At 42.1% G+C, this 57,671-nt stretch carries 52 protein-coding genes, 1 rRNA gene and 2 other annotated features; of the genes, 20 read left to right on the top strand and 33 right to left on the bottom strand.

Features of this window, described 5'->3' with window-relative positions; translation table 11 throughout:
• Nucleotides 1–7 precede the first annotated feature (7 nt).
• The 9 genes from F955_RS04030 to acnD form a co-directional block, all read right to left on the bottom strand.
• Entirely contained in the window at nucleotides 8–247 is a 240-nt protein-coding gene (locus tag F955_RS04030; protein WP_004891620.1) for a DUF6868 family protein, read from the bottom strand.
• A 524-nt stretch (nucleotides 248–771) separates the two neighbouring features.
• Nucleotides 772–1,029, bottom strand: a complete 258-nt coding sequence (locus tag F955_RS04025; RefSeq protein ID WP_004891618.1) for a hypothetical protein — start codon at nucleotides 1,027–1,029, stop codon at nucleotides 772–774.
• 129 nt (nucleotides 1,030–1,158) lie between these two features.
• Nucleotides 1,159–1,857 carry a hypothetical protein gene (locus F955_RS04020; RefSeq protein WP_004891616.1) on the bottom strand — a complete coding sequence of 233 codons (699 nt, stop codon included), beginning with the start codon at nucleotides 1,855–1,857 and terminating at the stop codon, nucleotides 1,159–1,161.
• 145 nt (nucleotides 1,858–2,002) lie between these two features.
• Nucleotides 2,003–2,215, bottom strand: coding sequence for a hypothetical protein (locus F955_RS04015; RefSeq protein ID WP_004814551.1), 213 nt, complete (start codon nucleotides 2,213–2,215; stop codon nucleotides 2,003–2,005).
• A gap of 187 nt (nucleotides 2,216–2,402) precedes the next feature.
• Nucleotides 2,403–2,981, bottom strand: coding sequence for a DUF4126 domain-containing protein (locus F955_RS04010; RefSeq protein ID WP_004891613.1), 579 nt, complete (start codon nucleotides 2,979–2,981; stop codon nucleotides 2,403–2,405).
• Between the two features lie 125 nt (nucleotides 2,982–3,106).
• The gene (locus F955_RS16280) at nucleotides 3,107–3,304 is read right to left on the bottom strand and encodes a zinc ribbon-containing protein (protein ID WP_262467878.1); all 198 of its coding nucleotides are present in this window, start codon (nucleotides 3,302–3,304) and stop codon (nucleotides 3,107–3,109) included.
• Between the two features lie 83 nt (nucleotides 3,305–3,387).
• Entirely contained in the window at nucleotides 3,388–4,263 is an 876-nt protein-coding gene (locus F955_RS04005) for a hypothetical protein (RefSeq protein WP_004891611.1), read from the bottom strand.
• 246 nt (nucleotides 4,264–4,509) lie between these two features.
• A complete protein-coding gene (locus F955_RS04000; RefSeq protein WP_004891609.1) occupies nucleotides 4,510–5,025 on the bottom strand; it encodes a hypothetical protein in 516 nt (171 codons plus the stop codon).
• Nucleotides 5,026–5,101: 76 nt separating this feature from the next.
• Nucleotides 5,102–7,708: a Fe/S-dependent 2-methylisocitrate dehydratase AcnD gene (gene acnD, locus F955_RS03995; protein ID WP_004891606.1), complete on the bottom strand. Its 2,607-nt coding sequence runs from the start codon at nucleotides 7,706–7,708 to the stop codon at nucleotides 5,102–5,104.
• Between the two features lie 784 nt (nucleotides 7,709–8,492).
• On the opposite strand from acnD, the gene F955_RS03985 reads away from it, so the two are divergent.
• Together F955_RS03985 and ygfZ are read left to right on the top strand one after the other, a co-directional pair.
• Nucleotides 8,493–10,631: a multicopper oxidase family protein gene (locus tag F955_RS03985; RefSeq protein ID WP_004891603.1), complete on the top strand. Its 2,139-nt coding sequence runs from the start codon at nucleotides 8,493–8,495 to the stop codon at nucleotides 10,629–10,631.
• Nucleotides 10,632–10,747: 116 nt separating this feature from the next.
• Nucleotides 10,748–11,473 carry a CAF17-like 4Fe-4S cluster assembly/insertion protein YgfZ gene (gene ygfZ / locus F955_RS03980; RefSeq protein ID WP_004891599.1) on the top strand — a complete coding sequence of 242 codons (726 nt, stop codon included), beginning with the start codon at nucleotides 10,748–10,750 and terminating at the stop codon, nucleotides 11,471–11,473.
• Between the two features lie 43 nt (nucleotides 11,474–11,516).
• Here the strand turns inward: ygfZ and F955_RS03975 are convergent, their stop codons facing one another.
• Nucleotides 11,517–11,768 (bottom strand): hypothetical protein, encoded by a 252-nt coding sequence (locus F955_RS03975; protein ID WP_004814532.1) that lies wholly within the window; start codon nucleotides 11,766–11,768, stop codon nucleotides 11,517–11,519.
• A 217-nt stretch (nucleotides 11,769–11,985) separates the two neighbouring features.
• On the opposite strand from F955_RS03975, the gene F955_RS03970 reads away from it, so the two are divergent.
• Nucleotides 11,986–12,804, top strand: coding sequence for a tetratricopeptide repeat protein (locus tag F955_RS03970; protein ID WP_004891596.1), 819 nt, complete (start codon nucleotides 11,986–11,988; stop codon nucleotides 12,802–12,804).
• A 47-nt stretch (nucleotides 12,805–12,851) separates the two neighbouring features.
• On the opposite strand, the gene F955_RS03965 is transcribed toward F955_RS03970, so the two are convergent.
• The 3 genes from F955_RS03965 to F955_RS03955 all read right to left on the bottom strand — a co-directional run bounded on the left by F955_RS03965 (nucleotide 12,852) and on the right by F955_RS03955 (nucleotide 16,347).
• The gene (locus tag F955_RS03965) at nucleotides 12,852–13,787 is read right to left on the bottom strand and encodes an AEC family transporter (protein WP_004891594.1); all 936 of its coding nucleotides are present in this window, start codon (nucleotides 13,785–13,787) and stop codon (nucleotides 12,852–12,854) included.
• Nucleotides 13,788–13,868: 81 nt separating this feature from the next.
• Nucleotides 13,869–14,993 (bottom strand): NADH:flavin oxidoreductase/NADH oxidase, encoded by a 1,125-nt coding sequence (locus F955_RS03960; protein WP_004891591.1) that lies wholly within the window; start codon nucleotides 14,991–14,993, stop codon nucleotides 13,869–13,871.
• A gap of 91 nt (nucleotides 14,994–15,084) precedes the next feature.
• Nucleotides 15,085–16,347: a carbohydrate porin gene (locus tag F955_RS03955; RefSeq protein ID WP_004891588.1), complete on the bottom strand. Its 1,263-nt coding sequence runs from the start codon at nucleotides 16,345–16,347 to the stop codon at nucleotides 15,085–15,087.
• Between the two features lie 381 nt (nucleotides 16,348–16,728).
• Here F955_RS03955 and mutM point away from each other — a divergent pair, with 381 nt between their 5' ends.
• Nucleotides 16,729–17,586 carry a bifunctional DNA-formamidopyrimidine glycosylase/DNA-(apurinic or apyrimidinic site) lyase gene (gene mutM / locus F955_RS03950; protein ID WP_004891585.1) on the top strand — a complete coding sequence of 286 codons (858 nt, stop codon included), beginning with the start codon at nucleotides 16,729–16,731 and terminating at the stop codon, nucleotides 17,584–17,586.
• Nucleotides 17,586–17,870 carry a peptidylprolyl isomerase gene (locus F955_RS03945; RefSeq protein WP_004891582.1) on the top strand — a complete coding sequence of 95 codons (285 nt, stop codon included), beginning with the start codon at nucleotides 17,586–17,588 and terminating at the stop codon, nucleotides 17,868–17,870. Before mutM ends, F955_RS03945 begins: the two co-directional genes overlap by 1 nt.
• A 114-nt stretch (nucleotides 17,871–17,984) precedes the next feature.
• Here the strand turns inward: F955_RS03945 and mscL are convergent, their stop codons facing one another.
• Both mscL and typA read right to left on the bottom strand, forming a co-directional pair.
• Nucleotides 17,985–18,422, bottom strand: coding sequence for a large conductance mechanosensitive channel protein MscL (mscL, locus tag F955_RS03940; RefSeq protein WP_004891580.1), 438 nt, complete (start codon nucleotides 18,420–18,422; stop codon nucleotides 17,985–17,987).
• Nucleotides 18,423–18,595: 173 nt separating this feature from the next.
• On the bottom strand, nucleotides 18,596–20,431 hold the full coding sequence (gene typA / locus F955_RS03935) for a translational GTPase TypA (protein WP_004891578.1): 1,836 nt from the start codon (nucleotides 20,429–20,431) through the stop codon (nucleotides 18,596–18,598).
• Between the two features lie 162 nt (nucleotides 20,432–20,593).
• Here typA and F955_RS03930 point away from each other — a divergent pair, with 162 nt between their 5' ends.
• The 3 genes from F955_RS03930 to F955_RS03920 all read left to right on the top strand — a co-directional run bounded on the left by F955_RS03930 (nucleotide 20,594) and on the right by F955_RS03920 (nucleotide 24,527).
• Entirely contained in the window at nucleotides 20,594–21,964 is a 1,371-nt protein-coding gene (locus tag F955_RS03930) for a uracil-xanthine permease family protein (protein ID WP_004814515.1), read from the top strand.
• A 65-nt stretch (nucleotides 21,965–22,029) separates the two neighbouring features.
• Nucleotides 22,030–23,064 (top strand): methyltransferase, encoded by a 1,035-nt coding sequence (locus tag F955_RS03925; protein ID WP_004814512.1) that lies wholly within the window; start codon nucleotides 22,030–22,032, stop codon nucleotides 23,062–23,064.
• Nucleotides 23,064–24,527, top strand: a complete 1,464-nt coding sequence (locus tag F955_RS03920; RefSeq protein ID WP_004814510.1) for an amino acid permease — start codon at nucleotides 23,064–23,066, stop codon at nucleotides 24,525–24,527. The genes F955_RS03925 and F955_RS03920 overlap by 1 nt, the downstream gene beginning before the upstream one ends.
• 45 nt (nucleotides 24,528–24,572) lie before the next feature.
• Here the strand turns inward: F955_RS03920 and F955_RS03915 are convergent, their stop codons facing one another.
• A complete protein-coding gene (locus tag F955_RS03915; protein ID WP_004814508.1) occupies nucleotides 24,573–25,106 on the bottom strand; it encodes a cysteine peptidase family C39 domain-containing protein in 534 nt (177 codons plus the stop codon).
• Between the two features lie 108 nt (nucleotides 25,107–25,214).
• A complete protein-coding gene (omp38, locus tag F955_RS03910) occupies nucleotides 25,215–26,264 on the bottom strand; it encodes an outer membrane protein Omp38 (protein ID WP_004814506.1) in 1,050 nt (349 codons plus the stop codon).
• A 372-nt stretch (nucleotides 26,265–26,636) separates the two neighbouring features.
• On the opposite strand from omp38, the gene F955_RS03905 reads away from it, so the two are divergent.
• The 3 genes from F955_RS03905 (at nucleotide 26,637) to F955_RS03895 (ending at nucleotide 29,169) form a co-directional block, all read left to right on the top strand.
• A complete protein-coding gene (locus tag F955_RS03905) occupies nucleotides 26,637–27,158 on the top strand; it encodes a GspH/FimT family pseudopilin (protein ID WP_004814504.1) in 522 nt (173 codons plus the stop codon).
• Nucleotides 27,159–27,269: 111 nt separating this feature from the next.
• Entirely contained in the window at nucleotides 27,270–28,445 is a 1,176-nt protein-coding gene (locus F955_RS03900; protein WP_004891575.1) for a thiolase family protein, read from the top strand.
• Between the two features lie 262 nt (nucleotides 28,446–28,707).
• Nucleotides 28,708–29,169 carry a VOC family protein gene (locus F955_RS03895; protein WP_004891573.1) on the top strand — a complete coding sequence of 154 codons (462 nt, stop codon included), beginning with the start codon at nucleotides 28,708–28,710 and terminating at the stop codon, nucleotides 29,167–29,169.
• 43 nt (nucleotides 29,170–29,212) lie between these two features.
• On the opposite strand, the gene F955_RS03890 is transcribed toward F955_RS03895, so the two are convergent.
• The 3 genes from F955_RS03890 to F955_RS03880 all read right to left on the bottom strand — a co-directional run bounded on the left by F955_RS03890 (nucleotide 29,213) and on the right by F955_RS03880 (nucleotide 32,712).
• Nucleotides 29,213–29,698 carry a DUF934 domain-containing protein gene (locus F955_RS03890; protein WP_004814500.1) on the bottom strand — a complete coding sequence of 162 codons (486 nt, stop codon included), beginning with the start codon at nucleotides 29,696–29,698 and terminating at the stop codon, nucleotides 29,213–29,215.
• On the bottom strand, nucleotides 29,691–31,334 hold the full coding sequence (locus F955_RS03885) for a nitrite/sulfite reductase (protein ID WP_004891571.1): 1,644 nt from the start codon (nucleotides 31,332–31,334) through the stop codon (nucleotides 29,691–29,693). Before F955_RS03885 ends, F955_RS03890 begins: the two co-directional genes overlap by 8 nt.
• 256 nt (nucleotides 31,335–31,590) lie before the next feature.
• A complete protein-coding gene (locus F955_RS03880) occupies nucleotides 31,591–32,712 on the bottom strand; it encodes a CaiB/BaiF CoA transferase family protein (RefSeq protein WP_004891568.1) in 1,122 nt (373 codons plus the stop codon).
• A gap of 212 nt (nucleotides 32,713–32,924) precedes the next feature.
• Here F955_RS03880 and F955_RS03875 point away from each other — a divergent pair, with 212 nt between their 5' ends.
• The 4 genes from F955_RS03875 (at nucleotide 32,925) to F955_RS03860 (ending at nucleotide 38,001) form a co-directional block, all read left to right on the top strand.
• Entirely contained in the window at nucleotides 32,925–33,935 is a 1,011-nt protein-coding gene (locus F955_RS03875; RefSeq protein WP_004814497.1) for an AraC family transcriptional regulator, read from the top strand.
• Between the two features lie 221 nt (nucleotides 33,936–34,156).
• The gene (locus F955_RS03870) at nucleotides 34,157–35,362 is read left to right on the top strand and encodes an acetyl-CoA C-acetyltransferase (protein ID WP_004891565.1); all 1,206 of its coding nucleotides are present in this window, start codon (nucleotides 34,157–34,159) and stop codon (nucleotides 35,360–35,362) included.
• Nucleotides 35,363–35,372: 10 nt separating this feature from the next.
• Nucleotides 35,373–37,505: a 3-hydroxyacyl-CoA dehydrogenase NAD-binding domain-containing protein gene (locus tag F955_RS03865; RefSeq protein WP_004891563.1), complete on the top strand. Its 2,133-nt coding sequence runs from the start codon at nucleotides 35,373–35,375 to the stop codon at nucleotides 37,503–37,505.
• A 154-nt stretch (nucleotides 37,506–37,659) separates the two neighbouring features.
• Nucleotides 37,660–38,001 (top strand): hypothetical protein, encoded by a 342-nt coding sequence (locus F955_RS03860; protein ID WP_004891561.1) that lies wholly within the window; start codon nucleotides 37,660–37,662, stop codon nucleotides 37,999–38,001.
• 60 nt (nucleotides 38,002–38,061) lie between these two features.
• Here F955_RS03860 and F955_RS03855 read toward each other — a convergent pair whose 3' ends face one another.
• Together F955_RS03855 and F955_RS03850 are read right to left on the bottom strand one after the other, a co-directional pair.
• Nucleotides 38,062–38,493, bottom strand: coding sequence for a GNAT family N-acetyltransferase (locus F955_RS03855; protein WP_004891559.1), 432 nt, complete (start codon nucleotides 38,491–38,493; stop codon nucleotides 38,062–38,064).
• Nucleotides 38,487–39,707 carry a class I SAM-dependent methyltransferase gene (locus F955_RS03850; RefSeq protein ID WP_004891558.1) on the bottom strand — a complete coding sequence of 407 codons (1,221 nt, stop codon included), beginning with the start codon at nucleotides 39,705–39,707 and terminating at the stop codon, nucleotides 38,487–38,489. Before F955_RS03850 ends, F955_RS03855 begins: the two co-directional genes overlap by 7 nt.
• A 101-nt stretch (nucleotides 39,708–39,808) precedes the next feature.
• On the opposite strand from F955_RS03850, the gene trhA reads away from it, so the two are divergent.
• The 3 genes from trhA (at nucleotide 39,809) to F955_RS03835 (ending at nucleotide 42,487) form a co-directional block, all read left to right on the top strand.
• Nucleotides 39,809–40,453 carry a PAQR family membrane homeostasis protein TrhA gene (trhA, locus tag F955_RS03845; RefSeq protein WP_004814489.1) on the top strand — a complete coding sequence of 215 codons (645 nt, stop codon included), beginning with the start codon at nucleotides 39,809–39,811 and terminating at the stop codon, nucleotides 40,451–40,453.
• 142 nt (nucleotides 40,454–40,595) lie between these two features.
• Nucleotides 40,596–41,903: an MFS transporter gene (locus F955_RS03840; RefSeq protein WP_004891555.1), complete on the top strand. Its 1,308-nt coding sequence runs from the start codon at nucleotides 40,596–40,598 to the stop codon at nucleotides 41,901–41,903.
• A 143-nt stretch (nucleotides 41,904–42,046) separates the two neighbouring features.
• Nucleotides 42,047–42,487: a hypothetical protein gene (locus tag F955_RS03835; RefSeq protein ID WP_004891552.1), complete on the top strand. Its 441-nt coding sequence runs from the start codon at nucleotides 42,047–42,049 to the stop codon at nucleotides 42,485–42,487.
• Between the two features lie 22 nt (nucleotides 42,488–42,509).
• Here F955_RS03835 and F955_RS03830 read toward each other — a convergent pair whose 3' ends face one another.
• On the bottom strand, nucleotides 42,510–43,520 hold the full coding sequence (locus F955_RS03830) for a metallophosphoesterase (RefSeq protein ID WP_004891549.1): 1,011 nt from the start codon (nucleotides 43,518–43,520) through the stop codon (nucleotides 42,510–42,512).
• Nucleotides 43,521–43,621: 101 nt separating this feature from the next.
• Between F955_RS03830 and F955_RS03825 the strand changes: the two genes are divergently transcribed.
• Nucleotides 43,622–45,256, top strand: a complete 1,635-nt coding sequence (locus tag F955_RS03825) for a phospholipase D family protein (RefSeq protein WP_372510698.1) — start codon at nucleotides 43,622–43,624, stop codon at nucleotides 45,254–45,256.
• Nucleotides 45,257–45,339: 83 nt separating this feature from the next.
• Here the strand turns inward: F955_RS03825 and F955_RS03820 are convergent, their stop codons facing one another.
• Together F955_RS03820 and F955_RS03815 are read right to left on the bottom strand one after the other, a co-directional pair.
• Entirely contained in the window at nucleotides 45,340–46,392 is a 1,053-nt protein-coding gene (locus F955_RS03820; RefSeq protein ID WP_017401438.1) for a hypothetical protein, read from the bottom strand.
• Nucleotides 46,393–46,431: 39 nt separating this feature from the next.
• Nucleotides 46,432–47,364, bottom strand: coding sequence for an IS5 family transposase (locus F955_RS03815; RefSeq protein WP_008302424.1), 933 nt, complete (start codon nucleotides 47,362–47,364; stop codon nucleotides 46,432–46,434).
• 281 nt (nucleotides 47,365–47,645) lie between these two features.
• On the opposite strand from F955_RS03815, the gene pabB reads away from it, so the two are divergent.
• Nucleotides 47,646–48,977 carry an aminodeoxychorismate synthase component I gene (pabB, locus tag F955_RS03810; protein WP_004891544.1) on the top strand — a complete coding sequence of 444 codons (1,332 nt, stop codon included), beginning with the start codon at nucleotides 47,646–47,648 and terminating at the stop codon, nucleotides 48,975–48,977.
• An 80-nt stretch (nucleotides 48,978–49,057) separates the two neighbouring features.
• Here the strand turns inward: pabB and hisC are convergent, their stop codons facing one another.
• The 8 genes from hisC to rrf all read right to left on the bottom strand — a co-directional run bounded on the left by hisC (nucleotide 49,058) and on the right by rrf (nucleotide 56,447).
• Nucleotides 49,058–50,146, bottom strand: a complete 1,089-nt coding sequence (gene hisC, locus F955_RS03805; RefSeq protein ID WP_004891542.1) for a histidinol-phosphate transaminase — start codon at nucleotides 50,144–50,146, stop codon at nucleotides 49,058–49,060.
• A 127-nt stretch (nucleotides 50,147–50,273) separates the two neighbouring features.
• Entirely contained in the window at nucleotides 50,274–51,575 is a 1,302-nt protein-coding gene (gene hisD / locus F955_RS03800; protein WP_026056791.1) for a histidinol dehydrogenase, read from the bottom strand.
• A gap of 185 nt (nucleotides 51,576–51,760) precedes the next feature.
• Nucleotides 51,761–52,462, bottom strand: coding sequence for an ATP phosphoribosyltransferase (gene hisG, locus F955_RS03795; protein ID WP_004891537.1), 702 nt, complete (start codon nucleotides 52,460–52,462; stop codon nucleotides 51,761–51,763).
• The gene (gene murA, locus F955_RS03790) at nucleotides 52,462–53,718 is read right to left on the bottom strand and encodes a UDP-N-acetylglucosamine 1-carboxyvinyltransferase (protein WP_004814459.1); all 1,257 of its coding nucleotides are present in this window, start codon (nucleotides 53,716–53,718) and stop codon (nucleotides 52,462–52,464) included. The genes hisG and murA overlap by 1 nt, the downstream gene beginning before the upstream one ends.
• A gap of 7 nt (nucleotides 53,719–53,725) precedes the next feature.
• Nucleotides 53,726–53,977: a BolA family iron metabolism protein IbaG gene (gene ibaG, locus F955_RS03785; protein ID WP_004814457.1), complete on the bottom strand. Its 252-nt coding sequence runs from the start codon at nucleotides 53,975–53,977 to the stop codon at nucleotides 53,726–53,728.
• Between the two features lie 134 nt (nucleotides 53,978–54,111).
• Nucleotides 54,112–54,444, bottom strand: a complete 333-nt coding sequence (gene hpf / locus F955_RS03780) for a ribosome hibernation-promoting factor, HPF/YfiA family (protein ID WP_004814456.1) — start codon at nucleotides 54,442–54,444, stop codon at nucleotides 54,112–54,114.
• Nucleotides 54,445–54,621: 177 nt separating this feature from the next.
• Entirely contained in the window at nucleotides 54,622–56,073 is a 1,452-nt protein-coding gene (locus tag F955_RS03775; protein ID WP_004891534.1) for an RNA polymerase factor sigma-54, read from the bottom strand.
• A gap of 259 nt (nucleotides 56,074–56,332) precedes the next feature.
• Nucleotides 56,333–56,447 (bottom strand): 5S ribosomal RNA (gene rrf / locus F955_RS03770).
• A gap of 225 nt (nucleotides 56,448–56,672) precedes the next feature.
• Nucleotides 56,673–57,545, bottom strand: a sequence feature (23S ribosomal RNA rRNA prediction is too short).
• Nucleotides 57,546–57,601: 56 nt separating this feature from the next.
• Nucleotides 57,602–57,658, bottom strand: a sequence feature (23S ribosomal RNA rRNA prediction is too short).
• Nucleotides 57,659–57,671 lie beyond the last annotated feature (13 nt).

The following is a 57,671-nucleotide window of genomic DNA, read 5'->3' as shown; positions in this document are numbered from 1 at the left end:
TCTATATTTACATCAGATATAAAGCCAATAAAGGCACTAGATTAAATAGAAAAATACCAATCTTATAGAGTGCCATACCCGCATAATGAATGGCATCAAAGGTTGAGTCTGATAGCTGGAACCATTTTCCATGCAACTGTTTGACCCAATCATGGGCAAAGACAATGATCAGGAACCAGAATATTAATATGCTGTAATTAACGAACAATGCATACAGTAAAAATTGCCGCCAGAAATCAAGCTCCATCGTGATTCCCCTAAAGGATACGGTTCAATTTCCAGACTAGCATAAATTGACTGAATAAAAAGAAATGGCGGATATAACACTGTTAAGGAGATTTGAATAGAAGAGTTATTTTTATATTTTCTAATGGGTTTTACTGGAGAATTTTTTAGGGTGTTGGGAAAACTCGCGATGGTTTACTTCAACTATCAATCTTTGTAAGAATTGATCTTATAGCCTACAAACTTCTGGTTCATAGCGTCCTAAGCCGGATCAAGACCTTTTGGGTAAGTACTGCTCTCGCGTTTTGCGCCGCTCACAGCATGCTACTCTTTCCGATCCCGTCACACCCTTGAGACATATATTAGCCTTGAGCACACGGAATTAATTTCCTATGTTTTTATCATTTTTCTAATTTTTGAAAAATTATTCCGATTTAAAAGACAATTCAGAGAAATAAATCTCATTGGTTCATTTTTATGACGTTTTATTTTAAAAAAATGAGCTTTATTGGAATTTTATTTACCCCTTTTCTCCTTTTTTTCACTTTAAAAAGTTCCCTGCAACCATTGTGCAGTAAACCACCAGCCACTCATGGCACACATCCCGGACATGATAATTGCCAGTACTTTATTCATTTTGCTTAATTCAGATGTCAGTACTTTCAGATTGATCAGATAAGCCAGCGCAAAATAGATCAGCCCAATTACCCCACAAAAAGGCACAAATATGAGCGACCAGGCCGCACAGGCATGTGCAGAAAGCGGTAGTTTCGGGGATTCAGAAACGTGGTTGGTCATATCCATACTCAATTGCCCTCTTTATCGTGCATAAAAGCGCACTAAATTAAGTCAAAGCTTTATGATTAAATGAAGCTTTGCATCCTCGTATTAAATAAATTGCAAAATGTGCGCCAATTTCAGGCAGTTAGATATTTAAAATGTGAGTTGATCAAAGTCTTTAATTTTGGATAAATAAATAGGTGACTTTTTATGCACTGAGTGCGTTTCTTTATATTTTGGTTTGCGCTCCGGATCCGTGATTAGGTTTTTACTATAGATTTTTTTGCCAGTCAGCAGATTAAAGCTGGTTTTCGACTCAAGTAAAGGACCATGATGAGAAAACTGGTCATAGCCAATCAGTCGCATATCCTGATTCTGAAGACGGAATTTATAGCTCCAATAGCCATAACGTCCATGCTGATACGTAAGCTGCAGTAGTCCTTTGTTAATTTCAGGCACCAGTTCAGGTGGATAATACACCCCACCATCTTCCTGATCCGAGCTGAAACAGTTCAGGTTTTGCAGAAACTGTTTATAAGTGTTCTTGTCCTTTTGCCCCAAAAGAACAATGATACCTCGGCGGTTCCGGTCTAAGGTTCCACGATATTCATCTTTAACTAAAGCTTTAGGATCTGTAGCTTTGACAATCAGTACAGCATCTGGCACACCATCTTTATTCAAGTCACCTTTTACTACTTCAAAGAAAGAATAGTTTTTAGGGACATAGGCTTGAAAAGTTTTTTGATCTTGTTGTGACTGGCGCTGTTGGGGCTTTAAAGCTTGTTGCGCTACGGCTGCATTCGAGATCAATATGGTTGTACTGAAAAAAACTGCAAGTTTTGCTATTTTCATTTTCCTGATCTCATATGTATAGGCACATGTTGCTTATTATTTTTTAACATAGAAAGATGAAAGCTGAAACAAAATGACCCTACACAATGGCAGGGTCAAAAATCTCAACATCATATTCATTTTCAATTACTGATTGATTCATGAGTTATGCCTTGCAGCATTTTTCACAACCGGTCACTTTCTCTCTAGGCCAGTTCATGCGCGCACGCTTATACGCCAGTTCATAATTGGCAAAATAACCAATCAGAATCTGAGCATTAGGATCAGGCAAGTCTTCACACCCCATCGTTGAATTATGGATCAGATGTGCACCATTGTCTGTCGTATGCTCATCAATCACAAACTTGATCATATCCATGCAAACTCCCCATATTCTTTTTTATAAAGGTAGGGATTAAAACCATAATAAAAGTATGTATTTATTAATCCCATACTAAAATTATGCCTTTAATGAATAAAAATCAATCACTTTTTAGAGTTTTTTTAGTCCTTTCACATGAACTTACTATTTAGTTTTAGATTTATAAAACAGTGACTTAGAGAATTTATGCTATGCCAGGATCAGCTTTATTTTTCTTGATCTGTTTAAACCAGCGTACAAACCAGATGGCAGCAATAATTAATACTATCACCAGCATTACAGGTGCCAAGAAGGATAAAATTGAAATCAAGATCGCACTGACCCACTCCCCCGTAGAAATGACCGGATTTCCTACTCCACCGGTGGTGGTAGTTGATAAACCTCGCAAAGCCACCGTACCAAATTGTACTGCTCCAGCGGTGCCTCCACCTACAATTAATGCGGTTGCCCAAGCTATAAACTGCGACATTTCCCCACTACTTACTGCCATCGTAGATACGGTTCCAGCAATGACAGCTGCGGGAGTGGCAATAATATCAAGGATATTATCCACCCAAGGAATATAGTAAGCGATGATTTCACATAAGGTTGCGATGCCCAATGTCAAACAAACCGAGGGTAAAGCCAGCCAGCCGAAGCCCTGGATCGGTTCAAACCAGTTCAGATTACAAGCGATACTCATGACCAGCAAAGGTGCAAATATACGAAAGCCACACGCTGCACTGAGTCCAATACCAATACATAAACCGAGGATCGTTTCCATACTGCGCTCCAAACCTGTTTGTGGCGATGGGTGATTTTTCTTTCTCTCTAAAATAGCAAAAAGCCCTATGGGGTAATAGGGCTTTTATTTAAAACAGGTTTTTCTGTTTTATTTTTTGCTGTAGCTTAGGCAACCTTATCGTTATATTGGGTGCCTTGGCATTTGGTACACGGTGGTAAGCGGTCTGTACCAATTTCTAAGTAAACGCGATGTCCGCATTGAACACAAAAATAGAAACCTGTTCCCGGTTTAGAGCCAGCAATAACCATCTTTGTTCTCCGTTGTTTTAGAAAATGGTCTAAGCAGTATAACTCTGTTGTAATGAATGTCTATTGTCCATTTTTGTAAATGATGATGGCATTTGGGCTAATTTTAAAAAGTTTAAGTTTAATTAAAAATGGATCTATTATGGTCTGCTTAGACCATGATTCTCTAAAAGACGCTCTGTCCATTCTGCCTCCATTTTTTTTAATTTTCTTTTTGAAATTCCTTTTGTCCCAAAAAACCTTTTATATTCTGAATGTTTTAAAAAATTAGCTAATTTAATTGCTTGAACATATTTACTGTAAGTATTTAATAATAAAACTTCTTGTTTAATTCTTAATTTATTTTCGTTACCTGTTTTCATCTTAGCGTCAGCTGCTGATTTTAAATCACTTGGTGGTAAATCTTGCAGTCTTGCTGCTTCTGCCCATAACAGATCAATGAGAATTAAACATCGTCTTCTAGTTCCTGCATGATATATCAACCAGTCCTGCACTTCTCTCCTTACAGAATGATGAATCATATACTTAGGATCTAAATTATTAGATAGCCGTAAATAACTCGAGTCATATTCACTTTCAAGTAATTTCCTTAAAGGCAAGCTTTGTCTAAGAATAGTTGTTCCTAAAATTGGATATACAGATTGAATTGATAAACTCCCCTGTAAAATCCTAATACAAATATCACTTAACAAAATCGACACATCTCGAACTGCATCTCGTGCCCATATCGTAGGTTTATCATTTTTTACTAATTTTAGTTTTGAATTTAATTTTTTGATTTCAACTTCATCAATTGTCTGATAATACTCATTAAGCTCTCGTCCCAAATATACTAGGCAACCAAATTTATCCTGATGATCAAACCATCTTGTTCGATATACCTCTACCACCGTTATATCTTGATTCTTTTTTTGGCTACGCGATAAATATAGTTGTCCAATCAGAATTAATACCTGAGCTAATCCAACTAAAACTAAGAAAGCTGTTGCTAGGGCGGTGAGAGTATTATTGTCCATTTTCTTATAGGTAAGAAAAAATTATTATTAAAGTAAATTATTTTTATATATAATTCAATAACTTTAACCTTCATCGTCCTTTCTTCAAAACTAGAAGGGAGGGATTCCCTCCTTTGGAAAGGAGGGTTTTGGAAGTTTTTTTAACTTTTAAGCCATATTTCCTTCTAAAAATTCCTATGCAAAGCGCTGTCCCCCGCTTCATAGACAGATACTGTAATCTTCTGAATAAAAAATAAAATGATTCAATTAAATTAGTGTATAAAAGTAATCCGTACCTAAAATAGGTTTACTAGTTATCTCATATATACATTTATTCACCTGTTCTTCTTTAAGTTGCCCTAAATGAACGCCTAAACACCATAAAGGTCTAGCTGTATCGATTCCTGTATATTTAATATTTTCGAATTTTTTAACATCACTTATCATATACCTTAAACATGTAGTAGGACTTACATTTTGTTTAATCTCTAAAGGTATTCCAGAAGTCTTGTTTTTTTCACGAATCATAAAATCTAATACTGCTGAACGTTTAATTTTACTTTTACGCCCATCTAAAGAACAGCGAATTTCCCTATCAACTTTTTTTACGTTCGAATGATTTTTAGAAAAAAGAAAATATTCTACTTGAAGCCAAATTTCCCATCCTTTTACATCAAACTCATTAAAATCATTAAGTTTTTTAATAATGTTTTCTTGCTGAAAAAATTCTTCACTTATTTTCAAAATGAAGGCACGATCTTTTTTTACAATATTTGTATTCATTTATCACTCTAAAAAATAACCCCACTCGAAAGTAGGGTTTTTCTACAATTATATCAACAACTTTTAAACTAAATTATCAAGCCACATTCCCTTCCAAGAAATCCTGCGCAAAGCGTTGTAATACCCCACCTGCTTCATACACAGATACTTCTTCTTCAGTATCCAGACGACAGGTCACTGGTACTTCAATCGTCTGTTCCTTACCATCTTCCGTGGCACGCTCAATCACAAGTGTCAAAGTCGAACGTGGTGCAATATTACCAATCACGCTATACAGTTCAGTACCATCCAGCTTTAAAGTCTTGCGGTCTGTACCCGGCTTAAACTCAAGTGGAAGAACGCCCATACCCACCAGATTGGTACGGTGAATACGCTCAAAACCTTCAGCCACAATCGCTTCTACACCAGCCAGACGCACACCTTTGGCTGCCCAGTCACGACTTGAACCCTGACCATAGTCTTTACCAGCAATCACGATCAAAGGTTGTTTACGGTTCATGTAGGTTTCAATTGCTTCCCACATCCGCATCACTTCGCCTTCAGGTTCAACACGCGCTTTAGAACCCTGCTTGATGGTGCCATCAGAACGGACCACCATTTCGTTATACAACTTAGGATTCGCTAGGGTTGCACGCTGTGCAGTCAGGTGATCGCCACGGTGCGTCGCATAAGAGTTAAAGTCTTCCTCGGGCACACCCATTTTTGCTAAGTATTCACCCGCTGCCGAATCCAACACAATCGCATTCGATGGAGATAAATGATCAGTGGTGATGTTATCGCCAAGGATGGCTAACGGACGCATATTTGCCAGAGTACGCGGTGCAGCCAATGCCCCTTCCCAGTATGGCGGACGGCGGATATAAGTACTTTGCGGACGCCAGTCATACAGCGGACTTGCTGCCTGCTCACGCTCACCCAGATCGAACATTGGAATATACACTTTCTTGAATTGCTCTGGCTTCACTGATTCTTTTACCAGCGCATCAATTTCTTCATCCGATGGCCAGATGTCTTTCAGGTAAATCGGATTGCCATCTTTGTCTGTGCCTAGTGCATCCTTTTCGATATCAAAACGAATCGTACCGGCAATTGCATAAGCCACGACTAACGGTGGAGATGCCAAGAAAGCCTGTTTTGCATACGGATGGATCCGGCCATCGAAGTTTCGGTTACCGGACAATACCGCTGTGGCATACAGGTCACGGTCAATAATTTCCTGCTGAATCTTTGGATCGAGTGCGCCCGACATGCCGTTACACGTGGTACAGGCATAAGCCACGATACCAAAGCCGAGTTTTTCCAGATCTTCAAGTACACCCGCTTCTTCCAAGTACAGCGCAGCTGCTTTAGAACCCGGTGCAAAAGATGATTTCACCCATGGCTTACGCACTAAACCAAGCTCATTGGCTTTACGTGCCAATAAACCTGCTGCAACAGTATTACGTGGGTTGGAAGTATTGGTACATGAAGTGATTGCCGCGATGATGATCGCACCATCTGGCATCAGGCCATCGGTACGGTTTTCTACTACTCCGGCAATGCCTTTCTCTTTCAGGTCAGCAGTTGAAACACGCGCATGCGGATTCGATGGACCAGCAATATTACGGGTCACAGTCGACAGGTCAAAACGCAATACACGTGGATATTCTGCTTGTGTCATTTCCGATGACCACAGGCCAATTTCCTTGGCATAGCTTTCAACCAGTTTGACTTGCTCAGGCTCACGACCGGTTAACGTCAGATAATCAATGGTGTTCTGGTCAATATAGAACATGGCTGCGGTTGCGCCATATTCAGGGGTCATATTAGAAATTGTGGCGCGATCACCCACTGACATGCTGTCAGCACCTTCACCAAAGAATTCTAAGTACGCACCCACAACACGTTCCTTACGTAGGAATTCAGTTAAGGCCAAAACGATATCTGTTGCGGTAATGCCCGGTTGACGCTGTCCAACTAACTCTACGCCGATAATATCTGGCAGACGCATCCAAGATGCACGGCCCAGCATCACGTTCTCAGCTTCCAGGCCACCAACACCCACCGAAATTACACCCAATGCATCAGTATGTGGCGTATGCGAATCTGTACCAACACAAGTGTCCGGGAATGCAACACCGTCACGGTTCTGAATCACCGGTGACATTTTTTCCAGATTGATCTGGTGCATGATGCCGTTACCGGCTGGAATCACATCAACATTTTCAAAAGCCGTTTTGGTCCATTCAATAAAATGGAAACGGTCTTCGTTACGGCGGTCTTCGATCGCACGGTTTTTCTCAAATGCATCCGGATCAAAGCCGCCATACTCCACCGCCAGCGAGTGGTCGACAATCAGTTGGGTTGGCACCACCGGATTGACTTTGGAGGGGTCACCGCCCTGATCGGCAATCGCATCACGCAGACCGGCAAGATCAACCAGTGCCGTTTGTCCCAAAATGTCATGACATACCACACGGGCTGGATACCACGGGAAATCATGCTCCTGTTTACGCTCAATTAGCTGACGCAGTGACTGTTCCAGAATGGCAGGATCACAACGGCGTACCAACTGCTCTGCCAGCACTTTGGAGGTATAGGGAAGTTTGGCATATGCGCCTGGCTGAATATCTTCAACGGCCTGACGCACGTCGTAATATTCCAGCTGGGTACCTTGCAGTGGTTTACGGTAGTTGTTGTTCATAGCTTACCTGCCTCTTGAATCGTTCTTCTGTACTGCATACTTGTTGTAGATGTTTCACATCGTTTTGCAGGCATAGTACACTGTGGAAAAGCCATTTCCCAAATCTCTTATATTTCATAAACTTATATATAAAAAACAGCGTTTTTGAAATAAATGGATACATATTCTTTAAAAGAATGGCTTTAAATCCTTATTTTTTAGAAAAAAACCGGGCAAATCCTTCTTATTCTTTAGTATAAGAATAGCCTTATAGCTCAAAAAATAGACTTATTTAAGATTAACGGTATGTTTTATTTTTTCATTTAAAGGCAAAAGACGGTTTTTAAATGATCTGAGTTTTTTGGGTAGAAAGAGCACTATTGAATAGATAATTTTTTTGACTCTTTTCCATCTTTGGCAAGATCCTTAGCCTGACAATAAACCATAGCATCAATAAAATTTTCCAAGTTTATTTCTAGCTCTTTTTAATTTTGAGGGAAATACAATATGCGCTTGATACCTGGAAACCTGTAAAGCAAGTGAGCTAGATTAAAATCCCTAACTTTTTTAAGATTTTTTTTACAGTCGATGATTTCTTGCAAATTACTTTAAATATCATAATTAATTCAAAAACTTAATACTTATTCTTAGTAGTTTATTATCTGAATAGTTTTGACCTTTTCCTGTCATCTATCTGTATATCCCAATTTGGTGATATTCACCCTTAAAACATTTCAGTACATCTAAGCGATAAGTACTTCATAACAACAACACACAACATAAAAAATTAATAAAGGTGAATAACATGTTACAGATCGCCATTATTGGGATCATTACTGTATTAGTGGCAGTTTTGGCTTCCAGCTGGATTGGAGGGAAAAAGCCCTCCGATCCATACAATCCGACTAAACCTACTCCTACCCACCCCACTAAACCGGATCATCCTTCTCCCCCTTTCCCTCCCGCCTCTGGTAAATCGGAGTCACTCATTAATAATCCACCCTTGCTGCAAAAAGGTGGTAAAGGTAAATACGAACTGGTTGCGGCATATAAGACCAATAAGATTTATAACCCGAGGCAATCGCAATGGGATCAATTACTGGTTCGGGGTTATTTGACTAAAGCCAGTTTATTGAACAGGCAGGAAGCACGTGAAACCGGAATTGTGGATGAACTGGTTGGTCCACAGATTCGGGTCAAACAGGGTGAAACCTTGTCGATTAATTTAAATAATCAGCTACCTGATGAAACACCTGAAAGCTGTGAAAATATTCTCGATCCGAATGAACCCCATTGTTTTAATACCACCAACCTGCATACACATGGTTTCTGGGTCAGCCCTCAGGGAAATAGTGACAATGTCTTTCTGAAAATTGCCCCACAGGCGAATCTTGATTATCAATATAAGATTGAACCCAATCATCCTGCGGGCACTTACTGGTACCATGCCCATTTACATGGCTCGACCGCAATTCAGGTATCTAGTGGGATGGCTGGTCCACTCATTGTGGAAGGAAGCCGGGTACCTAAAGTGAAAAATGGCAAGGTGACTTCTACAGGTGATCTCGATATTTTATGGAAAGATAAAGCCAAGCATAATGATGCAAATGAAAAAATCCTGGTCTTCCAGCAAATTCAATATGACTGTACTGACACTGAAGGCCAATCTTTAAACAGCAATGATTGTAAAGGTGCAGGCATAGGCACGATGGAAAACTATGCTGGTCTGAATAGCTTCAACTCTTGGGGGCTAAATAACTACTACACTTCAATTAATGGCAAAGTATTAGGCGAAATTCAGGTCAATCAAAATGAATTTAACCGCTGGCGTATGATTCATGGAGGGGTACGGGACACTATTGGCTTAATCATTAAAGAATTACCTGGCTCCAGCCAATATACTGCCAAGCAAACGGTGGATGCCTGTCTTTCCTATCAGGGGAATATTCTCATTCCCGCCTCAAAAGTTGCTTTCGATCAACTGACCAGCCTGCCAGTTCACACGATTGCCCAAGACGGATTAACGATGAGCCAGGCTCAGCCCCGTACCCTTTCCGTGTTCCAGCCAGGTTATCGTCACGATGCCATGCTCAGCTTTCCCTCCACCAATAAATACTGCATCTTCGATTCAAGATTAAATATTGATGATGAAATTAATATCAGAACTTCCGGTGAAATCACCCCACAGTTATCTCCTAATAGCAGGCTAAATGCACAGCTGCTGGGCTGGGTAAATGTAAAATCCACCAAGTTGAAGGCGCAAACTGCTGCTCAGTTTTTAAAAGATCAGGCACAGAAAATCGGCTTAAGCAAGGAGATTCAGGCGCAATTAGCGCAACTTAATCTGTCTGCCTTTACTGATCATCCCTCATTGATGACCAGAGAAATAGATAACCTGATTCAAGACCGACCACAACAACGCTCTACTTTTGATGCCTCTTTTGGTCCAAATGGTAAATTCGGTTATCGTTATGCTGATCATCCAGGCATCTATAGTTTTGGAGAAACCTTCACTGGAGAAAGTGTGGTCAATGGCAAATATGTGCGCAAACTAGAAATAGGTAAAGTCGATGAATGGGTACTGACCAGCGCAAATCTGGGACATCCTTTCCATATCCATGTCAATCCGTTCCAGATTGTTAAAATTTTAAACCCGGATAAAAAAGACGTAAGTGAAGCAATATCGGAACCTGCAACCACGCCCAATGAGCTGGATGATGTCCAGTACCGAGGTTTAAAAGGACAATTCAAGGATACCATCTTTGTTAAACCGGGATATGAAGTGATTGTTCGAAGTCATTACAAGAAATTCGAAGGTGACTTTGTACAGCATTGTCATATTCTCGATCATGAAGATCAGGGCATGATGGAATATGTACGAATCTGTGGCGGGAAATTTGACTGTAATGCTGATTTACCTGGTTCACATGACCATCATCATTAACTCTCGCTTTTAATTAAAAGCCTGCATCTGATATTGCGGGCTTTTTTATTTGCCTAGAGATAATGCTTGCTGCACAATAGCTTGATTGATTTTTAGTATTCAAACTGAGGCTGATCATGGCAACATCTCCTGCTTTTACCTTATTTACGCTGAATGGAGTAGATGCGCAAAAATTCCTGCAAGGTCAAGTGACTTTAAATACTGAAGCCTTGGCTGAAAACCAGACGCGCTATACCGCAATCTGTAGTTTAAAAGGACGCATTCTATTTGGTTTATGGCTGAAAAAAATTAATGCTGAAAGCTTTGAAATTGTTGTGACTGCTGATCAGGCCGAAAACTTTGCCAAGCACATCCGCAAGTTTGGCGCTTTCTCCAAAATGAAGTTAGAAGAAGTAGGTTCAGCTTATCCAGTTACTGTAGGTATTCATAGCGAATTTAGTCCTGAAGCAACGGATACTCAAGCTTGGGAAATGAATGCAATTGAATCAGGTCAGGCATGGATTCAGGCAGCAACCGCAGAACAATTCCAGCCACAAGAACTGCGCCTGCATCAGCGTGAAGGCATCCACTATGACAAGGGGTGTTACCTCGGTCAGGAAGTCATTGCCCGTTTATGGTTCAAAGCCAAACCGAAACACTGGTTGCATCTGGTCCAAGGTACAGGTGAAGCACCTGCTATCGCAAGCAAACTGAATAATGATGTAGAAGTCGTAAACAGTGTCAATATTGATGGCGGCTTTAAAGCACTCGTGGTTGCCAAACCGGAAGCACTTCTTGAATTAGGTTTGACTGTACTCGACCTGCCTGAAGCACTCAGTGGTGACGTGGCTCGTCCACAATAAGAAGACCGCCTTAAAAAAATCCTCCTAATATGGAGGATTTTTTTTAAAGATTAAAATCATGGAACAATTTGTTCATGTCTTTAATCACATAATCTTTAAAATGAAAAGCGCGTGCATGTTTCGCATCGAAGCGTGCAGTTTTACCTTCATGCTCAAAAATATATACACGGTCTTCATTGCTGACTAAAAAGTTTTGACCCAATCGCATGAGTAATGCATCAAATTTATCCTCATCAGCGATACTGTCATCCTTACTGATTTGATCATATGCACGTTTAATGCCTTTAATAAACATTGTTTCACCCTACTTCATGGCTCAAACGCGGATTTAATCAGAGATTCATAGAATTTCAAAGTTTTGTGGTAAAGATAGTTTTCATCTTCTCTTCATTATATTTGTATTTCGTGACAATTAGGATATTTACAAAGTATAAAATCATTTTATGATGTAGCTGTAATAATTTAAAAAACACCACGGAATCAGGTGTTGCATACAACAAGGTCCAGGAACCATGAAAAAAATAATATTTGCTGCGATGCTCGCAGTTTCATCTCAATATGCACTTGCCAATGCAAATACCAAAGCTGAAGCAGTTGATCCTCAATTTGCCAAGGTTGAAGCCCTAGTCAAAGCCAATGACTTTAAAGGTGCCCACACTTTACTGAATGAGTTAGCACAGAAAGGAAATGCTCAAGCACTGTATAACTTAGGCTATTTAACCCAGACTGGTCAGGGCACCGCAAAGAATGAGAAAAAAGCGGTACAACTGTATGAACAGTCAGCAAGCAAAGGCTACCCGGTTGCCAACTATGTCCTCGGTAAAAATTATGCAGGCGGTACAATGGGGCTGAAACAGGATCTGAACAAAGCCAAACAATATCTGGAACGTGCATCCAGTGCCGGTTTTGATGATGCTACTGTGGATCTGGCAGTGTTACTTTTTGCTGAAGGAAAACCTGCTTCTGATCAGCAAGCACTGAAAAAACTTCAACCACTGATTAAAAAAGATAATTTCCAGGCAATTCATGCCAAAGCCCTGTATGACATCAGCCTGGGCTTTAAAAATAAAGATGAAAAACCGATTCAGCAAGGTTTAAGCTCGATTCAGGAGCTTGCCAAGAAAGGCTATATCCCTGCCCTGATGGCAGTCGCTAACATGTTTGCCAATGGTAATATCGTGCCGCAAAACCTGCCTGAAGCGAAGAAAATCTTTAGTGCCTTGGCTCAGGAAAATATTCCACAAGCCAAAGAGTCTCTGGCGGCAGTAGAGAAAATGATTGCTGAACAAAGCAAGAAACCAGCTCAACCAACGGCGCAAAAGAAAAGCTAACCTAAGCTATAAAAAGCCCCTGATTCGGGGCTTTTTTATTGGAATGTTTAACTGAGATAATAACCAGACTGAGTCAGGATGACTGCCACCACAATAAATCCCATTAAGGTACTGAGTACCAATGGCGGTAAAGCTTTGTCCTGTACCCCATAATGCTGGGCAAAAATCCCAAAAGCGATTGGCATTGGCAATGCCGCCAGCAATGTGCCGATAAAAAGCATCTCACGACTGACATCGAAAGCCGATAATAAACTGAAAATCAGCAATGGCATGACGATGACTTTTATGGCTGTCAGGAACCAGCTAAAGGCCGTCAGTGAGCTGAGATTCATGCCAATCAGGCTACCACCAATCACAAATAAGGCCAGTGGCGATGCGGTTTGCCCTAACATTTTTAAGGTAGAGCTAAGTAATTCTGGTAGTTGAATATCTAGAACTATGCACAAAATACCCAGCATAATCGAAAGAATCACCGGATTTTTCAAGATCCGTAGCAATGTTCCAGTCAATATACTTTTACCAGCTGTACCGGGGGCTTGCAGACCCCGTTCAGCCAGAATCAGCATCAAGGTCACGATCAGCAGATTTTCTACAATAAGAGTCAATGAAAGATAAATTGCTGAATGTGAACCAATCAATAAGGTCAGTATCGCCGTGCCGATAAACCCGGTATTGGACATGGAACCACCCATGGCCAGCACCCCTGACTCAGTGAGAGAAGCCTTGAAGAAATAGCGGCAGCAGAAAAATACCACGCCATAGAGCAGCAAAGAACCACCTGCATAGGCAATAAAATACTGTGGACTCCAGATATCGCTGAGATGTTTACTTGCCAAGGCTTGTAACAGAAAAGCTGGCATGGAAATCTTCATTACAAACTGGCTCATCGCCATAATCAGCGAGGGGGTGATAAATTGGGTTCGTGCAGCAATATAACCTAAAAATACGACGGCACAAATTGGAAATAGAATAGTGAATAACATTAATTTTCTGCAGTTTTACTGCATTGTTCCTTAATATGTTCATCCCTGAACGATTAACTTCCACTCATTTAACAAGCAGTTTTATTTGTCCGCTGAAGAGAAAGGCTTAAGCAGATCACGCAAACCGTGTGGCTGGCAACGTAAATACTGAGGCGTCACCTCTACTGTTTCACCGAGTGTCGCAGCTGCATGCCATGGCCAGCGTGGATCATACAAAATGCCACGCGCAAGCGCGATAGCATCTGCCTGTCCATATTGCAAAATTCCTTCTGCCTGCATTGCTTCCGTAATCAAACCGACCGCAATCACTGGAATATTGACCGCCTTTTTAATCGCTTCCGCAAAAGGAACCTGATAATTCGGATGCACATCAATTTTCTGGTCTACATGTAAACCTGCACTCGAAACGTGGATATAGGCTGCACCCGATGCTTCCAGCGCTTTAGAAAGTTCAACAGCAGCCTCAATGTTCCAGCTTTCAACATCTTTCATCCAGTCGGTTGCAGAAATACGCACGCCAATTGGATAGCCTTCAGGAACCGCATCTTTCATCGCTTTAAAGACCTCTAAAGTCAGACGAATTCGGTTTTCAAATGAACCGCCATATTGATCCTGGCGCTGATTCGACAGAGGTGACATAAATTGATGCAGCAAATAGCCATGCGCAGCATGAAGCTCAATCAGCTCAAAGCCTGCTTCAACCGCTCGCTTGGCACTGGCAGCAAAGTCCTGAATTACTTGTTGGATTTCCTCAAGACTTAAGGCTTTTGGTGGGTGCTCATGTGCCTGAAAAGGAATATCACTGGCAGAGACAGTCTGCCAGCCCAAAGGCTGATCTGGTGCAATTTGCCCCTTGCCTTCCCAGGGTTTATCTGTGGAGGCTTTACGCCCAGCATGTGCCAGCTGAATTGCAAAAGGCATTGGCGAAAGAGATCGCACCTTCTCCAGTAAGGTTTTGATCTGTGCTGTCTGGCTATCATTCCACAATCCCAGATCTGCATAGCTAATCCGGCCTTGTGGCTGTACCGCAGTCGCTTCCACAATACATAAACCGGCACCAGACAAAGCATAATTGGCCCATTGCTGCTCATGCCAATAGGTGATTTCACCCTGCTCTGTTGCAGAGTACTGGCACATCGGAGCGATTACGATTTTGTTATCAAGTTGCAATGATCCAAATTGCACGGGCTGAAATAGTAATGTCACGCGGTGTTTCCTCTTCTTATCGGCTGATTGATATTCAAAATAAAAACAGGCTCCCAAGAGCCTGTTTAGTTATAGCGTGAACAATCCAACTTTAGAAGATCACTCGTGTAGTTAACCCTAGTACTAATGCATTGTCTACTTGATTGCTAGACCCTGGATTTATTACATATTGCAGGTTTGGACGTAGCATTAACCACTTTGTTGCGTTATAGCTGTAGTTGAGTTCGATATTGTATTCAGCGCTAGCATCAAATGATGGACGTGAATCTGCAAAACGGTCATTCACATGCACACGATTCACTGCCAGACCTAAAATGTCATTTGGCTGGCTATCCACTAAACCAATATATTTCACACCAATTTGTTGTGAATTATCCACTTTATTGGTATCACGGTCATGCCAGGTAAAATTGGCAAATGAATGTAAACCCTGACGGCCACTACCTGTCGATGTTAACTGTTGCTCTATTGCTAACCACCCTGCAAAGGTACGGTTTTTTCCTTCACCTGTTGCGATGTCTTTTTGGTTAGCAATATCATCAGCCGTGTTATACATACCACCAACACGGTAACTGCCTGGCAAGCCATTGATGAGTGATTTTGGAGTCCAGACCACCTCTGCCGGAATGGTTACGCCATCCGCATGATCGGTATCCAGACTCCAGCCTTGACCTTCAGCCTTGCCATTACCATTGTCCGGGTTAAATTCATAAACACCCACTTGAACTGCAACTTCAGGATTTAACTGTTGTTTAACGCGTGCCCCCCATTGAGATACTGGGGTATTCATCCAGATATTACCCTGCCATTTACCCATCTGTGCAGCGCAGAATGCTGTACTGGCAAAATCACAAGCCATGACATTAAAGTCCATACCCAGACCTAAACGACCTGCTTTAATACTCAATCCTTGGTCTTGGAAGGTCTTCTCAATTGACAGTTCGCTTAAACGGCTGTCCTGGTTACCACGACCAAAAGTACCTTGAACATTGGCCATGTGAGGCGCATTTCCTTGTAAATCACGCACTGAAGTACTTTGGCCTTGACGTGCGGTAGCTACTGCACGAACAGTCACCCCATCCCAGCCTGCCAGTTTTTCCATATCTAACTGGGTACCTAACCATAACTGTGCAGAAGTTAATGGATCTGCTCCTTCATTACGGCCACCCTCTGCCAGATAAGCTGTATCTGTCAGTATATTTGCCTCAAACTTGATACCTTGCTGGGCAAGTTCTGTACGCTTGCCATCCCAGTCCCCTAACAGGTACTGCCCCTGAGGATCAAATGCAGATTCAGCTTGAGCTGAAGTCATGGCTACCATGAATGGCAGTAAAGCGAGACTTAACTTTTTCATATAAAACCTAAACATACGGAGAGAGTAAAGGCAGCATGAGACTTGCCCTGTATGACTTGATACAGAACGTTACATAACTTTTCACTTAAATACACAGCATTTTTTTTATTATTGGTAAAACTTTAAGTTATAAGAAATAATATTTTATATAAAATCTAATTTATATAATGTATATTTTTCAGGTATTTAATTAATTAACAAGGTCTAAAATCTGTTTCTCTTTAAACCTAACAGTAAAAACACACCTGATATTAAAGTTTATTTTTTAAACAATTGTTAAAATAAATTTCCATCTTCAGTTTTCAGTTCTCTTTTAAACAGGACTTGCATTCAACTATAAAACGCCCAATATTAGCCTCATGATATTAGCTGCTAAATGTTATGCCTGAATTACCAGAAGTTGAAACCACCAAAACCAGCCTCCTTCCCCTTCTTAATCAGCAAGTGCTAAAAGTTGAAGTGCGTCAGCCTAGTTTACGTTGGCCGATTCCTGAGGATATTGCTCGTCTGCAAGGACAACGCCTGATTCAACTGACACGTCGTTCCAAATACATTCTGGCGCAATTTGAACAGGATACGATGCTATGGCATTTAGGCATGTCAGGCAGTTTTCGCTTATGTGAAGCCAGTGAAGAATTGCGTAAGCATGATCATCTGATTATTCAGTTTGAAGATATCCAGCTGCGCTATCATGACCCACGCCGTTTCGGCTGCATCCTGTGGTTAGATGCACAGTCTCAAAGCAAGCTGATTGATACACTTGGGCCAGAGCCACTCAGTGATAGTTTTAATGCTGAATATCTATTTGAAAAATTAAAAAATAAAAATGTTGGCACCAAAGTTGCAATTATGGATAACCATGTTGTCGTGGGTGTAGGCAATATTTATGCAACCGAAAGCCTATTCAATATGGGCATTCATCCTGCACAACCTGCCTCTACATTGAGTTTTGAGCAGATTGAAAAGCTGGTCATTGAAATTAAGCGCATTTTAAAACAGGCGATTGATCTGGGTGGCTCAACCTTACGCGACTATACCAATGCCATGGGAGAAAATGGCTATTTCCAACAAACACTGCTGGCTTATGGCCGTGCCGGGGAAATGTGCGTGAACTGCGAAACCACGCTGGAAAACATGAAGTTGGGACAGCGTGCATCTGTCTACTGTCCTGAATGCCAGCCGCTAAAAAAGGTAAAGCTTTCTAGCAAACGTGCAGCAGCTGTACGAGGTAAAAACTAATGAAGACTGCAATCGTCCGTCATATTCTGGTCAAAGATAAAGAAACTGCCGAACAGCTCAAGAAAAAGATTCTAGCAGGTGCAGATTTTGCCAAGATCGCTAAACAATATTCGACCTGTAATTCAGCTAAACGTGGTGGTGAACTGGGTGAAGTGAAAAAAGGTCAGCTGGTCCCAGTGATTGATAAACTGGTTTTTACTGCTGCCGAACGTGTTTTACATGGACCAGTGAAAAGTCAGTTTGGTTTTCATTTGCTAGAAATCAAGTTCCGAATGGATTTTTAATCCTCCTAAATCCCTCTATAAGTAAAGGGGAACTTCTCCTCCCTTTAGGAAAGAGGTTGGAAGGAATTAAATAAAAAAACGGCACCTTAAGCGCCGTTTTTTTATCAAGAAAGCTTAAGCTTCAGGTCGTTTTTTTAACTCATCACGAATTTCACGTAATAATGCAACATCTTCCGGTGTTGCTGCTGGCTCTGGGTCTACCTCTTGTTTACGACGCAGTTTGTTCATTAGTTTCACTAACCAGAATACGACCCATGCCAATAACAGGAAGTTAATTAAAATCGTCAGGAAATTACCATAAGCAAGGACATTCAGACCCGCTGCCTGTGCAGCAGCCAGATTGCTTATATTGTTTGGATTATCTCCTAATACAACAAACCAGTTGGAATAGTCGACATCACCACCTAGAACCCAGCTCACTAAAGGCATGATGACATCTTTTACCATCGAGTCAATAATCTTACCGAAGGCGCCACCAATGATCACACCGACTGCGAGATCCATGACATTGCCCTTAACCGCAAATTCCTTAAATTCTTGAATAATACTCATAAAGTCACCTGTTTCTTATACAATTTTCAATTTTGCGATAGATTATACAGGAGTTAGATATTTCTATTTAAGCCTAATTGATCAGGTTTATGTAATCTTGTCCAACCTTATCTAGATATATAAAAAAACCGCTGAACAATGTCAGCGGTTTTTTAAACTATTAGTAATCGAACTTATTTAGCACGGTTACGCTTACGTTCGTTTTCAGTCAGGTAACGCTTACGGATACGGATTGACTTAGGTGTTACTTCAACAAGTTCATCATCTTCAATGAATTCAAGCGCTTGTTCTAGCGTGTATTCAATTGCAGGAACAAGCGTTAACGCATCATCAGTACCAGAGGCACGTACGTTGGTTAACTGTTTAGCTTTAGTTGGGTTAACAACCATGTCATCAGAACGTGAGTTAATACCTACGATCATGCCTTCATAAACTTCTAACTGTGGTTTAGCGAATAGACGACCACGGTCTTGCAGCGTAAACAATGCATAGCCCAGGCAAGTACCTTGAACCATAGAAATCAGTACACCATTTTGACGTTTCGCAACAGTACCTTGTTTCATTGGACCATAATGCGAGAAGCTAGACGTCATGATACCCGTACCAGAAGTCATGGTCAGGAATTCTGAACGGAAACCGATCAAGCCACGTGAAGGTACAGTTGCTTCAATACGGATACGGCCTTTACCGTCAACTTCCATATTGGTCATTTCGCCTTTACGGTGACCCATTTGCTCCATTACAGCGCCTTGGTGCTGTTCTTCAACGTCAAACGTTACGTTTTCATATGGCTCTTGTTTTTCACCATCAATTTCTTTGATGATGACTTGTGGACGAGACACGCCCATTTCGAAGCCTTCACGACGCATGTTTTCAATTAAAACTGAAAGGTGAAGCTCACCACGACCAGATACTTTGAAACGGTCTGGACTGTCAGTGTCTTCAACACGAAGTGCTACGTTGTGGATCAATTCGCGGTCAAGACGTTCACGGATATTACGTGAAGTTACAAATTTACCTTCTTTACCAGCAAACGGTGAGTTGTTTACCTGGAATGTCATCGATACTGTAGGTTCATCTACAGACAATGGTGGAAGCGCTTCAACTGCTTTCGGATCACAGATTGTGTCAGAAATGTTTAGTGCATCAATACCAGTGATACAAACGATGTCGCCTGCTTGAGCAGATTCAACATCAACACGCTCTAAACCATGGTAACCCATGATTTTCAAGATACGGCCGTTACGAGTGTTACCTTCTTTGTCGATCACAGTCACAGGCGTGTTTAATTTCACTGAACCGCGTTGGATACGACCAACACCGATTACACCTACGAAGCTGTTATAGTCAAGTGAAGACACTTGCATTTGGAATGGACCATCAACGTCAACTGCTGGTGGTTCAACAATGTCTACGATTGTTTGGAACAACGGCGTCATGTCGTCAGCAAGTTCTTCAGGAGAAGGACCCGCTACACCACGAAGACCAGATGCATATACAACCGGGAAGTCTAACTGTTCGTCAGTACCGCCTAAGTTATCGAATAAATCGAATACTTGGTCAATTACCCAGTCAGGACGTGCGCTTGGCTTGTCGACTTTGTTGATAATGACAATTGGTTTTAAACCACGTGCGAACGCTTTTTGCGTTACGAAACGAGTTTGTGGCATTGGACCTTCTTGTGAGTCTACAAGAAGCAATACGCAGTCCACCATCGAAAGAACACGTTCAACTTCACCACCGAAGTCGGCGTGTCCCGGGGTGTCCACGATGTTAATGCGATATTCTGTGTTAGTACGTGCATCAGTCCATTTGATTGCAGTGTTTTTTGCAAGAATGGTAATACCACGTTCACTTTCAATAGCGCCAGAATCCATGACACGCTCGATCTCACCCGCGCGATCACCGAGAGCACCTGATTGTTGCAAAAGTTTGTCTACAAGAGTGGTTTTACCATGATCGACGTGCGCAATAATGGCGATGTTACGGAGAGTTTTAATATCTGACATGTAAATTCGATACGTATTAAATTTGAGGGCAAATTATACAGAAAAATACAAACTTTTGACAGTGACAGTTTGTTGACTTCGTCAATTTTTTTTCCAATGCCTTTTGTAATGACGTGTAACTCGATTAGAATAGCGCCACCCAGCCTTAATTTGCATTGACACATGTCTGATTTTAATCAATCTCCTTCTTCCAAAGATCAACTTGACCTCGTGTACGGCCTTGAAGATCGCCCTAAACCATTTATCGCATTTCTAGCAGCGTTCCAGCATTTACTGGCCATTATTGTCCCAATTGTGACTCCTGGCCTGCTGATCTGTCTGGCACTTGGTGTCTCTAAAGAAGATACCAACATGATTTTATCCATGTCATTGGTAATTTCAGGGATCGCGACTTTTTTACAATCCAAAAAAGTTGGCCCATTTGGTGCAGGTTTGCTGATTGTTCAAGGCACCAGTTTTAACTTTATTGGTCCAATTATTGGTATTGGTTCGGCGATGGTTGCTGCCGGTACACCCGTAGAAGCTGTCATGGCTTCGATCTTTGGCGTGGTGATTGCAGGTTCATTTATTGAAATGGGCGTATCGCAAATCCTGCCATGGATTAAAAAGCTGATCACACCTTTAGTAACAGGGATTGTAGTTTTACTGATTGGTCTGACTTTAATTAAAGAAGGCCTAATCAGCATGGGTGGTGGTTATCAGGCCATGAATGATAAAACCTTTGCTAATGCTGATAACCTAATCATGTCATGTACAGTTCTGGCACTGATTATTTTACTGAATCGTGTGCGCATTACCTGGGTAAAAAGTTCGGCAATTCTGATCGCACTGGTTGTAGGTTATATTCTTGCTGGCTTTATGGGTCACCTGAACTTTGAAGGCTTAAAAGATGCCCCACTGGTTCAGATCCCGACACCAATGCATTTTGGATTAAGCTTCTCTTGGAGCTTATTCATTCCAATGGCGTTTATTTATTTGGTGACTTCACTAGAAGCGATTGGTGACATTACTGCAACATCTAAACTCTCTAACCAGCCAGTCGATGGCCCGACCTGGATGAAGCGTATTAAAGGTGGCGTATTAGTGAATGGTGCAAACTCTTTACTTGCGGGTTTATTCAATACATTCCCAAGTTCTGTATTTGCACAAAATAACGGTGTGATTCAATTGACTGGTGTAGCGAGCCGTTATGTCGGCATCTGGATTGCAGCACTTTTAGTCATTCTGGGTTTACTTCCAGCCGTGGCTGGCGTGATTCAGGCGGTTCCTCAAGCTGTTCTTGGTGGCGCAGTGATGGTGATGTTTGGTGCAGTCGCTGCCTCTGGTATTAACATTCTGTCTGGTATTCACCTAGACCGTCGTGCTCTACTGATCATCGCAATTTCTCTTGCATTAGGCTTGGGTGTGGCACAGGTTCCACAGATTCTGGAACATCTTCCTGAATTATTCCGTAATATCTTTAGTTCTGGTGTTGCGACCGGCGGTATTGCGGCCTTGATTCTAAATATTGTACTTCCTGAAACAAAGAAGTAAGTTCATGTCCAGAAAACACTGTCTGAGTTGAACTTGGACAGTGTTTTTCTATTGGAGAGATTCCTATGGATGCTAAAAGCGAAGTTTTATTAAGACAATATGATTATTTGTCGGGTCGTGTACTGCTGATTAATCCTCCAACGGATCATCTGCTGGCTGAATTTGATCAATCCATTCAGGCTGCAGTGTGGACATGGAATTATAATGACTACCTGTATTTTCAGGCCCAGCAAGCTAATGTACATTTTGGTGCAGAATTTCCTGAAGGTGAATTTGATCAGGCTGTAATCTTTGTTCCAAAATCCAGAGAATTACTTAATTACCTGATTCACAATGTAGCGGTTTACCTAAAACAAGGCAGCCAGGTATTTTTGGTAGGTGAGAAAAAAGGTGGCGTGGAACGCGCGGCAAAACAGCTGCAACCCTATGGTAAAAGCCTCAAACTCGATAGCGCACGACATTGCCAATTATGGCAATTGACACTAGACTGCAACGTCGAGAAAAAGGCATTAGCTGACTGGGCACAAACCTATAGCGTCTCTACTCCCAAAGGTGATTTACAAATCTGTGCACTCCCTGGTGTATTTAGCCAGAATCATCTGGATGTCGGTACAGCGGTTTTCCTGCCCTACCTGTCTGAAGTGACTTCAGGTAAAATTGCCGACTTTGGCTGTGGTGCCGGCGTCATTAGTGCCTATCTTGCCAAGCTCAATCCGAACAATCGTATCTTTGCCTTAGATGTAGATGCTTTTGCATTAGCCTCTACCAAAATGACTTTTGAGAAAAATCAGCTTGAGCCTGAGCAGCTTGAAATTAAGGCAGTGAGCGGGATTGAAGATGCACCATTATTTTTGCACGCTATCGTCAGTAATCCACCCTTCCATCAGGGTATTCAGACCAACTATGATGCCAGTGAAAATCTGTGCAAGACTTCACGTCGTCATCTCAAGTCTGGTGGTGAATTATGGATTGTGGCGAACCGCTTCTTAAATTACCCGATTTTAATTGAGCAAAGCTTTGGCCAGTGCACCGTCAAAACTGATCAACAAGGCTTCAAAGTGCTTTTCGCCAGCACTCAAAAAAATGTTAAGGAATCATGATGAGCGAAACTCAACACAGCACACAGCTGCAGCGTAAGCTAAGTGCTCGTCATCTGAATATGATCGCCATCGGTGGATCAATTGGTACAGGTTTGTTCCTGGCTTCAGGTGCAACTATTGCCAATGCCGGACCAGGTGGTGCATTACTTGCGTATGCGCTCATTGGTGTCATGATTTACTTCCTGATGACCAGCTTGGGGGAGCTTGCAACCCATAATCCGACTTCAGGTGCTTTCTTTACTTACGGTACTAAATATGTCGAAGGCGGTTTTGGTTTCGCTTTAGGCTGGAACTACTGGTATAACTGGGCAATCACCGTAGCCTTTGAGCTGGTCGCAGTCCAGTTCATCATGAAATTCTGGTTTCCAGACATTCCTGGTTTTTACTGGAGTGCCCTGTTCCTGGCGGTGGTCTTCGGGATTAATGCACTGACGGTAAAAGGCTTTGGTGAATCTGAATTTTTCTTCTCCTTAATCAAAGTGCTGGCGATTATTGCGTTTATCATCATTGGTATCTTCATGATTGCAAAAATCATGTTAACTCCTGAGGTTGCTACATTTGCCAACTGGACCAAAGGTGAAGCACCATTTGTGGGTGGCTTATCTGCCCTGATCGGGGTGGCGATGATTGCCGGATTCTCCTTCCAGGGAACTGAAATGGTCGGTGTCGCTGCAGGTGAATCTAAAGATCCGCAGAAAACCATTCCAGTAGCAATCAAGCAAATTTTCTGGCGTATCCTGTTATTCTATATTGTGTGTATCTTCATTATCGGCACCCTGATTGCTTATGATGACCCACGTCTTTTACAGGCAGCGTCTAGTGAAGATATTGCGCTTTCGCCTTTCACTTTGCTATATGAACAAGCTGGTTTCGCCTTTGCTGCCAGTGTGATGAATGCGGTGATTTTGACTGCAATTCTGTCTGCAGGTAACTCGGGCATGTACTCCTCTACCCGTATGCTGTTTGATATGGCACGTAAAGGCAGTGCACCAAAATTGTTTGGTCGTCTGGATGCGCGCGGTGTGCCAATGAATGCACTATATGCCACCACTGCAATCGCAGCCTTATGTTTTCTGACAACATTTATTGGTGAACAGGAAGTATTTAACTGGCTACTCAATATGTCTGGTATGTGTGGATTTATTGTATGGTTGGGTATTGCAATATCTCATTACCGCTTCCGTAAAGGATATCTGGCTCAAGGTTATAAACTTGAGGATCTGGCGTATCGTGCCAAGTTCTTCCCATTTGCACCATGGTTTGCTTTTGTGCTATGTGCGATTGTGGTCCTGGGGCAAAACTATCAAGCAGTACTGAGTGGTGAATGGCTTGCAGTACTTTCTACTTACATTGGTATTTTCTTATTCTTGGCAATCTGGTTAGGTTATAAGTGGAAACACAACACCAAACTCATTTCTTATAAAGAGATGGATGTTCAGCCGATGAAAATAGATCATGAATAATTTTCGATCTGAAAAAGCAGCCTGAATGGCTGCTTTTTTATTGTATTAACTGTGGCGCATAACAAAATTTCGATCGTCAATGACGATAGTTTGCTGACAAATCCCCTCTACCCGACGCTGCTGTTCAAACACTTCTTTCCGCATGGACTCAAAACTGTCAAAGAAGCTGATTTCACTTTTATTGATTTCGTACACCAAAGAATGATTCCCTACGCCCTCCAGGGTGTCATAGAACACAATCACAAAACGACCAGCTTCTACATTTTCCTGAATGTCTGCATAAGACAATGGCTGTTCTATAACCGGGATTTGTAAACGAGATGCTTGTTGATAGAACTCAATTTCAATTGGCTGTTTATCTGGGTCATGTTCAGTATAAAAATGAACATCCAAACCCAGTGTTTTTAAAGCAACTGCAAGCGCAATACTGGAGGTTCCCATTTCAGGATCATGGTGTGTGAGCTGTACCAGATCCGGAATATGCAGATCTATACCATAGTGATGAAAAATCATCCAGATCGCATAGAGGCCACTATTGGCCTCCAGATTTTGTAAATCTTCAGGAAGTTCCACACTCATGCTCAGACTCAAAAACAGGTTTAGGGCTATGCAGTGTAGTCAAATCAGGGCAATAAAAAAAGCGACTCATAAGAGAGTCGCTTTTTTTAATCAGTGTTCAATAATGAATTATTGAGCAGCTGGTTGTTCAGCTAGTACAGTACGGCTACCAGAAATAGTCGCGAATACACGACGGTTCATAGCACGACCTTCTTTAGTGTTGTTGTCAGCAATCGGTTGATCCCAAGCGAAACCTTGAGTAGACAAACGAGAAGCATCAACGTTGTATTCGTTAACTAGTGAAGATTTCACAGAGTTAGCACGAGCAAGAGATAAACGTTCGTTCAGTGCACGTGGACCAGTGTTGTCAGTGTGACCTTCGATACGAGCAGTTGCGTTTGGATATTCAACCAATTTTTCAGCAACTTTCGCGATTTCTGGTTTGTACTGATCTTTGATGTTAGATTTGTTTGTATCAAAGAATACACGAAGTTCCATGTTCAGGTCTTCAGTCAACTCTTGTGGAGCTGGAGCAACTGGAGCAACTGGTTCAACTGGAGCAACTTCTACGACTGGCGCAGCAGGTTTCAAGTGGCCACCAAGAACTACGTTTAAACCAGCAAGCGCTGTGTAGTTCCAGAAATCTTCGTCAATGTTATAAGTTGCACGAGCTTCTGTACGTAGAGACAGAGCATCGTTTAAACGCCAGAAAGCACCTAGACCAGCATTACCTAAAGTACCTTCGTCATCTTTAAGACGCGCATCACCATCTAAATCATATTCATACTTGTAGTGACCAGCACCTAAAAGTACGTATGGTTTGATTTTGCTGTCATAGTTTTTAGTGATCAGATCAGAAGTAACGTAGAAGTTACCATTGATTTGAGTTTGCTTATACTCACCGTAAGAAGCTTCGCTGTCTTCGATATCACCTTTCACTTGGTTATATTCAGCTTCAAAGCCTAACCATGGAGTCAGTTCAACACCAAGCGCAGCACCTACGAATAGGTCGTCTTGAAGCTCAGGAGTTTCACCATATAGATGATCTTCATAGCTGTTGTTGTGTTTTGTATCTTGCCAAGTATAACCAACCAGTAATGGAGTAACAGTTACGCCTGCGTTTGCAGCAGCGAAAGGAGCAGCTACAAGCATTGCTAAAGCAATACGACTCATTTTCATGGATTTATCCTCCAGAGATAACAAATTGTTGTTCAAGCTCAAGCCTAAATTGGCTTTCCTGAGATAGGCTTCTTTTACCCCAGTTTTATTTTTAAGCTATTCACAGGGAATCATACAAACACTGAATAAATTTTCCAAGTGCTTGATTAATCTAATCAAGTAAATTATTGACAAAATTACTTACAATTTCCGTTGTAATTCGGTAAATTTTTACTCAATTTTTTATTGTGAATACCTTATTGTCTCTTACCTAATTTTAACAGCTTTCTCCTATTTCAAGTACAAAAATACTAGGTAAATAAAAAAAAGCATTAAAAAACGCCTAATTAATAGCATGTTTCAAATAAAAATAATATATAAATAGGTTAAACCATGTATATAAAAAGAAATAATGCGTTCACAATTGTGGAGCTTATTGTTGTTATTTCCACTCTTGCAATACTTACAACCCTAGCAGTTCCTCTGTTTCAAGAATATCAGTCAAAACAAGAAGCTAACAGTATTTATCAGAAGATTACAGCAGTGAATCGCTATGCACGCAGTCAATCGGCAGTATTACGGCAGAATATTGTGATTTGTCCCACATTAAATCTATCGACCTGTCAAACAAATCAGTGGAGCAATGCCTGGCTGGTATTTGTCGATCAAAATAAAAATAGACAGGTTGATGCCGGCGAAACCGTACTGCATGTTGATCATCTAAGGCTTAAATATGGACAGCTGGATTGGAGAGGTGCTTTAAGTGTCCCAAGTATCAACTATCAGGCTCAAACCAATTTACCTATTGGCTCCAATGGCAGCTTTTACTACTGTTCTTTTCAGCATTCCTATTATTACAAAATTGTACTTAGCAAAATGGGGCATCTGCGTAAAGAGAATCTAAATACATGCTGAGAAAACTGTCCGGTTTATGATTCAATTTTTTTGAGGCTTTAATCTTGCAGTTTTTTCAATATACTGCTTAGGTCGAGAATAAAAGACTAAAACTCATATGGAGATACAACAATGACTGACATCGTAATTGTCAATGGTGCACGTACAGCCATGGGTGGCTTCCAAGGCAGCTTATCAGGTGTGACTGCGCCTGAACTAGGTGCTGTCACGATCAAAGAAGCCATTGCACGTGCAGGTTTACAACCAACAGACATCGAAGAAGTCATTATGGGTTGTGTTCTTCCTGCCGGTTTAAAACAGGGTCCTGCCCGTCAGGCAATGCGTAAGGCTGGTCTTCCAGACAGCACAGGTGCTGTAACTATTAATAAGCTTTGTGGTTCAGGCATGAAAGCAGTGATGCAAGCTGCTGACATGATCAAGGCCGGTTCTGCAACTTATGTAGTTGCTGGTGGAATGGAATCGATGACCAATGCGCCCTATGTATTACCTAAAGCACGTGGCGGCTTCCGTATGGGCCATGGTGAAATTAAAGACCATATGTTCCTGGACGGTTTAGAAGATGCAGAAACTGGTCGCCTAATGGGTTCTTTTGCCCAAGATATGGCAAATACCAAAGGTTATACGCGTGAACAGATGGATGATTTCGCTATCCGTTCATTAAAACGTGCACAAACTGCGGTCAATGAAGGCTACTTTGCAGATGAAATTGTGCCAGTCACTGTTTCCACCCGTAAAGGTGATGTAGTGGTTGATAAAGACGAACAGCCATTCAATGCCAATATTGATAAAATCCCAACATTACGTCCTGCTTTTGCTAAAGATGGTACCATTACTGCAGCAAATGCCAGCTCTATTTCTGATGGTGCCTCTGCATTGGTTTTAACTTCTGCTGACAATGCAGCAGCTCAAGATTTAAACCCATTAGCAAAAATTGTTGCCTATGCGTCAAACTCTCAGCATCCATCCGAGTTTACAATTGCTCCAGTTGGTGCTATTCAGAAAGTACTGGATAAAGCAGGCTGGACAGCTGAAGAAGTAGATCTTTGGGAAATTAATGAAGCCTTTGCCATGGTCACCATGTGTCCAATGGATGAGTTCAAGCTTGATCCTGAAAAAGTCAATATTAATGGTGGTGCTTGTGCACTAGGTCACCCAGTGGGTTCTACAGGTTCTCGTATTATCCTGACTTTGATCCATGCTTTAAAGCGCACTGGCGGCAAGAAAGGTGTTGCAGCTCTATGTATCGGTGGTGGTGAAGCAACTGCAGTCGCGATTGAGCTAATCTAATTTTCAAAAAGTCAAACGACTGAAGAGGGCTTTTAAAGCCCTCTTTTTTTATTAATCCAAAATCTGGCCTTAATGATGTCTACTAAAGCATTACTCGAACAATCATTTAAAACCGGGTCTTAAACTAAAAATTATTTTTGTCTTGATTATCCTATCAATAGAAGAATTCCCTTACTTACATTTTCATAAAGCTTCTTTATCAATCAGACACGTTGCAAAGAGTAAATTAGAGAGAATCAAAACAAGAAAAAAGGAAACCTCCATGCGATTTAATCACTATCTCAACTTCCAAGGTGAAACTGAAGCCGCTTTTACTTTTTATCGTTCAGTGTTTGGTGGTGAATTTTCTAATTTGAGCCGTTATGGCGATATGCCCGGACAGGAAGGCATTGACCTCTCCGATACGGATAGAAGCCAGATTTTGCATATTTCACTTCCTATCAATGAATATACTGAATTAATGGGATCAGATATTAATGAAAAGCTAGACAGTCCTAGCCCCCCTACTTTTACCAAAGGGACCAATCACTATATTGCAATTATTTTAAGTGCTAGTGAACAAGCCGAAGCTCAACGACTGTTTGAGGCTTTATCTGCCAAGGGTCAAATTGAAATGCCTTTGGAAAAAACTTTTTGGGGCGCACTTTACGGTGCCTGTACCGATCAGTTTGGTGTGCAGTGGATGATTAACTGTCTATTAGAAGAACGTAGTCCAAATTTCTAGAAATAAAAAAGCCTCCATTTGGAGGCTTTTAACTGAAGACGGATTAAGCTCCAGTCTGATAGTTCGGTTTTGGCACAGCTGTGGATGCTTGGTACGGATTGCTAAAGTCATTTAAACCCGCTGCCGCTTCCTGAATATCTTTACCTTCTTTAATCACGAAAGTATCGAAACCCGAACGCTTCATATAGTTCAGTACGTCTTTAAATACATCACCTGTTGCACGCAGCTCGCCCTGAAAACCCTGGCGACGAAGAAGTGCTGCAAATGAATAACCACGGCCATCATTAAAACCGGCAAACTCGATAAAGATTGCATCCAACTGATCAAGTGGAAATTCATTGGTTTCAGGAGAAGCATCTACCGTTAAGTACAGTGCTTTTTTACCCGGAACATTGGCGATTTGTTCTAACTGTTCAACAGTCAGAACCACATCACCTTGTGGCAATACGCCATCTTCACCAATTAACTGATAAGTATTGTCTGCAATCGTGCCATCTTTAGAGAGCACTTGTAGTGCGGTATTAAGCATATGCACGCTCCTTGAATGGTTGGATGCCAACACGACGATAGGTATCGATAAATTCTTCACCTTCCTGACGCAGGTCAAGATAAGTATTCAGGATTTCTTCGATGATATCCGGCACTACGTCAGCAGCAAATGATGGACCAAGAATGTCACCAATCGATGCATCATGGTCTGCATTACCACCTAAAGTAATTTGGTAGAATTCAGCACCTTTTTTGTCTACACCCAAAATACCGATATTACCGACGTGGTGATGACCACAGGCATTCATACAACCTGAAATATTCAGGTCGATTTTGCCAAGGTTATAAATCGTATCCAGATCATCGAAACGACGTGAAATTGCTTCAGAAATCGGAATTGATTTTGCATTTGCCAATGAACAGAAGTCACCGCCCGGGCAGCAAATGATGTCCGTCAAGAAGCCGATGTGAGCGCGTGCCAGATTGTTTTGTTCCAGGATCGTCCACAATTCGAACAGGTCTTTTTGTGGGACATCAACAAGGGCAATATTTTGCTCATGAGTCGTGCGTAATTCACCAAAAGTGTACTTGTCTGCAAGATCTGCAATCAGGTTCATCTCTTCAGTGGTTACATCACCAGGAGCCACACCTGTACGTTTCAGTGAAATCGTAACGATACGATAGCCTTTCACTTTGTGCGCATTGGTATTGATATTGAACCATTGCTTGAATTTCGGATGCGCCGCGAACTGTTCAGAGAAATCTTCATCTGCATAATCTTGATAAGCAAATGGCGTGAAGTTCTCATCCATTTTTGCCAAGGTTTCAGCATCGATTTTCAATGTTTTAATGGTATGTGCAAATTCCGCTTCTACTTTCTCAGCAAATACTTCAGGTGTGAGTGCTTTTACTAAGATTTTGATACGCGCTTTATATTTGTTGTCACGACGACCATGCAAGTTGTATACACGAAGTACAGCTTCAAGGTATGCAATCAGGTCTTCACGTGGAAGGAAGTCACGGATAAAGCTACCAATAATTGGTGTACGGCCTAGACCACCACCGACTTTGATTTTATAGCCCATCTCACCCGCTTCATTTTTTACGATATATACACCGATATCGTGGAATGAAGTTGCTGCACGGTCGATCTCTTCCAGTGCTGAAACAGCGATCTTGAACTTACGTGGCAAGAAAGCAAATTCCGGGTGGAAAGTAGACCATTGACGGATCAATTCACATGTTGGACGCGGATCTGCAATCTCGCCTGCAACGACACCAGCATATTGGTCAGTCGTCGTATTACGGATACAGTTACCTGATGTCTGAATCGCATGCATTTGTACTGATGCCAATTCTTGCAGCATATCTGGCACATTTTCCAGTGCAGGCCAGTTGAACTGGAAGTTTTGACGTGTTGATACGTGTGCATAACCACGGTCGTATTCTTTTGCCAGTTCCGCAATTTTACGTAACTGTTTAGAGTTCATCAGACCATACGGTACTGCTACACGCAGCATTGGCGCATAACGTTGTACATATAGGCCATTTTGAAGGCGGAGCGGACGGTATTCATCTTCCGTCAATTTGCCCGCTAAGTAACGTTCCGTTTGGTCACGGAACTGTGCAACACGTTCATTAATCAGTTGCTGATCGAAATCAGTATATAAATACATGGCGTACAGCTAGTAGTTTCTATTATATCGTCGGCAAGGATAACGAGATTAAAACTATCAATAAAATGCTTTTTATACATATTTCATAGCGATTTTATTGATAAGCCTACCAGAAATTCAGTGATTTAAAGGATTTGTCGAGCAAAACTCCTTTTCAACGAATAATGATTTATTTTTTAAATCTTTAGCATTTATTTTCATATAAAAGCAGCTCACCTCTGCTGATTAATAAATAATCATTAAAAAATCTAAAAACTTACCACTGTTCAGATTCACCTAGTGCCTGTCCCATAAAATCATAGCGTGAGCTAGAACGGGAAAATTTGATTGGACAGGCCAGCTGTGGCTCAGTCTCCTGTTCCCCTGCTTTGACTGGAACATGCACCACCCAGCCCCGCTCTTGTGCCAGTTGTGAAGTTAAGGCTTCATCCAGGTGTAATACCGGCTCCACACACACATCTAAAGTAGCAAATATAGTCTGCCACTCATTCAGAGTTTTACTGCGAATTTTCTCTTGAATTGCTGCTTTCACTTCTTTCTGGTCTTGAGCATCTAAGGATAAACCTTTTTCTAACAGAACTGGTAACTGCAATGCCTGTGCCAAACCCTGCATAAATTGTGGCTCCAAGCTGCCAATAGAAAGATAACGTCCATCTTGAGTTTGGTAATAATCATAAAAAGTGCCGCCATTGAGATGCCCCGATTCCGGTTGGGCATGCACACCTGCTGCCAGACTGGCGGCGGCTGCCATATTATTTAAGGTCACCGCACAATCGGTCATGGAAATATCAATATACTGTCCCATTCCGCTACGCTGGCGCTCAATCACCGCTGCCAGGATAGCGATAATCGCATGCATGGAACCGCCAGCAACATCAGCGACCTGAATACCTAAAGCCGGTGGACCACCCTGAACCCGACCGCTATGTCCGGCAATTCCGGATAAGGCCAAGTAGTTAATATCATGCCCGGCCTTATCTTTATAAGAACCAGTTTGCCCATAGCCAGTAATGGAACAATAAATAAGTCGCGGATTGATTTCAGCCAAGGTGGCGTAATCCAGTCCCAAACGTTGCATTACGCCGGGACGGAACTGTTCAACCACGATGTCATAGTCCGAAATCCTGGTTTTGATCTGTTCGATACAGTCACGATTTTTAAGATCCAGCGTGATAGATTGTTTGTTACGATTCAAATAATTGTGTGCAGTTGCCTGTCCATGTGCGTATGGTGGCACTAATCGCAATAGGTCAGGACGTGTTGGTGATTCAATATGCACAACCTCGGCACCGAGGTCTGCCAAGTACATGGTGGCAAAAGGACCAGGTAAAAGTGTAGAAAAATCGAGGACTTTCAATCCTTTTAATGCATAGGACATTAGAATAATTACTCTATTTATGATGGTTTTTTATGCATATTAGAAACATAAACACACAAAAACAATGTCATGTTCAGCCATTTACCTTGATCATTTCGGCAATTTAATATGTAACAAATGGCAAATCCGATTTTGTAAATTGCCATTGATTTATTATTTGTTGTCAATTAGGTCAAGCATTAGTGAACATCAAAGAGACTGAAGGATTAAACATGAGTCGCGATACGATCAGTATCCATTTCGTTAACGCTGCACTCTACGGCGTGAAGCGTCTCGGCATGGACGTCGATACGTTATTGTCTCATGTTGGTATTGAAGCTGAACTTCTGCATCAGCCTAAGGCCCGTATCTCGCCAGAACAATATACCCGTTTTATTAAAATGCTGTGGATGGTGACACAGGACGAGCATGTCGGCTTTGACAAACAGCCTCGCCGTCTGGGCACATTTGCAATCATGTGTCAGCTGATCATCCATGCTAAAACTTTAGGTGATGCGCTGGAACTTTCTTCCCAGTTCTACAAGCTGTTTGGCGATGACTGGGCGGTGACACTGGAACGTGACAAGCATGAAGCACGTTTAGTCCCTCAAATTCCGAAAGAGATGGACCCGGATCATTTCATCACTGAAAGCATGCTAATGATCTGGCATGGTCTGGCTTCGTGGTTGATTGAACGCCGCCTTCCATTGGAACGAGTACATTTCAGCTATCCACGTCCAAATCATGCGGATGAGTATGACGCATTATTTTTTGCACCCGTGATGCAGTTTGACGCGCCACGTACTGAAATTACTTTTGCAGCGGATTATCTCGATTTACCCATCCGTCAGAATGAAGAAACCTTGGAAGAGTTCCTGAAAGCTGCACCTGCTCAACTGTTGGTAAAATTCAAAAATACCAACTCTCTAACCTCCCGTATTCGTGATGTACTGAAGAGCCAGATCGGCGAAGAAATGCCGACGCTGAATGATGTCGCTTCCATGCTATATCTATCTCCACAAACTTTACGTCGTCGTCTGGCTGCTGAAGGCAAGAGTTATCAAGGCGTTAAAGATGCACTGCGTCGAGATGCTGCCATCCACCTCTTGTTAAATCCAGATTTAACCCTGGAAGATGTCGCGCAGCAAGTTGGTTTTAGTGAAACCAGCACCTTCCATCGTGCTTTCAAAAAATGGACCGGTGTAACACCAGGTTTATATCGCCAATTACATGGTTACCATTAAGCCACATTCTCTTCATATTCAATATTAGCTCTTTTGCTAATCTCAGTTCATGCCCAAGCTCCAGACTTGGGCATTTTTTCGTCTGATCTTTTTCTTGAATCATCGCCATTGACCAGATTGCTCAAATGACCTGGTCCGTTCTCGTCATTGCGCTTAGTTAAAGAATCATTACACTCAAAATGATTAGAACAAATCTTATTCATTCAAAAAAGGGAAATTGTATGAGCGAGGCCTATATCATCGATGCCATTCGCACACCACGTGGCAAGGGAAAAAAGGATGGATCCTTGTATGAAGTCAAACCGATCAGTTTACTCACTACCCTGCTCAATGAACTGAAAGAGCGTCATTCCTTAGATACCTCCAAGGTTGATGACATTGTCTTGGGCTGTGTCACTCCGATTGGTGACCAAGGTGCTGATATTGCCAAAACTGCAGCAATTGCAGCGGGTTGGGATAACGATGTGGCTGGTGTACAGATTAACCGTTTCTGCGCTTCTGGTCTGGAAGCAGTCAATATGGCCGCACAAAAAGTCCGTTCAGGTTGGGAGGATTTAGTGGTTGCGGGTGGAGTCGAATCCATGTCCCGCGTACCGATGGGTTCGGATGGCGGCCCTTGGGCGCTCGATCCTGAAACCAATATGGCTTGTGATTTTATTCCACAAGGCATTGGTGCCGACCTGATCGCGACCATTGATGGTTATAGCCGTGATGATGTAGATAGTTTTGCAGAACAGTCCCAGAAAAAAGCGGCAACAGCTCAGGCCAGTGGTCATTTTGATAAATCGATTGTGCCAGTTAAAGATAAAGCTGGTGTGGTGATTCTGGATAAAGATGAGTTCATTAAACCGAATACGACAATTGAAACACTCAGCAAACTCAACCCAAGCTTTGCCACCATGGGACAGATGGGCTTTGATGCAATTGCCCTGCAAAAATATCCAGAAGTCGGTACAGTCAATCATGTGCACCATGCGGGAAATTCTTCTGGCATCGTGGATGGTGCTGCCTTGGTCCTGCTTGCTTCAGAACAGGCTGTTAAAGAGCAGAACCTGAAACCGCGTGCCAAAGTCTTGTCAACGGCTCTGGTGGGCGCTGATCCAACCATTATGCTCACCGGCCCTGCCCCGGCTGCACGTAAAGCTTTGGCTAAAGCTGGTCTCAGCATTGATGATATTGACCTGTTTGAGGTCAATGAAGCCTTCGCCGCAGTCGTTATGCGCTTTATTAAAGAACTCAACGTTGATCCAGCCAAAGTCAATGTTAACGGTGGCGCCATTGCCATGGGACATCCACTGGGTGCAACCGGTGCCATGATTCTCGGTACTTTGTTAGATGAGCTGGAACGCCAGGGTAAAAAACGTGGATTAGCAACTTTATGCGTCGGTGGCGGCATGGGTATTGCCACTATTATTGAACTGGTTTAAGGAGAGAACCATGAGCGCCATTCAATTTGAAAAAACAGCGGACAATATTGTTGTTCTGACTTTTGACTCTCCAAACCAGTCTGCTAACACCATGAATGCCGACTTTCGCACTGCACTTAGCGAAGTTGTCGATAGGCTTAAAGTAGATGATGAAATTTCCGGAATTATTTTCCGTTCAGCCAAAAAGACTTTTTTCGCTGGCGGTGATCTGGATGAACTGATTCAAGCTACACCAGAACATGCCACTGAATTCTTCAACATGATTGAAGAGATGAAAGTACAGCTGCGCTATATCGAAACCCGTGGTATTCCGGTGGTTGCAGCCTTGAACGGCACCGCTCTTGGCGGTGGCTGGGAAATTGCCCTGTGTGCCCACCACCGGATTGCCTTGAATGATCCAAAAAGCAAATTTGGTTTACCTGAAGTGACTTTAGGTCTGCTACCCGGTGGTGGCGGCATAGTCCGCACTGTTCGTTTGCTGGGTTTGCAAACCGCTCTTCCTTTATTGATGGAAGGTAAGCAGCTCGGTGTAGAAAAAGCTAAAGCATTGGGCTTGATTCATGACACGGCTGATAGCCCTGATGAGCTGCTGGAAAAAGCAGTTGTATGCATTAAAGCCCATCCTAAATCCGTACAACCTTTTGATGAAAAAGGCTACAAGATTCCAGGCGGCTCACCATCCACGCCAGCAGTGGCACAAATGCTGGCAATTGCTCCTGCGATGCTACGTGATAAAACCAAAGCTTGTTATCCAGCACCTGAAGCGATTATGTCTGCAGCAGTTGAAGGTGCGCAGGTCGATGTCGATACAGCCCTCCGTATTGAATCCCGTTATTTCACCTATCTGGCGACCGGTCAGATATCGAAAAACATGATCGGCACCTTCTGGCATGGCATGAACAGTATTAAATCCGGGGTTCATCGCCCAAAAGATTGTGCCAAATGGCAAGCCAAGAAAGTTGGGATTTTGGGTGCAGGGATGATGGGCGCTGGAATTGCTTATGTCACCGCCAGCAGAGGTATTCAGGTCGTTCTAAAAGATATCTCGATCGAAGCTGCTGAAAAAGGCAAAGCCTATAGCCAGAAACTGCTGGACAAGAAAGTCAGTCAAGGTCGACTTACAGCTGGACAGCGCGAACAGATTTTAAATCTGATTCATCCCACTGCAAACACAGAAGATTTGACGGGCTGTGACCTGATCATCGAAGCGGTCTTTGAAAATCAGGAACTGAAAGCTCAGGTGATTCAGGAAGCAGAACAATATCTGGCTGCCGACGGCGTAATGGCATCAAATACTTCGACCTTACCAATTAGCAATCTGGCACAGGCAAGTAAGGATCAAGATAAATTTATCGGTCTGCATTTCTTTAGTCCGGTGGATAAAATGCAGCTGGTAGAAATCATCAGGGGGCAAAATACCTTAGACGAAACCCTCGCCAAAGCTTTTGATTTCGTGCAGCAGATCGGCAAGTTGCCAATCGTCGTGAATGACAGTCGTGGTTTCTTTACTAGCCGTGTCTTTGGTACTTTTGTACAAGAAGGTTTGCGTCTGCTGTCAGAAGGTGTGCATCCAGCACGTATTGAAATGGCTGCTTTAAAAGCTGGTATGCCCGTTGGTCCATTGGCAGTTCAGGATGAAGTGTCCTTAACCCTGACCGAGCATGTTAGCAATGAAACGCGCAAGGTACTTCAGGCAGAAGGTAAAGAACGTCAGGCCTCACCTGCCGATGCAGTCATTCAAACCATGATTCACCAGTTTAATCGCAAAGGAAAGGCAGCTGGCGCGGGCTTTTATGACTATCCTGAAGGTGGGAAAAAACAACTCTGGTCAGGCCTCAGTCACTGGAATAAAAATACCGAGATTTCTGAGCAGGAGATGATTGAACGCTTCCTGTTTGTACAGGCACTGGATACCGTACGTTGCCTGGAAGAAGGCGTGTTGCAGTCAACTGCAGAAGGAAATATTGGCTCGATCTTTGGCATTGGCTTCCCTGCCTGGACCGGTGGTGCAGTGCAGTATTTAAATCAGTATGGACTGGCGAAGGCCTTGGCACGTGCCAATGTACTGGAAAAAAAATATGGTGAACGCTTTAAAGCACCGGCACTGTTAAAAAATAAGGTTTCTGCTGCTGAAACTTTCTAATCTAATTCGCACAGAATAAAGAGGAGCGTTCAGCTCCTCTTTTTATAAGTCTACTGAAAAAATGATCATATTTTACAGTGCAAATCCAGTCTGCTTTTCAGCCAATCTATGTTATAAAGTAACATAGATTCTATATCCTCTTTGGGTTCATACCATGTCTGATCAAAATACTCCTGAAAATTCGCCTTGGGGTTGGAGAGCACTGATTATCTTCTGCATAATTGGTGGTATATTCATGTTTATCTTCTGGTTAGCTGTCAGCAATGAACCGGACTACATGCCAAGCCAGCAGAAGAAACAGGATACCCAGCAACACGCATTTAAAAATGCCCCAACCATGTCAGAAGAAGCCATTGCCAAAGCTCAGGCAGATCGTGAAGCACGTGCAGCAGCTCAACAAGGTACTGAACCGCAATCAACAGCTGCTGAAGAACAGCATATGTCAGCAGATGAACATGCCCATATGGATACCGAACATGGTGCACATGATCATTAAGATCTTACGATAAAAAAAGCGAGGTTCATGCCTCGCTTTTTTATATCTGAAAATGAATCTTTAAAGTTGTAAATACATATCGATATGTGGAATTCCACAGTCTAGATATTCATCACCCTGTAGCTGAAAACCCAAAACCTGATAAAAGCCGATAGCGTGGACTTGAGAGGAAAGTTTGATAAACTGCCGTCCTTCAGCGCATGCATAGTCAATCACTGCCTGCATTAACTGCTGACCGATCTTGAAACCACGCGCTGATTTCAGTACTGCAACACGACCGATACTATTACTTGTTAATAGTCGGGCTGTGGCAACCGGTTGATCATGCAGATAAGCCACAAAATGGGTGCACAGCTTATCTTCTGCATCCCATTCATCTTCCGATGCAATATGCTGTTCCTGAATAAACACAGCTTCGCGAATCAGTCTGGCTGCGGCAGCCAGCTCGGCCCAAGTGCCTGCAACAATTTTTAGCTCAGCATGATTTAGCATTTACAACCAATCCCCTGTTGATCCCATTCATCCTTGAGCAATAATTCAAGGGAGTGTTTCTGAATCCCATACATCTCTTTCAAAGCCTGAATCTGATTCAGCACGTCCTGATCCGGTTCCTGATCGTCCTTGCGCTTCACCGCCAGAATCATTTTGTTTTTACTGGTATGCTCAAGCGCAACAAATTCGAATACTTTAGTTTCATAACCATAGGCTTTCAGCAACAAGGCACGAATAGTATCTGTCAGCATTTCTGCCTGCTGGCCCGCATGAATCCCGAATTGCAGCATTGGACTCAAAACTTTTGGCGCCTGTAACTGTGGGCGTAGTTCCTTGTGACAACATGGGGCACACATGATGATCTGCGCATTCAGACGAATGCCGGTATGAATGGCAAAATCCGTGGCCACATCACAAGCATGTAAGGCAATCATCACATCCAGATGCTCAGGCTCATAGGTGCGCACATCACCCTGGAAGAAATCGAGCTGGTTAAACTGGGATTGGTCTGCCACCTTCTGACAAAACTCGACCATTTTCGGATTCAGTTCTACACCCGTCACCCACGGTGTCTGTCCATGCTTTTGCATATAGTCATACAAGGCACAAGTCAGATAGCCCTTACCTGAACCAAAATCTACTACCTGCAGACCTTCCTGAGAGGCTTTAATCTGCGAAAGCGCATTCGAGAAAATTTCCACAAACTTGTTAATCTGTTTCCACTTGCGCGCCATGCTCGGAATGACCTGACCTTGCTGATCAGTAATGCCGAGATGCTGCAGAAACACACTGTCCTGATCCACATAACGCTGCTTGACCCGGTCATGGCCCTGTTCAGCAGTTTTGGATTTAACGACAGGTTGAGTTTTGCTGCGGGTCAGCATGATTTTTTTCTTGTTTTTTTTCAGCTGCAATTCTTCGGCTGTAGTGATGAGATTGGCCTGCTTGCAACAGGCCAATAATTCAGTGACCTGAGACAAAGCCTCAATTAAAGGATAATTTTTAGTGACGTCCTGGGTTTTATATCTGTACAGACAACTCAGTACTTTTTGCTCATTCAGCCAAATGACGCGTAAGGTCATTTTCTCCAGTTGTTCCAGTTCGCCCTTATACTGACTTAAAATCAGACGATCAAATTGATCTGTTTCAATAGCTTGCTGGAAAGTATCCAGAAATTGCTGTTCTTGAACCGAGAGAGAAGCCAAAATGGACATAAAAGAAACCTGAAATGAATTGCCGTTAAAGTGTAAATGTTCTTACCCTAAAAGCAAAATTGAATTACTATACATTTGTATATTTAAGAAGAATGATAACTATGTCAAATGCACCACTACTCCAGGATTATGATGCTGTCGAAGAGCGCATCAACTACATCAGTCACGGTGTAGGTGCTGCCTTGTCAGTAATTGCCGGTATTTTACTGGTGATTAAAGGCTCTTATCTTAGTACGGGTCAATGGATTGGCTTATGGGTTTATGCACTGAGCATGATTGTACTTTTTTCTGCATCCATGCTGTATCACATGGCCACAACTGCAGACCGACGTTATTTCTATAAAAAAATTGACCATACTGCGATCTATTATCTGATTGCCGGTACTTATACCCCCTTTCTGGCAATTGCCATTCCAACGGCCAAAGCCCAGTATTTGTTGATTGCTTTATGGATCATTGCTGTCCTTGGAACACTATTCAAGTTCATTTTCATTCATCGTTTTCAGAAACTTTCCCTGTTTGCTTATCTCGCAATGGGCTGGCTTGCACTGTTAGTTATTGATGATATGCAAAAATATTTATCAGTACAATCTTTAACCTTTCTCATCATTGGGGGACTTGCTTATACGGTGGGTGCATTGTTTTATGCATTAAAAAGAGTAAGATATACGCACGCTATCTGGCACATTTTTGTATTGATAGGCGCAGGATCACATTTTCTGTCTATCTATCTTTACGTGATTTAATCCTCTCATTCTCCATTTCAGTGACCCTGAGCGAGTTGAATTGAGAAGATTGCAGTTGTTTTTTTAAGAAATTACGCCTTTTTTAAAAAGATTACGCTTTTAAAACTAAGTTCTTTTATTTTTAGTAAGTGTAAGGTCATTCATGGCGTCGTCAAATTCTGCTGCTCAGCCAGCACAAAACTCAAAATTCCGCGTTTTAACAGCGAGTTTAGTAGGCACTACAATCGAGTTCTTCGATTTCTATATTTATGCCACTGCCGCTGTCATTATTTTCCCTTATTTGTTCTTCCCGGCAAGTACAGACCCAATGACCGCAACGATCCAGTCACTTGCGACTTTCGCAATTGCCTTTATTGCGCGTCCGATCGGTGCGGCATTGTTTGGTCACCTCGGCGACAGAATTGGTCGTAAAGCTACTCTGGTCGCTGCCTTGCTGACCATGGGACTGTCTACTGTAGCGATTGGCCTACTGCCAACTTATGCTCAAATTGGTATTGTAGCGCCTTTGCTTTTGGCATTATGCCGTTTAGGTCAGGGCCTTGGTCTGGGTGGTGAATGGTCAGGTGCGGTCTTACTTGCAACTGAAAATGCACCTGAAGGTAAACGTGCCTGGTATGGTATGTTCCCGCAACTGGGTGCACCAATTGGCTTTATCCTGGCAACTGGCTCATTCTTGACGCTCGGTGCATTGATGTCTGAAGCTGACTTCATGGCTTGGGGCTGGCGTATTCCATTCATTTCAAGTGCGCTTCTTGTTATTGTAGGTCTTTGGATTCGTTTAAAACTACATGAAACACCTGCATTCCAGAACGTTTTGGACAAGCAAAAAGAAGTAAACGTACCTTTTGTTCAAGTATTTAAAAAACATTCTAAAATGTTAGTACTGGGTACAATTGCAGCTATCTGTACCTTTGTTGTATTTTACTTAACAACTGTCTTTGCGCTGCAATGGGGTACTAAGCAGCTAGGCTATTCACGTGAAGAATTTCTTCAGTTGCAATTAGTTGCAACGCTATGCTTTGCTGCATTCATTCCATTATCTGCTGTATTCGCAGAAAAGTTCGGTCGTAAAGCGACTTCAATCGGTGTATGTATCGTTTCTGCGATCTTCGGTATCTTCTTTGCCGACATGCTTGAATCAGGCAGTACAGTTATCGTATTCCTGTTCCTGTGTATCGGACTTGCGATCATGGGCTTAACTTATGGCCCAATTGGTACCGTATTGTCTGAAATCTTCCCGACTTCAGTACGTTATACAGGTTCCGCTTTGACCTTCAACTTGGCAGGCATCTTCGGTGCATCTTTTGCGCCTTTAATCGCAACCAAGCTGGCAACACAATATGGTTTATCTGCCGTGGGTTATTACCTGACAGCAGCCTCTATCCTGTCACTGTTGGCATTCCTGCTGATTCGTGAAACCAAGAATGATGATGTAAACAATCAGATCTAATTCTAGGATTACCCTCTAAAAAGCCAGTGTGAATGCACTGGCTTTTTTATTTCCGAAATTTGGTGTGCAACAAAAAACTGCTATTTCTCCTCCTCTATTTACGGAACAATACAGAAACGGATTCATAACGAAAAGGATAAGATATGCAGGATCCAATCGAATATTTGACCGAAGACCAGCTGGTTCATATTGTGGTCTTACTGGAAGAAGATAAGAAAACCGAAGCCATCCAATATATTGTTCAACATACGCCATTAGACCAACAGCAGGCGCTTGAAGTGATTGCCGCGATCGTGATGGAGCATGATGCTGCCTTACAGGTACAGACACAAGGCGCAAGATTTAGTGATGATGTCACCATTAATCCACAGCTGAAGACTGAAGCGCTAACCGACTCTATTGCAGTCTCCATCCCTGCAAGTGCTACACAAGATCATGCTACCCGCCCACCCATTCCAGAGTCGACCCAAGAGTTACAGGAAAAAGTCGCTGAACCGGTCACTGCAAAAAATGGACCGCATCTGATCTGGATCATTGCAGGTATTATTCTTCTGATTCTGCTAATTATCTGGATGGTTGGCTAGATACTGAAATCCGCCAAATCATTTATATCAACTCAATGATATCGATGGTGGGTGGTACACGAAAACGGAAAGGTACACCCACCAGACCTGTTCCGACAGTGACAAATACATCGGCATGTTCATGTCGATATAAGCCGCGCTTATGTCCGAGAATTGACACCCGTTTCATCACATAGTCCGTCAACCACGGTAATTCCACTTGCCCGCCATGCGTATGTCCAGAAAGCATCAATGGCCGGCTTGGCAATTTCGGCACCATGTCTACCGTATCCGGGTTATGTGACAGGATCACCCAGGGCTTATCTTGCGGCAACTCTGGCAAGAACCGCATATCCGCTTTACCCGCCCAGAGATCACCAATACCCACCAGGCGAAATTCATCAAATTCAACAATTTGCCCTTCAATATCTATAACATTATTGCTTACTAGAGCAGTATGTAATAACTCTTGAATGGGCGGTCCCGGGTACTGCTCATCATGGTTACCATTCACAGAATATACCGGTGCCTGAATTTCCTGCAGAATGGCGAGTTCTTGGGTCAGGGTATCTTCCGGTTCATAGGTCCAGTCACCTGCGACCACTACCAAATCAGGCTGCTGCTGATTTAATTTATGTACAATTTGTTTTAGCTGACGTTCATGACCAGAAAATAAACCAATATGCAAATCCGCAATTAAAGCAATACGAACAGGTTGCCGCATTTTTTTATCAGTATTAATCTGATAACGAGTAGTCTTGATCTGGATTAAATGCGGCTCAATAAAACGTGCATAACACAGTACCCCACTGAGCAGACAGATAAATACTGCCTCATGAATGGAATAATATCCATTAAAACCGCCATAAATACTAAAGAAAAATAAAGGAATCAGTAGATAAGATAGATAATAAGCGAGCAGATGGGTAAAGGCTTTAAAGGGATGAATCGTCTGGGTATGTGACTGACTGATCCACGCCTGCGATATACACCACAGCGCCAAAATCGCCATTCCGATATAGAAATATAAGATCACGGAATCGATATTCCCCATAATTTCGCCTTGTCCAGTTCTTTAGTACATTCTCTGCTCTGTATTTATCTTTTCACAGCTGGCAATTATACTCAAACCTAATTTATCACGCTTAGATTCATATGACGAATGCTCCCCGCTCCAAGGCTGACCAGCCCATGGTCACTTCCCGACGTAATACTCCATATAAATCTGCTGTTTTACTGGGTTTGAGCCTTGTTCTGGGGATCCCTGCCTGCAGCACGCTTCCTCCGCAGGTAGAACGACCTTCACATACTGCCTTTGAAACTGATACTTCACAGACTTCCCTGGCTAAAATTGTTCAACCTTTACGTGATCAATATCTAGGTTTGACTGGATATCATGTTCTCTATGATCCACTTGAAGCACTTGCAGCCCGTATGCAACTGATTCATAAGGCCGAGCAGACTTTAGATCTGCAATATTATATTTGGGACAATGACCGGATTGGCGCACTGGCCTTAAATGGCATTATTCAGGCCGCCGACCGTGGAGTAAAGGTCCGCCTCCTGATTGATGACAACAATGCCAAGAAGATGGAAGGCATTTATCTGGCATTGGATCAGCATCAAAATATCGATGTTCGCTTATATAATCCCTATCGCTTCCGCCAGCATCGTGCCATGGATATGGTACTGGATTTGAAACGTATCAATCGTCGTATGCACAACAAGAGCTTTATTGCAGATAATCAGATTGCCTTGATTGGCGGACGTAATATGAGTAATCAGTATTACAATGTAAGTGATGCCTATCAATTTTCCGATGTAGATGTGTTGCTGGTTGGTGCTGCCTCAGATGAGATTATCCATTCCTTTGATGAATACTGGAATGATGACTATGCCTATCCAGTGCGGAATATTGTTAATCCACGTCACCATAGCCTACGCTTTGAAAGCCTTAAACAGCAGCTAAAAGCACATCAGGATGACCCACGAGTACAAAACTACCTCGACTTAGCTAACAGGTCTAAGGCTTTTGATAAATGGCTTGATCATAATATCCAGCTGGATTGGGTTGAAGCAGAAGTAGTCAAAGACCCGCCTACCAAGATCAAGTCCAAGGCAAAAAAAGAAGAACACCTGAATTTCCAGTTGTTACAGCATCTGGAAAAACCTGAACAAAGTGTAGATATTGTCTCTGCTTATTTTGTACCAGAAAAAGAAGGTGCAGAACGGCTCAAAAGTCTGGCTCAAAAAGATATAAAGATTCGAGTACTCACCAATTCTTATAAAGCCAATGACGTTCCTGTTGTGCATGCTTTTTATTCTAAGTACCGTAAAGATTTACTGGAACATGATGTACAGTTGTACGAATTTCTAGCGGCGCCAGATGCAGCAAACCTGAATGCCAATACCAAGGAAATTGCTGACAAGGCTAAAGTGAGCTTGAAAGGTCTGAGTCGTTCCAGTTTACACGCAAAACTGATGGCCTTAGATGAGAAACAGGTATTTATTGGTTCTTTTAACTTTGACCCGCGTTCAGCCTATCTAAATACAGAGATTGGTGTATTACTCAATAGCCCTTCCTTAGCACAAGCTGTGCATAAAACCATGGATCAGAACTTAAGTAAATATGCTTATAAGCTGGTATTAGATGCCAATCAGAATATCAACTGGAAGATCCAGCAACCGAATGGTGAAATTAAAACTTTGACCAAAGAACCGAAAATGAAATGGCATCAAAAAGCCCTATTAAAGTTTGTGTCTTGGCTTCCGCTTGAAGGGTTCATGTAACAACATGGCCCGTCTGGAAAAATAGCTGAACCAAATAATAAAAAACCAGTCGATGCGACTGGTTTTTTATTGAATTTTTTATATTAGGATTTCGCTTTTACTTTATAGCATTCAGCAGCGGTCAGGCTAACTGTACCTCCTGCAAGTTTGGATAATCTCTTAACACTTTCATCAGAAGGATTCTGTTTACCATAAACTTGGCTAAAGCTAGCAAAGCTATTTGCCCATTTTACCGTATTCCCTTCAGAGTCTGTCAAACTGATCGTCGGTTTAGGAGTATTCGTACCGTCACCTGTTACTCTCACATTAAATAAATCAGTCAAATTCACTAATGCTCCCCCTACCACTATGGATTCGGAAGAACCATCAGTTGAGGTCTTGATGGTGGAATTCATACCAATGAGAGCACCGTTCAAATCGCCTAATTCCTCATTAGCGAAAACCATACGAATAGAAAGTGTATTGTCTGTTTTCTTTCTCACAGCTGCAGGTACAAAGGCACGTGAAACGGTTCCAATACGATATTGTTGTACTGTTTCTACCGCATCCGTATCCTCAGAATCCTCGACCAAATAGGTTGTTTGCATTGTAGATGGATTGTATTCAGCACTACATTCATCAACTTTTGCTGTAGCAGGTTTAATATTCGTACGAATATCACCATTTTCATCAATCACAATGCCCAAATTAATTATTCTGTTTGAATCATTTGTTAAGGTAAATTTTAAATTTCCATAAAGCGGGAAAAAATAATTTTCTTGATTTCTTACATTATTTTGAGTCGTGAAAACCCTTCGGTCCAAATGTGTGATTGGATAGATTTTATAAAGATCCATCGTACCAGCAAAATTCAGTGTTCCCCCGGTTTGCTGCCACAGACCTAGCTCACGTTTTTCACTCTCATTTAAGTTATAACTCACACTCTTACCGGTCAAAACCTTATAAAAACGCTCTTTACCAGCAATCATATAATCATTATATAAGCGACCTTGTTCAATCTTGAGTTTCTCGGTAGTAGAGTCACCTACTCTGAATAGATAACCTGGTGTATTGGTAATTTGTTTTGTTTCCGGGTCAATCCATGAATTTTGGGCATCAGCAGTCATTTGTACAGGTTTAATACGGCTTTGTTGCACAAAGATTTGAAATGCAAAGCGCCCCTAATTGAGCCAAATTTAAGGCGTAACTTGGGTAAGTGGGCGACCTAATTCCGTAAATCTGTTAAGGACTGCTACACGTGCATGGATCTCATTCACTTGGCTACCAAAACTCCTTGCGCTGAGTTTATCTCCTAATAATTTAATGCAGTGCATCTTAGTTTCAACCAAACTTCGCCGATGATAGCCTGACCATTTTTTCCATAGTGTCCTGCCTAAACGTTTAATTGTTCGAAGTAATTCATTTCGCTCTAGCGAGCTACTCTTTGTATCTTTCCATTGTTTCGCATTTTTTCTAGGTGGAATCACCGCATGCGCTTGCCGATCTGCAATGACCTGACGGCATTGCTTGGTGTCATAAGCTCCATCGGTATAAACAGAGTCAATCCGCTCATCTTGTGGAATCTGATCAAGTAAATCACCAAGCACCTGTGAATCACTGACATTATTGGTTGTAAGCTGAACTGCTCGTATTTGTAGGGTTTTGGCATCTATACCAATATGAAGTTTACGCCATTGGCGACGATATTCAGATCCATGTTTCTTGCGTTTCCATTCGCCCTCACCTAGAAACTTCATGCCTGTAGAGTCCATGAGTAGATGCAGCCCATCGCTACTTTTTTGGTAGCTGATTACAATATCAATATGCTTTTGTCTTCTACAAAGCGTGGTGTAATCTGGAGCTATCCAATTTAATCCGCAAAGTTTAATCAGACTTTGTACAAAGCCAGTAACCATACGTAAAGACAGACGAAATAAGGATTTAATCATTAAGCAGCATTGGATGGCTGCGTCGGAGTAGGTTTGATTTCGCCCTTGTTTGCCTTTTGATGGAGCATACCATTGCGTAGCAGGATCAAACCAAATGGCAATATTTCCGCGACTCATGAGTGCTCGGTTATATGCGGGCCAATTGGTTGTGCGGTAGATTTTGTGTGTAGGCTTCTTCATTTGAAAATTATATCGCTAAAAAAGCCTTTACAGATAGGTTTGTGCAACAAAGCCGTTGTGAATCACTCTTTGTCCATGATGTATTTTTATTTTACGACAGCACGAACAATTAATCCTTGAGTGATTTGCTCGCCCCCCTAAATTAGCTGCGTGTCATTTTTTGTTCAACTGTTGTTGGTCGCATTTCGTTATTCACCGATAAACGGTATATACAAGTTCTACCTCATTTTTCTTGATAATTGAGATAGAATCATCTCAGTCTCTTGAATGCTTTAAACTGAATGCATAGCCTAACTTTTCAACATCTCCTGTCTGCTTCAAATAGTTCCCCGCATGCCATTTTGGAAGCATTGCGCTCCCTGGATCATGCTGTATATTTATATGACAACGGTACGCCATTTATTGCCTGCTGTGCTGAACGTTATACAGTTATACAGGATGATATTATACAAACTTATCAGGCTGTTTCTTTTAATCAGTATGAAGTCGTTGCGCCAGATTTAACTATTAATTTCACGTCTAAATCAACCTCGGACTCTACAAGATTTAATGGCGGCTTTGTAGGATTCATTTCTTATGACTACGCAGCTCAGCAGCAAGTTCATTATAGACAGCGCCAGCAGCCAGCACTTTTTATTGGGCAATTCTCTACTTATTTAGAACTCAACCCTCAAGGATGGATTTTTAAAAGTAGTGATCCTCAAGCGAAACATATTTTTCAGCAGATTCAGGCTTTACTTGATCAATTCCAGGATAAGTCTGAATTTAATTTAGTTTCTCCATGTACAGCGCGTTGGAATAAATCGGCTTATCAGGAGGCTTTCAGTCAGGTTCAGGAATATATCAAAGCTGGTGATTGTTATCAGATCAACCTGACTCAAGAATTTTCAGCACAAGCTAAAGGCTCTGTGTTAGCTACAGCAGAACAATTTTGGCAGCTAACCAATGCACCTTATGCTGGTTATTTACGCGTAGGTGAGTTTGAGCTGTTAAGTTGTTCACCAGAACTGTTTATTGAGTTTCAATCTGAGCGACGGATTATTACCAAACCGATCAAAGGCACGATGCCGCGTTATATAGATCCAATATTGGATGAGCAGTCCAAACAGACCTTAAAAAATTCTGAGAAAGATCAAGTTGAAAATGTGATGATCGTGGATTTATTACGTAATGATTTAAGTGTTTATGCGGAAACTGGCTCAGTTAAAACACCAAAGCTGTTCAATATTGAAAGCTTTAATCAAGTTCATCATATGGTTAGTGAGGTACAAGCTACATTAAAAAAAGATGTAAATCCATTTAATGTTTTAATGTCCGCCCTTCCTGGCGGATCTATTACTGGTGCACCTAAAATCCGTGCCATGCAGATTATTGAAGAACTTGAAGATGCGCCACGAGGTGCATATTGTGGCTCAATGGGGTATTTTAATTTTGATGGAACTGGTTCCTGGAATATTCTGATCCGCTCAATACAGAAATACCAAAATGAGATGTCACTATGGGCTGGTGGCGGGATTACCATTTCATCAGACTGCGATGCCGAATACCAAGAATGTTTTGATAAAGTCGAAGCTATGTTGAATCTACTCAATACTTGGTACACACCTGAATAAATAAAAAAACGACTCAATTGAGTCGTTTTTTTATGAATCTCACCCCTTGATGAGCATTGCTCCGCAAGGGATAGATTCACTTAAATCAAAATCTCATTTTTCAATGTATCAATCAAACGTTGATTCTGCTCATCTGTACCAATAGTAATACGTAAGAACTGATTGATACGTGGCTTATTAAAATAGCGCACGATAATACCATGTTCACGTAATTCAGATGCTAACTCACCTGCATCTTTGCTTGGGAATGATGCAAAAATGAAATTGGCAGCCGATGGTAAAACTTTAAATCTAAGTTCTTTTAACTGTGTTGTCAATTTCTCACGGCTCGCTATCACTTTGGCATTTTGCGCTTCAAAGTAAGCTTGGTCTTCAAAGGAAGCTACTGCTGCTGCAATGGCAAAACGATCCATTGGATAAGAGTTAAAGCTGTTTTTAACCGCTTCCAATGCTGCAATTAAATGTGGCTGCGCAATCGCAAAACCAACCCGTAGACCTGCTAATGAGCGGGACTTAGACATGGTTTGGCAGACCACCAAATTGTCGTATTTCTCAACCAACGCCACCGCTGATTCTGCACCAAAGTCGACATAGGCTTCGTCAATCACCACAACCGAATTTGGATTAGCTTGAAGCACTTCTTCAATTGCAGATAAACCCAGTGCAATACTGGTTGGTGCATTTGGATTGGTAATAATGATGCCACCATTTGGCTGTTTATAGTCATCGACTACAATTTCAAAATCATCATTGAGCGGCAATACTTTGGTTTCGACACCAAAGAATTGGCTGTATACAGGATAGAAACTATAGGTAATATCTGGATAGAGCAATGGCAATTCTTGAACGAAGAATGCTTTGAAAATATGCGCTAAAACTTCATCCGAACCATTGCCGACAAAGACTTGCTCAACTGGCACACTTTGCTGTTTCGCAATCGCGTGCTTCAGTTCAGAGGCATCAGGGTCAGGATACAAACGTAAAACATCCGCACCATTTGCCAAGACATTCTGCACTGCTTCCACCACTTTTGGTGACGGTGGATATGGGTTTTCATTGGTATTTAATTTTAAAAGATTTTGGATTTTAGGCTGTTCACCTGGTGTGTACGGCTCAAGCTCACGTACTTCAGGACTCCAAAAACGCATTTGTTCTGTGGTGATATTCATTTTTAAATTCTCAAAATTCCCTCTCCTGCTAGGAGAGGGTTAGGGAGAGGTGTATCAATTCCCCCTCTCCTAACCTCTCCCAAAGGGAGAGGAAAATTTATTTCTTAATAAATTTCTGTTTAATATCTTATTGATAACGATAACGTGCAGAACGTGCATGTGCATCAAGATTTTCTTCTTGCGCCAAGATATCAGCAGTTTTCGCTAAAGTTTTCACGCCTTGTTCAGAGCACATAATCAGACTTGAACGTTTTTGGAAATCATATACGCCCAGTGGTGATGAAAAACGTGCTGTCCCTGAGGTTGGTAAGACATGATTTGGCCCTGCACAGTAATCACCAATCGCTTCAGGTGTATAACGCCCCATGAAGATCGCACCAGCATGACGAATATCTTCCGCCATTTCCTGTGCTTCATCTAAGCACAGCATCAAGTGTTCTGGTGCCACTTGGTTAATGAGTTCAGCACCTTCAGCACGATCTTTCACTAATACCAGTGCACCACGGTTCTCGATAGACGTACGTGCGATCTCAGCTTTTGGTAAAGCTTCTAAGTGTTTTTCAATCCATTCGCCAACTGCATTCAACAACGCTTCATCAGGTGTAATGAATACTGCTTGCGCAACCGTGTCATGCTCAGCTTGTGACAATAAATCCATTGCCAGCCACTCAGCATTATTTTCACCTTCTGCATACACTAGAATTTCAGAAGGTCCGGCAATCATATCGATACCGACTTGACCAAATACCGCACGTTTTGCCGCAGCAACGAAACGGTTACCCGGGCCTGTGATTTTATCTACAGATGGAATGCTTTCTGTACCATAGGCTAATGCTGCAACCGCTTGCGCACCACCAATGGTAAATACACGGGTCACGCCTGCCAAATATGCTGCTGCAAGTACCAATGGATTTAAGTCACCATTTGGCGCAGGTACCACCATAATAATTTCAGGTACACCTGCAACATGGGCAGGTACTGCATTCATCAATACTGAAGATGGATACGATGCCAAACCGCCCGGTACATAAATACCCACACGATCAAGTGGTGTGACTTTTTGACCTAAGGTATTACCTAAAGCATCGACATAGGTCCAGCCATCTTGCTTTTGTGCTTGGTGGAATTCACGTACACGGTTGGCAGCGAGTTCTAAAGCTTCACGCACTTCAACTGTTAAACCATCAAAGGCAGCTTTCAATTGTTCTTGAGTCAGTTCCAGATCTGAAAATTGATGCGCTGGATGTCGATCGAACTGCTGAGTAAGTTTAAGAACATGAGCATCACCATGCTGACGCACATCAGCAATGATTTGATCTACGGTTTTTAAAAGTTCAGGATCACTCACTGTTTCAAAAGCTAACAAGTCAGCAAATACCTGCTTGAAGTTTTGATCTTGAGTCGATAAACGTCGCATCAATTTACCCACAAGGTTGATATGGAAAAGATTAGTTTACCTGTTTTAACAGGCTTTGTGGTTATCTATCTACTTTCTTGAGCATGAGTTTTATTGGAAATAGCATTCGGCAAAATTGATGATTTCTCTAAACTCTCTATCAAATTCTGAATATAAAAAAAACCGTCCTTGCAGACGGTCTTTTAGAACAATAAAAATTAAGCTTTTTTCGCTTGTTCACGTGCTTCAACTGCTTGTTCAAGCTGTGCCAAAATTGGATTGAGCAAGGCTTGTTTACGCTTAAAGCTGGCTTTATTGACAATCAGACGTGACGACACTTTACAAATTTCTTCCAATGGCTCAAGACCATTGGCACGAAGGGTATTGCCTGTATCGACCACATCAACAATATAATCGCCTAGACCTACAAGTGGTGCAAGTTCCATAGAACCATAAAGCTTGATCACATCAACCTGCTCACCTAGGCTTGCATAATATTGACGGGTTAAATTCACATACTTAGTCGCAATTTTAAGACGGCCTTTCGGACGTTCCATACCAACCTTGCCTGCTGTCATCAGTTTACAGTTGGCAATTTTTAGATCTAATGGCTCATAGACATTTTGCGCGCCATGCTCCATCAACACATCTTTACCTGCCACACCGATGTCTGCTGCGCCATTTTCAACATAGGTTGGCACATCAGAAGCACGTAAAATCAGAATACGAACGTGTTTATGGGTTGTCGGGAAAATTAGCTTTCGAGACTTATCCGGGTCTTCCAGCAGGTTAATACCTGCCGTTTCAAGTAACGGTAGAGTTTCTTTTAAAATACGGCCCTTACTTAATGCTAAAGTTAAACCATGATCAAAATTGCCCATTACGTCAAAGTTTGGATCATCGTTTCTCATATCGCTCATTAACTTACTCGCTTAATTTGGGCGCCTAAACCTTGTAACTTCGCTTCGACATCTTCATAACCGCGGTCAATATGATAGATACGGTCAATCACTGTTTCCCCTTCAGCGGCAAGCGCTGCCAGTACCAAAGAGAATGAAGCACGTAAATCTGTCGCCATCACTGGTGCTGCAGAAAGTTTTTCCACACCTGTCACCACAGCATCATTACCTTCCACCTGAATATTCGCCCCCATACGAGCCAATTCAGGAACATGCATGAAACGGTTTTCAAAAATCGTTTCGGAAATTGTCGCAAAACCGCGGCCAATTGCATTCACTGCCATTAGCTGCGCCTGCATATCTGTTGGAAATTCTGGATGCGGCAAAGTACGGAAGCTGACAGCTTTCGGGCGTTTACCCATCATATCCAGTTCGATCCAGTCGTCACCACGTGTAACTTCTGCACCCATTTCTTCAAATTTTTCCAATACTGATTCAAGCAGGTTTGGATCTGTATTCGTTGTTTTTACTTTACCACCAGTAATTGCAGCAGCAGCTAAATATGAACCAGTTTCAATACGGTCAGCAACCACAGCATATTCACAGCCATGCAGGCTTTCAACACCAGTGACAATCAGCGTATCTGTGTCTAAACCTTCAATCTTGGCACCCATTTTAATCAGCATTTGCGCAAGATCGGTAATTTCAGGTTCACGTGCTGCATTACGGATTGTCGTTACGCCATCTGCCAGCACAGCCGCCATCAGAATATTTTCGGTACCACCCACAGTCACCATGTCAAAGACAACTTCGCCACCTTTCAGACGACCATCAACTTTGGCATGGACATAACCAGCTTCCACCTGAATTTCAGCACCAAGCGCTTCCAAAGCTTTTAAATGCTGATCAACAGGACGAGAACCAATCGCACAACCGCCAGGTAAAGACACCTGTGCACTACCGTAGCGCGCCAGCAATGGACCAAGCACCAAAATGGATGCACGCATAGTTTTTACTAACTCATATGGTGCAAACTGGTTATCCAGGGTTGAAGTATCCGCAACCACAGTATCACCTTCATATTTCATGGTGATCCCGAGACCGGCAATAAGTTTAACCAATGTGTTTACATCTTTCAGATTAGGCACATTGGTCAAGGTAATGGGAGTATCTGCAAGAATCATTGCAGCCAGTAGTGGAAGTGCTGCGTTTTTCGCACCGGAAATACGCACTTCACCTTCGAGCTTATTGCCGCCCTGAATTAAAAATTTATCCATTAATCTATTAAGCTCCAAATAAGCTTGCTTTGCGCCATTCTTCTTTGGTCATTGCGCGAATTGTTACGGCATGGACTTCACCACTGGCGATATAAGAATTGAGAGGAGCATAAACAGCTTGTTGTCGAGCAACTGGTCGCTTACCATCGAATTGATCATCCACAATACGGAGATCATATTTGCCGCCCTGACCACTCACAGCAATGTCAGCCTCTGGGAACGCGGCTTTTAAGATTTCAGCGAGCTGTTCATTATTCATCACAAGACCTCTTATAGGACTAAGGGTGTAAAACGGATCATTTTACTATAAATAAAAAAAATAATTCATTAGTCACATACATTATATATATAAAAAAAGAGGCTTTTAAAAACCTCTTTTTCCATTCTGCCCGATTATAAAGCCAATGGCTGATAATTCAGGTTCATTTTTCGATATCGATCAATTTGTTTTTTTAATTTTTCTGTCAAAAGCTTGATCGAGGTATACATATCATCGGCATTGGCATGCGCAAAAAATTCGATTCCCGGTAATCTGATAATCGCTTCCGCAATATGATTACTGCTTCCTTTTTTAGAGCGCTTATCAATCTGATGATCTTTTGAAAGTTTAACCTGCATACTGTTCACTTGATCCAGATGTTTAGTCATCTGCTGGAACTTTGTTTTTATAGTATCTTCAATTGCTGGCGTAATAGATAAATGATGTCCACGAATTGTTATTTGCATAGTTCTATCCCTCAACTTCGTTAGGATTAGACGAGTCACAGTCAAATGATTCGATGACAATAACCAATGCAAGGTTACAGTTCAGAAATTGGATCAAATCATTTTACGGTTCCTCAAAAGAAAAAGAGATTCATCATAGTGTCATGATGAATCTCTAGAATAGTCAGATTTTAAAACTTAGATCAAGACCTTTCGTTCAGAAGATGAAGGAATATGTAACGATTCACGATATTTAGCGACTGTACGTCTTGCTACATCAATACCTTCCTCTTTTAACATATTGGCAATTGCATTATCCGACAACGGCTTACGTATATTTTCCTCAGAAATCAATTTCTTAATCTTGGCACGAATCGCAGTTGAAGATGCTTCCCCACCCGAAGTCGTACCGACATGACTGGAAAAGAAATATTTCAATTCAAAAAGACCACGCGGTGTCAGCATGTATTTATTGGTTGTCACCCGAGAAACTGTTGATTCATGGAGCTCCACTTCTTCAGCAATATCACGTAATACTAGAGGTTTCATCCCTTCAGCACCAATTTCTAAAAAAGCTTTTTGATGTTCGACAATACAAGTGGCTACTTTTAACAAAGTCTTATGACGTTCATCGATACTCTTAATGAAATTTTTGGCTTCCAGCATCTGATTTCTTAAATACTGGTTGTCATCACTTTGATCCGCACGACGAATCATATTGGCATAAAACGAATTCACACGTAGTTTTGGCATCACGTCAGGATTCAACATTACTTGCCAGCAGTCATTCTTTTTCAACACGACAACATCGGGCACCTGATAATCAGATTCACGATCTTCAAATTCCAGACCAGGATGTGGCTTTAAGGTTTTAAGTAAATCTACTGCACAGCGTAACTGCTCTGGATTCAAACCAGTTTGCTTAATTAGCCGAGGTAATTCGTTGGTAATGAGTAGTTCATAATGCTGTAGCAGCTTGATTGCATCATTACGACAAGGTGTGGAAACTGGCAAATTATCCAGCTGAACCATCAGGCATTCAGCCAAATTGCGCGAACCGACACCAATAGGCTCTAATCGTTGAATATGTTTGAGTACTACAAGGACTTCATCATCTTCAATTTCCTCCTCATAGCCCATGCTTTGTAACAAGTGTTGAACTGAGGTGGTAATTTCCGAAATTTGGACTTCAAGAAAGCCCTTATCGTCCAGAGAATCGATAATGCAATGCGCAATCAACTTATCAATTTTAGAAAAATGTAGCAGATTTACCTGTTCAATCAGATGTTGCTGCAGACTTAAATGTCCCTGCCGATTATCCTCACGTTCTTCGTATTCAGCTGCACCTAAACTAGTGGGCTGATGGGTATATACATCATCCCAATCAGTATCCACAGGCAAATCATCAGGCAAATGATCTGCATTCAATTCATTGGTTAAGTCTTTTTGGTCATGCTCAACTTCAGAAGTAGATAAACTTTCTAAATTTGATTGTTCTTCAACTTTTTCCAGCAAAGGATTACTATCTAGCTGTAACTGAATTTCCTGTTCAAGTTCCAGACTCGACAGTTGCAATAATCGAATTGCTTGCTGTAATTGTGGAGTTAATGACAGCGAGTTCGCAACTTTTAAGCCCACTGATAATTTCATTGTTACCCCTCATTATTCAAACCGCGCTTTCTAAGCAATTTTTATGCCGCTTTATTTTTTTATAACATAGATTTGTTAAATTACATACAATTCCTTGTATTTTTTATGCACTATTTAAGCTATTTATTTTAAATATTAATATTAATTAGTATCTTATTTTTATCAAATGATCTTATTTGCTTTTAAAAATTGGAAATAAATTAAAAAATTACATAAAAAAACACCCCCTGTCAAATGACAGGGGGTGTTTAGAATAATGAGCTGGCGATGACTTACTCTCACATGGGAAACCCCACACTACCATCAGCGCTAAGAGGTTTCACTTCTGAGTTCGGGAAGGGATCAGGTGGTTCACTCTTGCTATGGTCGCCAGCACAACTGGTATGACTTTGCGTTTGGTCTTATTCGCTTTGCATTGCTGCTTTGCTTGCCGTTGCTTGGTCAAATGAGTTTAACAGATAATATCTGAGTCGAATTGTATGTTCTAGCGTTAGCTGAATCAAGTATTTCAAGACCGTTTGGTCTTTAATGAATCAATCTCTGCTCACTGCTTGCGCAGTTCGTACAACAACTGTTTGGGTGTTGTATAGTCAAGCCTCACGAGCAATTAGTATTGGTCAGCTTCATGTATCGCTACACTTCCACATCCAACCTATCAACGTCGTAGTCTTCAACGGCTCTTTAGGTGACATAAAGTCACAGGGAAATCTTATCTTGAGGTAGGCTTCCCGCTTAGATGCTTTCAGCGGTTATCCCTTCCGAACATAGCTACCCGGCGATGCGACTGGCGTCACAACCGGTACACCAGAGGTTCGTCCACTCTGGTCCTCTCGTACTAGGAGCAGATCCTCTCAAATTTCCAGCGCCCACGGTAGATAGGGACCGAACTGTCTCACGACGTTCTAAACCCAGCTCGCGTACCTCTTTAAATGGCGAACAGCCATACCCTTGGGACCTGCTTCAGCCCCAGGATGAGATGAGCCGACATCGAGGTGCCAAACACCGCCGTCGATATGAACTCTTGGGCGGTATCAGCCTGTTATCCCCAGAGTACCTTTTATCCGTTGAGCGATGGCCCTTCCATACAGAACCACCGGATCACTAAGACCTACTTTCGTACCTGCTCGACTTGTGGGTCTCGCAGTTAAGCGCGCTTTTGCCTTTATACTCTACGCGTGATTTCCGACCACGCTGAGCGCACCTTCGTACTCCTCCGTTACTCTTTAGGAGGAGACCGCCCCAGTCAAACTACCCACCAGACATGGTCCTCGTCCCGGATAACGGGACAGAGTTAGAACCTCAATATTACCAGGGTGGTATTTCAAGGACGGCTCCATGGCAACTAGCGTCGCGACTTCAAAGCCTCCCACCTATCCTACACAAGTAAGATCAAAGTTCAATGTCAAGCTGCAGTAAAGGTTCACGGGGTCTTTCCGTCTAGCCGCGGGTACACCGCATCTTCACGGCGATTTCGATTTCACTGAGCCTCTGCTGGAGACAGCGCCCCCATCATTATGCCATTCGTGCAGGTCGGAACTTACCCGACAAGGAATTTCGCTACCTTAGGACCGTTATAGTTACGGCCGCCGTTTACTGGG

This window comes from Acinetobacter schindleri CIP 107287, assembly GCF_000368625.1.
Taxonomy (GTDB): domain Bacteria; phylum Pseudomonadota; class Gammaproteobacteria; order Pseudomonadales; family Moraxellaceae; genus Acinetobacter; species Acinetobacter schindleri.
Note: the sequence above shows the minus strand (reverse complement) of the source record. Positions and strands in the feature narration are given on the sequence as shown.

What these genes read in the sequence shown, in the direction of transcription:
- F955_RS04030 (WP_004891620.1), bottom strand. Translation starts at nt 247, where the DNA reads ATGGAGCTTGATTTCTGGCGGCAATTTTTACTGTATGCATTGTTCGTT.
- F955_RS04025 (WP_004891618.1), bottom strand. Translation starts at nt 1,029, where the DNA reads ATGGATATGACCAACCACGTTTCTGAATCCCCGAAACTACCGCTTTCT.
- F955_RS04020 (WP_004891616.1), bottom strand. Translation starts at nt 1,857, where the DNA reads ATGAAAATAGCAAAACTTGCAGTTTTTTTCAGTACAACCATATTGATC.
- F955_RS04015 (WP_004814551.1), bottom strand. Translation starts at nt 2,215, where the DNA reads ATGGATATGATCAAGTTTGTGATTGATGAGCATACGACAGACAATGGT.
- F955_RS04010 (WP_004891613.1), bottom strand. Translation starts at nt 2,981, where the DNA reads ATGGAAACGATCCTCGGTTTATGTATTGGTATTGGACTCAGTGCAGCG.
- F955_RS04005 (WP_004891611.1), bottom strand. Translation starts at nt 4,263, where the DNA reads ATGGACAATAATACTCTCACCGCCCTAGCAACAGCTTTCTTAGTTTTA.
- F955_RS04000 (WP_004891609.1), bottom strand. Translation starts at nt 5,025, where the DNA reads ATGAATACAAATATTGTAAAAAAAGATCGTGCCTTCATTTTGAAAATA.
- acnD (WP_004891606.1), bottom strand. Translation starts at nt 7,708, where the DNA reads ATGAACAACAACTACCGTAAACCACTGCAAGGTACCCAGCTGGAATAT.
- F955_RS03985 (WP_004891603.1), top strand. Translation starts at nt 8,493, where the DNA reads ATGTTACAGATCGCCATTATTGGGATCATTACTGTATTAGTGGCAGTT.
- ygfZ (WP_004891599.1), top strand. Translation starts at nt 10,748, where the DNA reads ATGGCAACATCTCCTGCTTTTACCTTATTTACGCTGAATGGAGTAGAT.
- F955_RS03975 (WP_004814532.1), bottom strand. Translation starts at nt 11,768, where the DNA reads ATGTTTATTAAAGGCATTAAACGTGCATATGATCAAATCAGTAAGGAT.
- F955_RS03970 (WP_004891596.1), top strand. Translation starts at nt 11,986, where the DNA reads ATGAAAAAAATAATATTTGCTGCGATGCTCGCAGTTTCATCTCAATAT.
- F955_RS03965 (WP_004891594.1), bottom strand. Translation starts at nt 13,787, where the DNA reads ATGTTATTCACTATTCTATTTCCAATTTGTGCCGTCGTATTTTTAGGT.
- F955_RS03955 (WP_004891588.1), bottom strand. Translation starts at nt 16,347, where the DNA reads ATGAAAAAGTTAAGTCTCGCTTTACTGCCATTCATGGTAGCCATGACT.
- mutM (WP_004891585.1), top strand. Translation starts at nt 16,729, where the DNA reads ATGCCTGAATTACCAGAAGTTGAAACCACCAAAACCAGCCTCCTTCCC.
- F955_RS03945 (WP_004891582.1), top strand. Translation starts at nt 17,586, where the DNA reads ATGAAGACTGCAATCGTCCGTCATATTCTGGTCAAAGATAAAGAAACT.
- mscL (WP_004891580.1), bottom strand. Translation starts at nt 18,422, where the DNA reads ATGAGTATTATTCAAGAATTTAAGGAATTTGCGGTTAAGGGCAATGTC.
- typA (WP_004891578.1), bottom strand. Translation starts at nt 20,431, where the DNA reads ATGTCAGATATTAAAACTCTCCGTAACATCGCCATTATTGCGCACGTC.
- F955_RS03930 (WP_004814515.1), top strand. Translation starts at nt 20,594, where the DNA reads ATGTCTGATTTTAATCAATCTCCTTCTTCCAAAGATCAACTTGACCTC.
- F955_RS03925 (WP_004814512.1), top strand. Translation starts at nt 22,030, where the DNA reads ATGGATGCTAAAAGCGAAGTTTTATTAAGACAATATGATTATTTGTCG.
- F955_RS03920 (WP_004814510.1), top strand. Translation starts at nt 23,064, where the DNA reads ATGAGCGAAACTCAACACAGCACACAGCTGCAGCGTAAGCTAAGTGCT.
- F955_RS03915 (WP_004814508.1), bottom strand. Translation starts at nt 25,106, where the DNA reads ATGAGTGTGGAACTTCCTGAAGATTTACAAAATCTGGAGGCCAATAGT.
- omp38 (WP_004814506.1), bottom strand. Translation starts at nt 26,264, where the DNA reads ATGAAAATGAGTCGTATTGCTTTAGCAATGCTTGTAGCTGCTCCTTTC.
- F955_RS03905 (WP_004814504.1), top strand. Translation starts at nt 26,637, where the DNA reads ATGTATATAAAAAGAAATAATGCGTTCACAATTGTGGAGCTTATTGTT.
- F955_RS03900 (WP_004891575.1), top strand. Translation starts at nt 27,270, where the DNA reads ATGACTGACATCGTAATTGTCAATGGTGCACGTACAGCCATGGGTGGC.
- F955_RS03895 (WP_004891573.1), top strand. Translation starts at nt 28,708, where the DNA reads ATGCGATTTAATCACTATCTCAACTTCCAAGGTGAAACTGAAGCCGCT.
- F955_RS03890 (WP_004814500.1), bottom strand. Translation starts at nt 29,698, where the DNA reads ATGCTTAATACCGCACTACAAGTGCTCTCTAAAGATGGCACGATTGCA.
- F955_RS03885 (WP_004891571.1), bottom strand. Translation starts at nt 31,334, where the DNA reads ATGTATTTATATACTGATTTCGATCAGCAACTGATTAATGAACGTGTT.
- F955_RS03880 (WP_004891568.1), bottom strand. Translation starts at nt 32,712, where the DNA reads ATGTCCTATGCATTAAAAGGATTGAAAGTCCTCGATTTTTCTACACTT.
- F955_RS03875 (WP_004814497.1), top strand. Translation starts at nt 32,925, where the DNA reads ATGAGTCGCGATACGATCAGTATCCATTTCGTTAACGCTGCACTCTAC.
- F955_RS03870 (WP_004891565.1), top strand. Translation starts at nt 34,157, where the DNA reads ATGAGCGAGGCCTATATCATCGATGCCATTCGCACACCACGTGGCAAG.
- F955_RS03865 (WP_004891563.1), top strand. Translation starts at nt 35,373, where the DNA reads ATGAGCGCCATTCAATTTGAAAAAACAGCGGACAATATTGTTGTTCTG.
- F955_RS03860 (WP_004891561.1), top strand. Translation starts at nt 37,660, where the DNA reads ATGTCTGATCAAAATACTCCTGAAAATTCGCCTTGGGGTTGGAGAGCA.
- F955_RS03855 (WP_004891559.1), bottom strand. Translation starts at nt 38,493, where the DNA reads ATGCTAAATCATGCTGAGCTAAAAATTGTTGCAGGCACTTGGGCCGAG.
- F955_RS03850 (WP_004891558.1), bottom strand. Translation starts at nt 39,707, where the DNA reads ATGTCCATTTTGGCTTCTCTCTCGGTTCAAGAACAGCAATTTCTGGAT.
- trhA (WP_004814489.1), top strand. Translation starts at nt 39,809, where the DNA reads ATGTCAAATGCACCACTACTCCAGGATTATGATGCTGTCGAAGAGCGC.
- F955_RS03840 (WP_004891555.1), top strand. Translation starts at nt 40,596, where the DNA reads ATGGCGTCGTCAAATTCTGCTGCTCAGCCAGCACAAAACTCAAAATTC.
- F955_RS03835 (WP_004891552.1), top strand. Translation starts at nt 42,047, where the DNA reads ATGCAGGATCCAATCGAATATTTGACCGAAGACCAGCTGGTTCATATT.
- F955_RS03830 (WP_004891549.1), bottom strand. Translation starts at nt 43,520, where the DNA reads ATGGGGAATATCGATTCCGTGATCTTATATTTCTATATCGGAATGGCG.
- F955_RS03825 (WP_372510698.1), top strand. Translation starts at nt 43,622, where the DNA reads ATGACGAATGCTCCCCGCTCCAAGGCTGACCAGCCCATGGTCACTTCC.
- F955_RS03815 (WP_008302424.1), bottom strand. Translation starts at nt 47,364, where the DNA reads ATGAAGAAGCCTACACACAAAATCTACCGCACAACCAATTGGCCCGCA.
- pabB (WP_004891544.1), top strand. Translation starts at nt 47,646, where the DNA reads ATGCATAGCCTAACTTTTCAACATCTCCTGTCTGCTTCAAATAGTTCC.
- hisC (WP_004891542.1), bottom strand. Translation starts at nt 50,146, where the DNA reads ATGAATATCACCACAGAACAAATGCGTTTTTGGAGTCCTGAAGTACGT.
- hisG (WP_004891537.1), bottom strand. Translation starts at nt 52,462, where the DNA reads ATGAGCGATATGAGAAACGATGATCCAAACTTTGACGTAATGGGCAAT.
- murA (WP_004814459.1), bottom strand. Translation starts at nt 53,718, where the DNA reads ATGGATAAATTTTTAATTCAGGGCGGCAATAAGCTCGAAGGTGAAGTG.
- ibaG (WP_004814457.1), bottom strand. Translation starts at nt 53,977, where the DNA reads ATGAATAATGAACAGCTCGCTGAAATCTTAAAAGCCGCGTTCCCAGAG.
- hpf (WP_004814456.1), bottom strand. Translation starts at nt 54,444, where the DNA reads ATGCAAATAACAATTCGTGGACATCATTTATCTATTACGCCAGCAATT.
- F955_RS03775 (WP_004891534.1), bottom strand. Translation starts at nt 56,073, where the DNA reads ATGAAATTATCAGTGGGCTTAAAAGTTGCGAACTCGCTGTCATTAACT.